Consider the following 54,733-nt stretch of genomic DNA (forward strand, 5'->3'; position numbering starts at 1 on the left):
ACTGATAAACAATCAAAATGCAATTCAGAAAGCGCCTACGGTTCAGGGGTTATTAGAAACTCCGAAATACAAGAAAAGGTTTGAAGAAATCCTTAAACACAGGGCAGCACAGTTTATGGCCAGCATTATAAATGTCTCTCGTGGCATGGACGCGGAGCCAAACAGCATCATAATGGCTGCTGCAGTTGCTGCAAGTCTTGACCTTCCGGTTGATAAAAACCTAGGATATGCATGGATAGTGCCGTTTAAGGAAAAAGGTGTCGCCGTTGCGCAGTTTCAAATGGGTTACAAGGGTTATGTACAGTTGGCATTAAGAACAGCTCAGTACAAAGGTATTGGCGCAGTACCGGTATATGCTGGTGAAGCCAAATATTATGACGAACTGCTTGGAATATTTGAATATGAGCCTAGGGATGATATTAAGCCAGATGAGAAACCTGTCGGTTATGTTGCTAAATTTGCCCTTCTGAACGGCTTTGAAAAAGCACTATATTGGACGAGGGAAAGAGTAGAAAAGCATGCCAAGAAGTATAGTCAAACTTATAAGCGCGGCTTTGGAAGATGGACTGAAGACTTTGATGCAATGGCTCTTAAAACAGTTATAAAAACTCTTCTTTCTAAGTGGGGCATTCTCTCAATTGAGATGCAGAAAGCGCAGGCAGCTGATGGCGGTGTCATAAAAAATGATGATGTGACGAACCCAGAATCTGTTGAATATCCAGATAACTCCGATGCGATAGAAGTTGAGTACACTGCTGAACCTTCGGATGCTCCTGAATTTCTTCAGCAAGATTAAGCAACTCCAAACAATTCATATAGATCAGATGGCGGGGCCGGGTCGAGGTCCCTGTCCATCAATATAAAGGCGGTATGTAAATGGCAAGACGCAGATATATTTCAACTGAAATTTCAATAGATAAAGCAGTTAACCGACTTGCTGTAGAATACGGAGATTTTGCGGCTCTGCTTTATACATGGATGATTCCCCACGCGGAGGATACTTGCCTGATAACTGCAGATCCATTTGAGATTAAAAACAAGGTTATGCCGGCCAGAACTGATAAAACAGAGGAAGATGTGCAGCATGCGATTGATGGAATGATAAAATTAGGTCTTGTTTCATTAATAGACGGCAAAATATTGAGTTTCCCTCCAGAATCCTTCTATAAGTACCAGACCTACATACCGGAAAAGAAACGCCGAACTTCACCGCAAAATACCGAAGAACACCGTTATCCTTCACATTCTCCTATACCTAACTTAACCTATATAGAAGAAGAGGAAGAACGTGCGCGTGAGGGTGAAGTGTTCAAATTTTTTAACCAAAACATTGGATTAATTACACCGTTTCAGGCTGAGCATATTACAAAATATTTGGATGAAGATGGTTTTGAACCCAAAATGGTACTTGAAATTCTCCGAGATAGCATAGGCATGGATAACAAATGGGGTTGGATTAAAGCTGTATTGCATAATTCAGTACTTCAAAATGTCAAAACCCTTGAACAATACCAGTCAAAGAAAGCTGAGAGAGGTAATAAAAAAGGCAGAGATGCACCCAAAAGAACAGCCAGCTTTTTAGAGATGGCAAAGGAGATGATGGAAGATGAACAAGAGTGAGACACTTGGTATAATGGCTGCTCTTGAAATAGCATACCCTAGATTTTATGCCAATAAGACAAAGGACGAAAAGGATGCTGCAATTAATCTATGGTCAAAACTGTTTAAGTCTGATGATGCCAAAATAGTCACTGAAGCCGTAAATGCCATGATATGCACTCTTGAGTTCCCGCCAACTATTGCAGATATTAAAAAGAAAATAGCCTTATTGACACAGCCTAAAACCTCCACTGAGTTAGAGGCTTGGAATAAAGTTTGGAAAGCTATCCAAGACGCTAATTACAGAGCACAGGAATATTTTGATAGCTTCCCACCACAAATTCAGCAGCTAGTTGGCAGCCCAGGACAGCTTAGAGAATGGGCATTAATGGACAGCAAGGTTATAAACAGTGTAATACAGTCAAATTTCATGCGAAGTTATAAATCAAAAATCGAGCAAGACAAAGAATATTCGATGCTTCCGGAATCTGCGAAAAAACTTATAGCTGACCTTAGTCAGAAAATGTTGATGGATGGTGGGCAGGATGCTAAGGCCTGAATACGAAAGCTTTTCCGAGTATTACGAGCATTACAAAGAAATCATTGACAAATGCATTCCCGAGGCAGTTTTAAATAGGCTGTTAGGTCGGACGCAAAGCGGAGAGCAAATGGGGGATGCGTGGGAACCAGAGTCTGGCAAATACTACGACGAAAACGGTGAAGAGCTTCCTTTCTGAGGTGAATCATGGACACGAATTTGATTATAGAGCTTGAAACACTGAAAGGCCGATTGCGGAAGGCTGAAGAATACGAACGTACCAAATATATGACTGATACTCCTGAGAATAGGGACAGGGCTGAAAAAGCCTTTCAGGAAGTTATAAAGAGAATGGACGAGATTTGGGAGCAATTGCGTCTGGTTGTTGAGCTTAATGCCAACAAGACCGTGGAACAATGGGAACAAGATATACGGGCCTATGCCGGAAGGTTTATGGCTCCAGGGAAGATTATTGTTTACAGAAAGAGTGAGAGGATATTTGTCCGTCTGGAACCGCCGGAGTTCTGGAAGGACCCTGTAACAAAAATTATTAATGAGTGAGGTCGCAAATGACACCAGATGAATTTAGGCAAAAACAGAGCTTGCCAACACCGGCTAAATTTGTGCATGCAGAGATAAAAGCCTATGAATACCGTGATTGGGCAGAAGCTCATGGTTATAACATTTGCGTGAGCATAGGCGGGCTGGATAGCTTAACGCTTTATTACTTCTTAAAATCCTTAAATATTGATGTAGTTCCGGTATCAGTATCAAGCCTTGAAGATAAAAGTATTCAAAAAATTCATGAGCAAATACCTGGAATCCAGATATTAAAACCATATAAAAGCAAAGTTGAAGTCATTGAAGAATTTGGATTTCCTGTTATTAGTAAAGCTAAAGCTCGCAAAATAGAAAACCTGCAAAAGCCGAATAACCCAAAACAAACTTTTATCCATGCAATAATGACCGGGGATATGGGTGAGCAAGGAAAGTTCCAGCATAGCAACAAAATAAAACTTCCTGATAAGTGGATTCAATTATTCGGAGGATTATATGCTGAACACAGACCGGAAATACCTTGGGAATATGCGCAATGCAAAGGTTGCGCACCGTTCAATGTTTCTCCTGAATGTTGCAAATGGATGAAAGAGAAGCCTTGCGAGGACTGGCAAAAGGCTAATAATATGATTCCTTACCTCGGGCTTGGCATCTGAGGGAGGGCAAAGAGAGCTTGGTTTAACCAAGAATGGATGCAATTATTACAGTGACACAACTATCCGAAGTTGCCCATTTGCTATATTTCAGAGACAAGACTTATTGCAGTTAGCAATCAATCTAAAAGTACCGGTTCCAAAGATTTACGGAGAAATCGCAATAGATCGCAATGGTCATTTAAGAACTACCCGGGCACAAAGAACTGGATGTCAGATGTGTGGTTTTGGTATTCACATGGAAAAGCGACCTCATAGGTTTGATAGGCTTCGACAGGACAATTTTAAAGAATGGGAATTCTGGATGTACAGGTGCGCTACTGACCAAGTAACTGGTGAAAAGTTCGGATGGGGTAGGGTTTTAGATTATATCGGAGTGAAATGGGAGGATGAATATATTGAATATGAGCAAACAAGCCTATTTGACTATTACCCAGATGAGCCGGACTTTGACCCGGATATAGATGAGGAGTGATTAAGTGAATTTAACAGATAAAGAAATGAAGTTGTACGTCGCGGCATTTTGCTGTGGAGCGGGCGGTCAGACACTTGGCCTTAAGCAATCCCAAAACGAATACAAGGGCATTGCAGGTGGATTTGAGATGTTGGCCGGGTATGACAATGACCCGACAGTTATTAAGAATTATGAACGTATAACCGGGAGCAAAGGAATATGCGCCGACCTTTTTACCCGAGAGCAATTCGTATTATTCCATGGTGAAGAACCTGGACCTGAGTGGGAAGAGCTGACTGCCGCCAAAGTCCGGGAGCAATGTGGAAAAACTCCGGATGTGGTGGTAATGTCCCCTCCATGCAAAGGATTTAGCCGTTTACTTCAGCTACCTGAAAGAGTATTTGACCTGGTTCTTGAGGCATGGTTCGATGACCTACCAGCTATCCTGCTAATGGAAAATGTTCCTGGAATCAGAGATAAAGGACGTGGGATTGAAACCTTGAAAAAGATAAAACGCAAGCTTGCGTTACGCGGATATGTTTTTCATGAGGATTTGTACGATTGCGGTGATTGGGGAGGACTCGGGCAACATAGGGTGCGATACCTGCTAATAGCGCGATTACCTGACAAGGTTCCTGACTTTGTATTCCAGCCTCCGAAACTGCCACTCAAATCCATAGGTGATATTCTTGGTCCGTTGCCTATGCCGGGGGATATGGAAAAGGGCGGTAAAATGCACCGAATCCCAAACCTTGCATGGAGAACATGGGAACGCCTAGCTCTCATACCGGCCGGAAAGGATTGGAGAGCTCTTGAGAATTTTGGTAGAGATCAATGGAAAGGTGCATGGAGAATAGTTCCCTGGGACGAGCCTTCAAATGCAGTCACATCATCAACAAAGGGAGTTGGACAATCAACAGGCGTTTCGGCTGTAGCAGACCCAAGGATTGAATTTGTTCAGGGATATGGCAATAAATACAGGGTAGTTTCGGCAGATGAACCAAGTCCAACAGTAACCGGAAGTAGATTAGGCAGTGGAGCCCCAATTTATGCTGACCCGAATATCCAGAGATTTGCTGAAAGCTTCGGTACGGATTTGTTAGGTGAAATTGAAGATAACGATATAGAACCCGAAAGCATTGGTCCAAAGGTGCCAAAGTTCGCCGCCAATTCAAGTAAAGTACAGTCATGGGACGAGCCTTCTGGAACCGTAATTGGTGGGGCAGGTGTATCAAATGGTGCTTTGAACGTGGCGGACCCACGAATCGAACATCCAACATGGCGCAGGACACAGATAAGAAAAGTGCAGGAATGGGATAAGCCGTCTGGTACGATTACAGGCTCGTCAAATCCAAGTGGAGCAGGTTCTGGAATCATTGCAGACCCAAGACTGAAATGCGATGCCAGACCAGGAGCATACGGTGTACAAAACTGGGATGATACATCAGTTACATTGACTTCAAGTATGGATGTTCACAATTTCCCTGCCGCTGTATCCGACCCGAGGTTGAATGAAAGGAATGGACGATATCCAGGTACATATAAAGTTATTCCCTGGGAGGAACCGTCAACGACAGTCATTGGCCAGACAGATATTCAAAGTGGCGCTCTCAATGTGGCAGATCCACGGAAATGGTCCGGGGCTGGAAACTACGGCGTAATGGATTGGGGTGAACCAGCAAAGACGGTTACAGCCAGCGGAGATATTCATGCCGGAGCAGCTGCTGTAGCTGACCCGAGGATTCCAGAACCAGATGATAGAGGTATCTACATAATCATTGCAGCAGATGGCACCTGGCACAGACCAATAACGACTTATGAAATGGCTATGTTGCAGGGATTCCCTAGGACCATGAGGGACGGCACTCCTTTTGAGCTCATTGATTGCAGCGACGGCAAGGCACGTGAGTATATCGGCAATGCAGTTCCTGTTCAGACAGCAACAGCTATAGGGAATGCGCTACTTCAGACGCTTATGCCAAACATGCTGGGTGATGTTCATTGGGGATTCTCCAATTTGAAAATATGGGTAAAAAATAAGTTTGATGAGGTCAGGAGGTACTTTGATGAAGATAGCAATTGATAAAGGCGAGCTCGTAAAAGCTTTAGATATAGTTTTGAAAGTGGCACCAGTAGGAAAGGTTAATACGCAGATTCTTGAGGGGGTTTTGCTCGAGTCGGCTGACAATGGGAAACTTCATTTGACATGCAATAACCTCGAAACGGCGATAAAATTAACGGTTGAATGTGAAATTATTGAGCCGGGCAATGTAGTTGTTAATTCAAAGCTATTTAGTGAAATCATAAAAAAGATGCCTGATGAAGAAATAGACATTCTTACAAACGATAGGGAAATGAATATTGAAGCAGGTAAGACCGTCATGAAACTTCCAATTCTTAAGGGTGAATATCCAGGAATGCAAACAATAACTGAAAAAGGCAGAATGGTAATAAGTAAATCAATTTTTTCAGAATTAATCAGTAAGGTTGCATTTACGGTATATGACGGTGAGGAAAAGCCAGTATATTCAGGAATAAAAATTGATATTTTGGGCGGGAGGATAAATGTCATCGCGACTGATACTTATACTTTTGCCTTACAGCGGAGAAGCATGAATGCACCGGATATAAGTACACTGTTGAACGGGAAATCTCTTGAAGGTATGTCCAAGGTGTTGTCTGGCGAAGAAAACATATCCTTGTCAATTGGTGAAAATATGGCTGTTCTGTATACAGACAACATCCAAGCAAATATCAGAACGGTTGAAGGTAGCTTTTTAGATTACAAAAGATGGATATCTATTGCACATGAAACACAAGTAAGCGTAGATAGAAAAAGCATAATGAAATCGTTAGAAAGAGCTGCGTTAGTGCTCGAAACTGGCGCAAAGGGGTCGGTGGTCAATGCATTGGAGGTCAGTTCAAATACGGGTGGCTTAACATTGAAAAGCTCTGGGCAAAAAGGCTCCTTTGATGAAAAAATCCCTGGAGATATAAAGGGTAGTGACTTTAAAAAAATTGGCATTGACCCTCGAAGAGTCATGGATTGCCTGAAATGCATTGACGACAAAGAAGTGATTTTAAATTTCTCTGGAGAGCAAACACCGTTATTTATAACTCCGGTGGAAGGGGATGATTACATCTACATCATTCCGCTTGTCCGGACTAGGTAGGTGTAACCAATGGGATACTTAGCATTTTTAAAGCGAAAGATGGACATTGCTCCTGAGACCGGGTTTGATATTGATATCTCCGAGGTGAATCCTGCTTTAAAGCCACATCAGAGAACAGCAGTTGTCTGGGGGATAAAGGGCGGCAGACGAGCGATATTCAAATCTTGGGGACTTGGAAAAACAATAGTTAACCTGGAGATATGCCGGATTATTCAAAAGCATAAAGGCGGCAAGGCACTGATAGTTTTGCCGCTCGGGGTAAAGCAGGAGTTCTTAAGGGACGCAGTTCGGATTCTCGGGATGGAGCCACCACAATACGTCCGCAATATGGCTGAAATATATGCAACAACTACGGATATTCTCCTTACAAACTATGAGCGTGTAAGGGATGGAGATATAGACCCGACATACTTTACAGTTTGTACACTCGACGAAGCAGCCGTATTGAGAAGTTACGGCAGCGATACATATCAGACGTTCATGATAAAGTTCAAGGGGGTGAAGTATAAGTTTGCGTTTACTGCCACACCCTCTCCGAACAGGCTAAAAGAGCTTATACATTACGCTGCTTTTTTGGAGATTATGGATTCAGGGCAGGCCTTAACAAGATTCTTCCAAAGAGACTCAACCAAAGCAAATAACCTCACTCTATATCCCCACCACGAGGACGAATTCTGGCTTTGGTGCAGCTCATGGGCTTTATGGATAACACAGCCTTCAGACTTGGGTCCCGAATATTCTGACGAAGGATACGACCTGCCACCATTGGAGGTCAGATATCATGAGATACAGGTAGACCGGGAATTGTATGTAACAGACCGAGATGGCAGGATGAAAATTCAGGATGATGAGGTTGTCTCCTTGCCTGATGCTATGAAGGAAAAGCGCAGGAGCATTGATGAGAGAGTCGTAAAGATGGCTGAAATAGTCAATGAGAACCCAGACGACCATTTCATTTTGTGGCACGACCTGGAGGATGAGCGGAAAGCTATCAAGAAAGCCCTTCCTGATATGGTTGATATTTATGGCAGCCAAGATTATGAGATCCGTGAGCAGAGAGTTATTGACTTCTCAGATGGCAAATTCAGGCTGTTTGGCACGAAAAAGGAACTAAGTGGGAGTGGTTGCAATTTTCAGCGGCATTGCCACCGGGAGGTATTCTTAGGTATTGATTATGAATTTGAAGATTTCATTCAAGCAATTCACAGGGTCCTTCGTTTCTTGCAAACAGAAAAAGTTATTATCGATATTATACACACCAGCCGAGAGCGCAGAATCCTTCAGGTACTGCTGAAAAAGTGGGAACTGCACAAATACCAGGTCAAGAGGATGACGGATATCATTAAGAAATACGGGTTATCCAGCACATCAATGATGGAGAAGATGTCTAGGACAATGGGGGTAAAAAGGGTGGAAGTAAAGGGAAAGAACTTTACAGCGGTAAACAACGATTGCATTCTGGAGTTCGAAAGATTGCCTGATAATTATTTTGATCTGCTGCACACTAGCATACCGTTCGGGAATCACTATGAATATTCAGCCAGTTACAATGATTTTGGATTCAATCCGGACACTGAGGCATTCTTAGAACAGATGGACTACCTTTCCCCAAACCTTCTCAGAACACTTAAGCCTGGCCGTGTATTTGCCTGCCACGTTAAGGACCGTGTGTTGTTTGGTAATACAACAGGTGATGGATTCCCCACAATGGAACCATTTCATGCTCTATGCATACAGCACTATATGAAACATGGTTTTAGGTATTTCGGGATGATAACAGTAGTTACTGATGTCGTCCGGGAAAATAACCAGACCTACCGCCTTGGATGGAGCGAATGCTGCAAGGACGGAACGAAGATGGGAGTCGGCTGCCCTGAGTACATATTGCTATTCAGGAAGCTGCCGAGCGATACCAGCAACGCATACGCAGATGTTCCAGTTGTAAAATCTAAGGAAGAATATACCCGGGCACAGTGGCAAATTGATGCTCATGCCCTTTGGAGATCATCTGGAAATAGGTTATTAACTAAGAAAGAATTATTAGATATCTCGGTGAACAAACTTCAAGCTGCATATACAAAGTATTCTCGTGAGACAGTTTACAGTTATGCTGAGCATGTTGAAATATCGAAAAAACTTGATGAAGATGGAAAGCTTCCTGGGAGTTTCATGGTCGTGGCGCCGGGTAGCTGGACAGACCAAGTTTGGGATGATATCTTACGCTTTAAGACTTTGAATGCGAAACAGACTCAAAAACGTTTACAGAACCATGTATGCCCGATTCAGATAGATATTCCCGAAAGAATCATCAACAGATATACCAATCCGGGCGAATTGGTAGGAGACCCTTTCGGGGGACTAATGACAATTCCAAACGTAGCATTGGATTTAGGGCGTAAAGGCTGGGGGTGTGAACTAGCTTCGAACTACTTCCGGGATGGAGTAGGCTACCTGCAGGCGGCAGATGCAGATGTAAGAGTTCCGTCGTTATTTGATTTCTTTGGAGAGGAAATGGAGGACCTGGGATGAATGAAGCGCTAAAGGCTATACAAACTCTAAAACAGTTAACTCTCTGTGGAAATTGCGCTACCGGGGCAGATAAGGAAGGCGGCTGCACTGCTTGTGACAGAATGATAGCTAAATACCAGGCTATTAAGGCCCTTGAAAAACAGATATCAAAGAAAGTTATTACCGAATTAATGACAGATTATAACGAATGTGTCAGGGGCCCGTCTTATGAAATATATAAATGCCCTGACTGTATGAAACACATATATGACATAGGTGCTGAATTTTGCGGCAGTTGTGGCAAAAGTCTGGATTGGGGTGATTCTGATGAATGAAATAGAAAAGACTATCGATTACTGCAAAGGTCACATCAAATCCCTTGAAGAAAAGCAGAAGCGGGAACAAGGATGCAAGTATTGTAAAGTACCCTACAAAGATATCATTGACATAATTTTGGGCGAATCAGTAAACGGGGAAGAAGTTCATTTATTTATAAATACAGATGGTCAAAATCTTAGGCTATATGATAATTTACCGGATAACCCTAAAACCGATACATTAAAATTGGCTACTGTCCAATGTGCGGAAGGAGGCTAAGTCATGAGTGAGCCGGAAGAAAAATGTTGTTACATCTGCGAGAATTACATTGCCTTTCACGGAACAGCAGGTACATGCAAAATAAAACCCAAGGCAATATTGGTAGACGCTTTGGATATATGTCAGGATTTTAAAGAGTATGGCCGGAAGCAAATCCCGGGTAAGGAGGAGGCAAACCATGAGAGTACTACTAATTGATGTAGATGGGAAGCTACCAAATCTTGCATTGATGAAGCTCTCAACCTGGCACAAATCCCTTGGCGATGAAGTATTCCTGAATGAATGCATCAATCCGGATAAAGTCTACATATCAGTCTTGTTTACATGGAATAGATCAAAAGTCGAAAAAATTATGCTGCTTTACCCGAATGCAGAGATTGAAGTCGGCGGCACCGGTTGGGATATTCACAAAACACTTCCGGCAGAAATCGAAGCTTACAAGCCCGACTATAATTTATACAAAGTATCCGATATCCTGCCAAGAATTAAAGGCGGTATTGCTACCAAGGAAAGCAAAATTAAAAAGGCTGAGACGATTGTTAATGCTGGCATGGGATTTACTTCCCGGGGATGTATCCGAAACTGCGGATTCTGCTTTGTACCGCCAAAGGAAGGTAAATTTCATAGAGTAGGAGAGATTCAAGACCTTATCAATCCAAAGTCAAATGTAATTATTCTACTGGACAATAACTTGACTGCCGACCCAGATTGTATAGAAAAGCTGCACGAAATACGGGACAGAGGGCTTGTTGTGGACATTACACAAGGAATTGACGTAAGGTTGGTAACACCAGGAATTGCACATGCATTGAGCGAGGTTAAGCATCTTCGAAGTATACATTATGCCTGGGACTTGATGCCATTTGAAAGACAGGTATTTGAAGGGATAAAGATACTTTCAGAGCATGTCAAACTGTATAAGCACATCTGCATGATGTTAACCGGATATGATACCACTTTTGAAGAGGATATGTATAGATTCAGAAAACTTATTGAGCAAGGAGTTAAGCCTTATGTAATGCCCTACAACAAAGCATACCCGACAGTAAAACATCAGTGTTTTGCAGGTTGGGTAAACAGCAGAAAGCATACAGTATGCAGTTTTGAAGAGTTTGAACCATGGGTAAAGTCACAAAACAAAAATCAATTGAACTTATTTGAAGGAGCGTGGGCGGATGGATAGACACCAGTATATCAGTTGGTATAAAGGCCACTACGGCCATATGCCACCACAGAAGTTATTGGACAAGTATTATCCTATTGTCCAGAAGGAAGATGTGATTCCAGAGCCAACGCTGGAAGAGCGGGAAGCGTTTTGGAGAGAGGAGTAAGAAGATTGAAATTTAAAGATTTTGCAGTGGCTATGGTTCTTGTGTTTATGCTTGTTTTACTGGGGAAGTACAACAGCTTGGCGCTTGAAAACCAGGACAGTATAGGTATTATGAATCAACAAATAGAAGACTTGCAGCAGCAAATGGAAGCGTTGCCGTCAATATCATCAGATATCAGTGATATTACTGAACAAATCAAAGTGCTATCAGCCAAAATTGAATCCAACCGAAAAGAGCTTGATAATAAAATATCCCGTGGCAGTGCAGATGTTCGAAAGATGAGAGTAACAGCATATGACCTGTCCGTGGAATCCTGTGGAAAACGGCCCAGCCATCCGTTGTATGGGATTACGGCCAGTGGTGAACCGGTGAAGGAATGGAGTACAATTGCGACCGGACCAGAGCTTCCATTCGGGACCAGAATATACATACCTTACTTCCGGGATAAGCCCAACAATGGAATTTTCGTTGTGGCAGACAGAGGTAGCGCAATTAAACGGAATTGTATCGATGTGTATATGGCTGACAGTGATGCTTGCCAGGAGTTTGGTGTAAAGATGTTTGATGTTTATGTATTGGGGGAGGATGATGAAAAGTGAGAGAAATGAGCCTTGAAATGGTTCGTAGCAACAGGGCCAGAAAGTGCCGGAAATGTGGCGCAATGATTCCTGCGAAGCAGTTTTCTCAAAAGATAACCAAGAAGCAAACCGGTGCAATAAGCCGAACAGAAACTTATTATACGTGTATTAATTGTCCGGAGAAGAATGAAATAAAAGCAGGTAGTTCAGTTCTGCATAAGCCTACAGGTGAAACTTGATTTGTCCTTGGAGTAAACAAGCCGGAGAATATGGTTTGTATTGCTGGATGGCCACCGTCAGTTGCAAATCTTTCAGATTGTGAGCTTAAAGATATCGGAAATGGAATAACACAGCAAGAAAGGAAATACCGCGATAATGAATTCGGGCTGAATTGGGAGGAATAAAGGTATGAATAAAGGTGCAATCATAGACGAAACAGGAAAATACAGATACTTGCTCTGGCGAATATGGGACGAAACAAAGCCATTAGCAGTGTTCATTATGCTGAATCCCTCCACGGCTGATGCAGAGGAGGATGACCCGACAATACGCCGCTGTATGAATTATGCCCGGAGTTGGGGTTACGGCGGGATAAAGGTTGTAAATCTCTTTGCATACCGGGCTACAAATCCGAAAGAATTGACCAAGGTTATTGACCCCGTTGGACCTGAAAACCATGGTCATGTTATTAAGGCAATTAATGGGGCTGAGATTGTTATAGCAGCTTGGGGAACTAAAGGAAACTACATGAGTATGCAGAGCAGTATTATCCAATTGCTAAAGACAACTCCAAAGTTACACTATTTGGGTATTACAAAGGATGGTTATCCAAAGCACCCTTTGTATCTTAAAGCAGATTTGAAGCCGGTTAAGTGGGCGATATAAAGGAGGTTTATGTTTTGATTAACAACAAAGACATCGGTTCTCTTAAAGATTATTTTTGTGGTCTTGACCACTCTGTGTTTGGACATCAAGTAAAAACAATGGCGCGGCATGGCAAGGAATTAATTGAGGTTATCGAAGCTCAGCAACAAGAAATTGATAAGTTGAAAAAATATGAGAGTGAATATCCAGGGCTTAAGGTGAAATACCGTGTATTTAAGGCAAGGAACAACGAGCCTGTGGAAGGATGTTTCGTCCTTAGACCAGATAAAGATTTGGCGGCCAGAACTGCATTAAGAGCATATATGCATGCGACTGATAATTATGTGCTGCAACAAGACTTGAAGAAGTGGATTGCGGAATTGGAAGGAGGAGATGGCCTTGCAACAAATAATAGATGTTCTCAAAACTCTTCGGATTAATCCAATCAATGAAGAATTTGACCTCCAGGCCGAAATTGAAAAGTTGCTGATAGCAGCAGGCATTACGCATGAAAGAGAGTGCTATCTTGGTAGAGGAAACAGGGTTGACTTTCTCACTTCAAATGATGGGATTGCTATTGAAGTTAAGAAAGGCAAGCCAAATAAAATGCAGGCAATAAGTCAACTTCGAAGATACTCTGAATTTGACCGAGTAAAGGGAATTATTCTTGTTATAGAAAAGAATATGGACATTCCAAAGATATTGAACGGCAAACCTTGTGTTTCCCTGGGATTAAATAAACTGTGGGGGATTGCACTATGATCAATACAATTAATCCAAAAGTCGCAAAATTATATAATAGAGATATTGAAGGCAATTTACAGGAGATTCCGAACTTAATTCAAGATATAACTCTTTCATTCAATGAATCTGAAACAGAGCATAGCGACTTGACTCCACCATTAGAATGCTCAATTGAAATGTCTATTACCTTTATATCCGCTAAAGAGATAAATGTCGTAGTTGGCTTTGATGCATTTAAGCATAAATCAAATAATTGGCGAAAGATGCATGGCCTCCCCATGAGCAGGAGGTAATCCATGATTCCAGCATATTTAAACAAAATAGAGACTGCTGACTATTTTTATGGCTCACTTGAGTATGAGCAGGATACCGATTCTTGGGTAATAGAAGGCGAACCTTGTATTATTGACATGGCAAAAAGGATATTCCCCGGATGCTCAGGCAAGGGTTCAGGATTGGCCAGATTCCAGAACACAAAACGAATCAACGGGGATTTAAACTGGCTGATGCAGAGATATCCTCTTCAAATTAAGCAACCAGAGCTATGGAATTCGTCATATGAGCAAGCTGTTGAGCATGTTATAAAGCGGCAGGAACTCAATGAGCGTCCGTATAGGGTAAGGCCTTCCATGGACTTTATTGGCGAACTGAAGGGGTTTCAAGAGGAAGGGCATACTTTCATGCTTCATAATAGTCGAACACTTTTGGCAGATGAAATGGGTTTAGGAAAGACTGTTCAGGCAATTGCTTTTCTTGCATCTACTCAAAGCTATCCTGCTCTGCTTATAGTCCCCCCGCATTTAATACGCAATTGGCAGAAAGAGATAAACAAATTTTTGAAGCTCCCTCGAAAAGTGGTTTCCTTATTTGAAGAAAACGAGAAAGAGTCTGTGCATGTTATTAAGGGATTAAGACCGTACAAGTTGCCAGAGGCAAGTATATATATCATCCATTACCTTTTGCTTAGGGGCTGGAAAAATGTTCTGCCTGAAATTGGATTCAAGGCTATCATATTGGATGAAATCCAAGAGCTGCGCCATACCGGCACCGAGAAATACAGTGCGGCATCCCTGGTAGCTTCCAGATGTGAAAATGTAATAGGCCTATCGGGTACTCCAATATACAACAGGGGCGGTGAAATTTGGAGTGTAATGAATATAATAGAGTACCACTGCTTAGGTGACTGGGACAGTTTTACACGGGAATGGTGCTTTGGTTATGGTTCAGATGTAGTCAAGAATCCAGACTTATTGGGTGACTATCTCAGGCGCGAAGGACTTATGCTCAGGCGGCGAAAGGCAGACGTGCTTAAAGAACTTCCTCCAAAACGCCGGGTTGTTCAGACGATTGATTTTGATACCGGCACCTACAGTAACCTTATTCAGTCTGCTGTAAGCAAGGCCAAAATGATTGATAGTATCAATGATCGTTTTGAAAAAGGGAGAATGTCCAGGGATATTGTAAATGAAACCAGACAGGCCATTGGTATTGCAAAGGCTCCATATGTGGCTGAGTTTGTCAAAATGCTACTGAATGCCGGGGAACGAATTCTGCTTTTTGCTTATCATCATGCGGTCTGGGAAACGTTCAAGGAAGAGCTGGAGGAGTTTCATCCAGTATTCATTACGGGAAAAGAAACTTTAAATCAAAAAGATGAATCCGTATGGGCTTTCAAAAACGGAGAGACGAACCTGTGCTGCGTTTCTCTCCGAGCTGCAGCAGGTATTGATGGATTGCAAGGTGCTTCTTGCGTTGTTTTCGGTGAACTGGACTGGTCGCCAGCAATACACAGCCAAGCAGAAGATAGGGTACAAAGAATTGGCGTAGACGAAAACAAAGATTCTATCCTGTGCTATTACCTTGTGGCTGAGGAAGGCACAGATGAAACCATTCAAGAATTCCTTGGCCTGAAGGTTTCTCAATTCGTTGGAATCATGGGGGACAAGACAGAAACTGAGGAAGATAAAATGCTGGCTCAACAGAAGGCAACGGAACATATGAACAAGATAGTTGAGAAGTTGAAAGGGGGAGTGACATATCAATAAAACAATACTCATGGGTCGCCTTACTAAGGAGCCTGAACTCAGATATACAACAGGTAACAACACAGCAGTCGCAAGTTTTACTCTGGCTGTAAATAGGAGATTTGCGCAAGAGGGTCAGCCAAAGGCAGATTTCATAAACGTTGTGGCATGGAGTAAAACGGCTGAGTTTGTGGGAAAGTACTTCACAAAGGGAATACAGGTAGCTATAGTTGGCAGAATCCAGACAAGGACCTGGGATGACAACGAGGGTAAGAAGCACTATGTTACGGAGGTTGTAGCGGAGGAGGCTTATTTTGCAGATAGTAAGAGAAGCGGAGAGACGGGGGGCGGAAGTCCGGCACCCAGAACCTATTCCGAGAATCCTCCATCATCGGGAGATGGTTTCTATCCAATTGACGAGGATGATGAGCTTCCATTTTGAAAGGATGGTGTAAAGGATGATAAAGAAAAAATCACGGTTTAAGCAATTGCTTTGTAAGCACAACTTTATACATGCAAGAAAAGAGAGCATGTATCATTCTATATCTGGTGAAACAATTTATATAGTCTGTGAGCATTGTGGGAAAGTTAAGTCCTCATATTACAGAGAATATGAGGGGATGGGATATAAATAAAGGATATTAGGCTATTACGTAAAGGAGTGAGGTAATTGGTTGATGCTGATAAACTCAAAAGTTTTGATTTTGATTCAGGAATTGGAAAAAGAATCAGATAATTCGTGAAATGAATAGGAGGTGTGATATAAATGAGTTTAAATTATTGCTGTGATTGCAGATTTATCAATTATTCAGAATTGAATCAAGAATGGCAATGCTGGAAGGATAACGGCTTCAACGAGGGATGCCCTTTAAATTATTCTCAAAGGGGTTGTAACGAATTTGAGCCCAAAGACATACAGTAGTACTATTTTTTACTGGTTAAGTCTTTAGCAGTGGACGCTAGGTCAAAAATATCTCCCGCAATCCTGGATTTTTTTCGGGCAGACCTTCTACTATCTCCTGCTACTAATGCAAATCTATATACTAACTTGCGGATTATTAATTTAATGATAGCCGGAACAAGCATTACAGCAAAAATCGGGAGAAATACCATTATGGGTTCCCGAAAAGCTTTTATAACCACAAATATATCAAACATTTTGTTCTCCTATTCATGTAAATTTTACAAATATTATACAGCAGCCGACAAGTAATGTAAAGCAGGGACAAGGAGATTCCAGTTCACATTCAAAGCATAGAAACATAGAAAGGGTGATTTATTTGAAAGCAATAACCATTTGGCAACCGTGGGCATCACTTATTGCTTGCGGAGCTAAAAAATATGAAACCAGGTCATGGCCGACCAAATACCGTGGGCCGATAGCAATACATGCAGCGGCACAGAAGCCAAGTAGTATAAGGGAAACCATAAGATATATCATCGATAAAGTAAGGGCGGAACTTGGCATAATAGAACTGGATGATTTACCCAGGGGATGTATTATCGCCACGGCTGAGCTTATCGGCTGTTATCGGGTGTATGATACTTTAGATAATGGACTTCATATCGTGAAATGCCCGAATACTGCCTATGATTTTGACAAGGTGGAATATATACCACGTCAAGAGCAAAGCTTTGGCGATTGGGGAGAAGGTCGCTTCGCTTGGGAATTGGCAAACGTCAAGATGCTGCCGGAACCTATCCCTGCAAAAGGCCAACAAGGCCTTTGGAACTGGGAAGGTGATTCAGAATGAATCCATTTAGTATAAGTGGGCATTGGAGGATAGACCCTGACAACCGGCAGGATAGAAAAGATGGAAGATGCCTTATAAGAAAAATGACGCCAGAAGAAGTGAAAGAATACGGGCCTGCTACTGTTCAAGTTGAAAAAAGGAAATCAGAGATTGCCGCCATCCCGGGGATGGTCAGAAAGGACATATTCATGAAGAAGATTAAGAAAGAAAGACTTATTGAAATATGCAGTGAGCACGGATTCACTGCTGAAGCTTATAAAATAGCAGCAAAAGAATTTGCTGTGTCTATAAGTAGCGTAAAGAATTATGTGTCTACAAACAATCTGAAAAGTGATGTGGTAGCCAAGAAGCTTCATGGTACAGAAGAATCATCACTGGCGCAGCACAAGCCAGACATCTTGGCCGAGACACCATGTAGTGCAAATGAAGAGCTTGAGATTATTACGAGGATAAAATCAATCCTTCAGGAAAATCATTCGCTAACTGGAGAGAATACAGCTCTGAAAGAAAATATGTCCAAGGTTAAGGCTGCCCTTGAAGACATACTAAAACTTATAGCCTAAAGGAAACGGGGTCATAAATATGTTAATACGGCCAGAAGAAATGAAGCATCTTTTGAAAAGCTTACCGGTTATAACAGTGGCCTGCGAGAGCATGAAACGAGGACTTGAAACACTTGTGGAGGATGCAGACGAAGATATATATTCAGCCTGTATGAACGGCCCTGTTGTCGGGGGCGGTCTTCCAGGGCTCGGAGCAATATCAAACAAAACTGCCAGAATAGCCATGGAGTTTAGGTATGCTTCTAGGGAGAATGTGAAGCAGCTACAGAGAGATGTTACAACATTATGTAATGTCATTGAAGGCTTGAATTCAGGCATAAAAACGCTTACGAGAATGCAGAGAACGATATTAGGCTTCCGATACCAGGAAGGAGCCGAAACGCCGTGGAAAGATGTGGCGGTTGAACTCAAAAAAGCCGAGGTATTTATTAGCGTCAGCCATGCGAAGAGGATTTTTAATTACAGCATAGCACGGCTGATATCGGCGGCACAGATTTCAGTTGAAACGTACCAGGAAGTCATGGGGATAATGAAGGGGAGGGGCGAATAGCCCCTTTTTAGTTGATTGTACTCTTGGTTTTTACCTCATGTATCATCCAGGTAAGAGAAACAACATTTATATCACTTGACAATAATAAAAAAATCTTCCCTCATATTGACATTAGTATGTATTATATGGTAGTATACTTGCATAACTAATCAGTGCTATTTGGAGGTGCGCATGAGTGATTTTAACGGTAAAGAGTTATTAGGGCAAGATTTCCCAAGGAAAATTCGAACAGAGTTTGTCAGAACAATTAAGCAATCATATAAAATTGTCAAAGTACTTGAAGGTGATTGGGATTATCTGGGTTCAATACTTGGGAGAAATATTATTACTTCTTTTAGCGATATAGTTGTTGAATGTGAATTCATGCGAAAAATTGACGAAGGAGAGTTGCCGTTTACATATAAAATACTTCCAAATAAAGCAGGGAGTCATTTTCACACAGAATTTTTGTCTGAGAATTTCATATTTACAATAAGCCAAATCAATAGAAATGGCAAGTTGCCTCGAAAAGCAGATTTTCGTATAAATAACAGTCTTAATAATCAGATGTCAATATTTGAGGCATTCGAAAATGATTTAAAGCAAAGATATTATGCAATACTAACTCACGGCAAATATATAAGGGGTTTGAGCTTCGTTAACTTAGGAATACCTGACAATCAAAATGGAAACTGGTTAAATGATTGTTTAATGAGGTTAATGCCTGAACCATTTATTATAACAGAACCAGAAGCTGACTTAGTACCAGAAGAAGAGATAACTGATGAACGAATAGTATCGGCAAAGAAATATCTTAAAAAAAGGATGACAGGAGATGTCAAATAAAAAAGTAATCCCTGAAAGGATAAGAGAAGCCAGAATATCCAGAGACTTAACTACTACTCAATTAGCTGAATTATTGGGGATAACAAGGCAGTGCGTTTCTCAGTATGAATTAGGACATTCAGAGCCAACTCATTTAATTTTAAGAAAAATGGTCGAGATTTTTGAATTTCCTGTAGGGTTTTTCTACAAACCGCTGCCTAGAACAAATGGGTTGGAGAGCATTACCTTTTATAGTCCTGCTTTTTTTAGAAGTTTAAAAGCGGCTAAAAAAAGCGGTAAAAACAAAGTAACAGTTAGAACAGATTGGCTAGAAGAGATATATCTATATTTAAAACAACATGTGGATTTCCCAGAAGTTAAAGCTCCTGAAATGAGCAATTTTTTAACTGGTCAGGAATTAAGCCAAGACGAAATAGAAGATATAGCGGAGCATGTTCGGAGAAGCTGGGGGCTTGGAATAGGACCTATAAGTAATGTTCTGTTGCTATTAGAAAAAAACGGCTTTGTTGTTGCAAGAAACTCAATTAAAGACAAAAAAATTGATGCATTCTCCCAATGGAAAGGGGAAACTCCATATGTTTATTTAAGTTCAGATAAAGATTGTGCTGTAAGAACAAGGTTTGACGCCGCTCACGAATTAGGGCATCTTTTGTTACACATTGATTCGGATCAACATAATTATGATGATGAAAATTATATAAAAACTATTGAAAAGGAAGCAAACAGATTTGCAGGTGCTTTTCTCCTTCCCAGAAACAGTTTTGGTCAAGAGGTAATGTCTACATCATTAGACCATTTTATTAATTTAAAACGTCGCTGGAAAGTATCTATTCAGGCAATGATTTGTAGATGTTCGGACCTTGGAATTCTTAATGAGAATCAAATTTTATATTTAAGAAAACAGATATCAATAAGGAAAATGAGGACAAATGAGCCTCTGGACGATGAACTTATTCCTGAAAGTCCGGTAATGCTAAAACAAGCAGTAGAAATAATGCTTGAAGATAACAGTCTTAATAATGAAAAAATTGTGGAGGATTTATGTTTGCCAATAGAAGAAATAGAAGCATTAACTAATCTACCAAGAGGCACACTATCACTATCAGGTCATATTATCCCATTAAGATTAAAAAAGTAAGAATTGTCAGATCTTGTTTAAATACAAGGTCTGTTTTTTCCTATTTCCAAGGAATTCAAATATATTTTACAGCTATTTACAATATTACTAATATTGATATAATATTCATAAAGGAGGGCGATTCCATGAAAAAGTACATATCCGGATTACTCACAGGGTTAATAATAACAGTTCTGTCACTTGGAGCTTTTGCTGCGGCGGTAAAACTTGAAGCAGTGCCAAGTCCATTCCCAATACTGATAAACGGCTCAAAAGCCGATATACAAGCTTATAGCATAAAGGGTTCAACATATATAAAGTTGGCCGACCTGAAGGCTGCAGGTGTTGATGCTAAGTTCAATAGCCAGAAAAAGCAGATTGAGATAAGCCCTATGGCCAAGTCAACCACCGAACCTGCTGTCAGTGTTGGTTTGCCTGATTATACGGTTCCGGAGATTGATGGGTCTAAGCTTTACTATAATGTGACTGTTCTTGGTGATGAGGATGTGGAAGTAACTACCTACGGCAGATATAGTGCAGTCAGATACAATGGCGATATTTACGTGGTTGAACGTGATCTGCATAAATTTAATAAAATAACAGTAAAAATTGAAAAATTAGGAGTAAGAAAGATATACATGGACGGGACACTGATTTTAGAAACTCGTAATGCCGACCCATTCAATTACGTAAATTATAACGGCACACCTTATTATAATATAAAGTTCTTAGGAGAATACCTAGAGGAATAACCCCTAGGTATTCTTTAATATATATTATGGGTTAATTCAAATCCTCCACTAGCAGACCATGTAACCATACCATTGACTGCGCCAGTTGCAGGGTCTACTGTTGCAATATGAACCCCAGGGCCAATGCCGTGATTATGTGGAGGTTGTAAGTGATTTTCTACAAGAATGCCATGTATTCTTCCACCAGAAGCTCTTTTGGGAGATAGGTAAATATCAGAATCTGACGATAGATCAATGCTTTTGCCATTCCGCGAATACAAAGACATGGCATCACTGGTATTATACTGCAGGCCGCCTTGCAGAGTATTATTGTGGTAGTATTGCAAATCTCCGAGGCCAATAGAACTGTCATTGGTGATTGATATTCCTGTCTTAACCAAACCTGTAGAATAGCTTGACAGACCATTGGTGGTTATTTCAAGTCTATTGCCGCTGCTGGATGTTCTGAGCAGCGCGCCAGTGATGGTCGTACCATTTATCGCTCCTCCATTGATTGTTGGTGATGTGATACTAATTGTCGCGTTGATAGTTCCGGCTGTAATTTTGTTTGCAGAGAGGTCATTAATTTTTGCGTTGGTGATGGTCAGATTCTCTATGCTATAACCGCTTATCTGTCCATTACCTTTGAAGGTATTATCAATAAATGAATTAGTCTCAAATGAAGCCTTAAGATTCTCTACAAGTCTTTCAACCGGGTCGCCAATTTCAAGTTCGCAAATCCAGGGTTTGAACACATTATATTTGTGCCGGTACAACCTCACCCGGGGTGTCTCTGGTGCAACCGATTCATCAGCCACATCAACCAAATCTCCGACAGCAAAGTCTTCATGGGAGTACTCGGGAAGAGTTCTGATGTCAACCATTTTGACAGAGTATTTGTATCGAGGACGGCAGTTCATTAAAAGCTCAGCAGTACCTTTTTCTTTAAGCTCCTGGGCATTATATATGTCCTGGTTTTTATAAACACCGACATACTCTCTTGGAGTATAGCTGTTATTGGTCAGAAACTTCACGCCGCCATTCACAGAGGATATATCAAGGTCGTCATGTCCAAAGCAGTAAAGCTTAGTAACGAGCCGGTTACTTTGCGTACGGGTGATATGCTTCAAATTCTTTTTATACCTCACCTGAAATCCAGTATAATTCTGCCATTGTGAGCTATCCCTGAGATGCACAATCTTATTAACTGAGTCCCAAACCAGATGGCCTCCCCACAGGTTTTGTATCTGGCGTATGATAGTGAGCCGGTTATCCTTTTCCATTTCAAGGTCGTGTGTTCCCGGGACATCACAGATGCCGAGAGACCACCCAGAGCCCTGGAGCACAGCACGAAGGGCATGGGCCGCCGAACCTGTAGGGTATATGCCTCCGGATAAGTTTGTGCCGCCACCGACTATTATTACGGTGAGATCAGCAGGGTGGGGGATAGTTGGGTCATTTGTTATGTATGGCTCTACAAAGCTGGTTTCGAGGTTCTTCCATCTTTCGACCGCCATATACTTTGCCCACAGTCTGTTTTTATCATCACGGGTAGTGTCAGATGACTCAGATATCAACAGCGAATAAACTCTGCCCCCGGCCCATATCTGACATTCCGGGGTAAGTTCAGAAATCTTCTCAGATGTTGCAGGTATCATGAATTCAAGTGTGCTTTCGGCATTCAGGCGGCAATCAATAAAACAGTCTTTTATGCTATCTTCATCATCATTTGGTGATAAAAAAGCGGCCCTTTGGCCGCTGCTTGTTTTCACCTCAATATATTTTGGTATCTCCATAAAAACATCTCCTCCTATTATTTTTTTATAACCATCTATCCTTCCAGCGGATAGTAACATTTTCTCCTGCTGTAACATTTGTTTCCCCGGGCGGCAGGGAAGGGAATGCTCCGTTATATCCAGACATAGCATTTGCTCCAGCTAACTTAGCAGTACCTGAACTTCCTTTTGAGATTATAACAAGGGTCTGGCCAGACGGGACCGTACCTGTATACGAAATGGTTTGGCCACCAATTGTTAACGAGGGGTTGATTACGGGACCGGCTATTTCAATTGTAATCGGGGTCTCAAATGTCCCCCTATTAACAAGTATACCGCTGCCAGTAAGGGCATTCTCAAACGAACCCATTATAAAAGGGTTCGACATTTTAAAAGGTATTGTAAACTCAAACCACGTTGGATACTGAGTAGGGTCAATTTTACCTGAGTACTTTACTACGTACGTTTTTTCGATATCATCAGAGAATATTAATGTCTTGGCACCTTTAGTAGGGTCAAGATACTTTGCAAAAAGTCTTTGGAGCTGGGCCTTTTCTAAAGGTGAATAGCCTTCATCTGTTGCAACGTGTAGGTCGAAAGCTCGGGAATTGAATTCACTCCCAAAATCAAACTCACCATGCATACCCGGGATTTCATCAGTACTGTCCCTGGTGGATGGGATAAGTTCAAATCGGCTATCTCTTAGAACCATGACTCCGAGAGGCTGAAAAATATCATTTGAATCTATAACAAAGAAGGCGCCTGCTACATTGGCATTATCAACGCCGTTTGCAGTCTCATTTACCTCAACCATAGCCTTTATAGGGGATATGGTGTCGTCCCCGTTTGCCTCGTCAGATACACTTACAGTGGATGTTATAGACACTAATTCGCCAACGGAAGTTGACTGCTCCTTAAATTCGATATTTGCAATAAGAACTATAGAGTCTGCTCCTAATGCATCATCTGTAACATTTACTGCCGAAATAATATTTTTAACTTCATCTATTCCATAGCCGGAATCCAATACTATTATTACAAATGGAGCAGAGTTATAACTTGCGCCTCCGTTTGCTATCCTTCGATTGTAAATTCTTCCTGAGTTATAATTCGCCATTTCTATCTCACCCCCGTTATTTCTTAGTAGACCTTAAATCAATATCAGAATATTATCCAATGGCGCTTAAGATCTCCATCTTTTCTGACTCTATAAGTGCAGCATAATCTTGAATGATTTCTTCCGCCGTTCTTTGCTCCTGTGACATCCTGGCTTTAATAGCGTTTACAAATATGTTTTTCTTCCAAGTAAGCATAATATTATGTAGCACCTCCTATAATTGCTGCTATAGCCACAGTAAGGTCGTTAACTTGTTGCTGTAAACTATTTATTTGCAATTGTTTTTCTAAAAGCTCTATTTGAATAATGCCAATTGCGGGATATATACTATAGCCATTTCCCGTGGGCTTATAACAATAATTAAGTATTCGGATATCGGAAAAGTCACCAAAAACCATATATCTATCAACCTCTACTTGCGTAAGAGTACTGTCCGATATGCTGTTAATCTGCATTATTTCAAAATTTGAATTTATACCTATCAGCATAGAACCTCCTTTTTATTCAATCCATACTTTTGTTACATTTACGTTGAATCCATTGATACAAGAAAGAGTCACGAATAAACTTTGATTATTTATATTGGTGATATCAAACAATATTGTTGTAATGCCTCCTGTGGTTTTTAGTTGTGCTGCTGCCAGGTGCGAAGGATTTGATGTTCCTGTTGGTCTCGAAGAGCTAAGAAAAATTTCAAAATAATCCGCAGCGCTCCCGCCTGTATTGGTTGATTGTGATAAGGTTACTCTTAGAGTTGTTACTGCTCCTAAGGGCACTGCAACTGCTGTTGAATAACAAGAAAAATTATACCCAAAGAGTCCACTGTTACCCGCAAATGCACTATTTATAAAAACATTATTGGCATTTTCTACTACTCCGCCACTTCCGCCGGTTACTCTATCCCATCCGCCCGTTAAGCCTACGCATTCATTACCAGCATCATAAAGGTATTTTTTATTATTGCTTGATACTCCACTTAATTTACCATTGCTAATAAGGCCCTGGCTCAATAAACCTCTGCTCATTAAGTGATCACCTCATTTACTCCCCAAATATAATAATCCATATCCGTTGCAACTTCGCCAGTTGCCTTTATTGTTTTGCCCGCTGTTACAGGTATATTTAAATTATCCTGTAATAACGTATCAAGTGTTGGCACCGGCCTTGCAGCAACAAATCTCTTGTCATCTATTTTTAGCGTTGCTTTTTTATCGGCGGCATTGCTATTGCTTATCCAAAATCCTCGCATGACAAAAGTAGTATTTGCTGATATTGTTGCAATTGTAACTTCACTTGCTGTTAGAGTACCGGAGTAAACTTGGTCTGTATATGTTTTAGCCATTATATCTTATCCCCCTTACTTTTAAATATTGTATATCTGCCATATGTTTCTCTATATCCAATAAATGCGAGTCAAGATCCTGTTTAATATCTATAACTTTAGTTTCGATGTCTGTTCCAGACATGATAATCATATTGGCAGGAAGAGTTTCTGGAAGGATGTATTTGTTTGCTTCTGATTCAATACCGGCCAGCTTGTTTTTATCAGCGGTGGAATAATCTTCGCTGGATAATTGCTTATTTAACACTTGAGAGGTATGCGAGACATCAGCAGTCATTATATCAGTCTCTAAAATTGGAGTGTTAAATATTATAGCTCCGCCACCATAATCGATTTCAAAGTCAGCAGTTATTGTTACGCCGTTTTGTTTTATCACTGGGGCAGGGGAGGATAGCCAATTCCTTTGGCCTTCAGGGGCTTGATATATTCTGGATCTATCATCATTGGAAATGAAAACTTCTGATAATGGAATGTCAAGTTCAGACACGGCTTGGATTCCAATTGATTGTTCTATTTTGCCGACGGCCTCTTGAAGTCCAGACATGTGTGTAGAACGTATTTCTCCAGATCCTGGGTCTTGCCAATTTGTTTTAGACATATTACACCACCCACCTTATGATATCGCGACCAAAAGTTGTACCACCCAGGTATCAGGTTCAACCTTCACCCTGGCAGCAGTTTCAACTTTTCTGTTTAAATTTTTGCCGCTGTCGCTATTAGAATTTGCAACGGTGAATTCCCGCCACTCATGATTTCCTGCTGTAGGTCCGAATGTGGACCGAAAAGTCATTGTATTGCCTGAGACTTGGGGAAAAGTTGCGTCCATAGGAGCATAGGTTTTATTAATGGTTGCCTGTAATCCCGTCTGAGTGGATACGGCGGCAGCTATCCTCACAGCCACTCCGCTACCGCCAGATTTAGAGTATGGTGCTGATAACGTAATTGAGGTATTGCTACTAACCGATTGAACCTGCGCAATTGCTCCATCTGCTGTTAAGCCAATAAAATCGCCAACAGTTATTTGAGATGAAAAAGAGGTTCCTGAACCAGTTACTGCTGTTGAACCGTTTGTAAAAGTTATAGTTCCAGATAAGTTTGTGGGTCCTCCGTCACCAATTCCTATATAGGCATTTGCATTGCTAAAGGTTGTTGCGGACCCACCGATAAGCAGTGTGAACAGTTCTGTTATGCCTTCATTCAATAGTAAGTTCCCGTCTATTTCTTCGACGTCATATAGTCTCATGTTTCCGTCGTATTTTTCTATAATCCATTTTGGTTGCCATTTTGCATGCTCGTTAATTCCCACGCCTGCACCAATAGCAACGGTATCTTTTCCAAATCCATTCTCGCGCATAATATCGTCTCCTTCTGTGCAATATTAAAGCCGCCCCACGCATGTGTTTGGAACGGCTTTCTATTGCATAAATTTGTTTAATCCCAAATATTTTTATCTTTTAATCCTTTGGCGGCATCTTTAAATGCCACAACAAGGCCAATGACCGGGTGTATTACATTGCTTCCGAAGGATGCAAGCAGACCAATCAGTATCTGCTGGGCAGCAGGAGGAACGCCAGATAGGGGAGATACCTCTTGAACGCCCAAGAACCCTGCGGTAAGAACCAATAGTGGCCCTATGAGTATTGTAATTGCAATTTTCTCTGAACCGGTAAGCTCAGTGAATTTTTTCTTTGTGAGGCTGCTCTTGACCATCAGAAACAATGGCTTAACCAATTCGACAAGCCTTTCAACAGTGACAGCCACAGCCAGGATAGTACCCAAAACAGGGTCAATCATTTTACCACCTGCTTTCCGGTTACAGCCTCATACAGCTTAACCATCAATACTGCTGCTTGTTCCCGGGTCAATGTGCCAGATGGATTAAAAGTGCCATCCGGATTACCGGAAATTAACCCTAACTCTTTTGCAGCAGCAATGTGTTTTGCCGACCATCTGCTATCTTCCACATCTTTAAATACTTTACCCATGCTTAATTCCTCCTTCACGTAGGTTACAAAAGGACATTCCAGCCAATGTGTCCATGCATTAGCACCGATTCCCTTTAGTGGAGTTTTGACCACACCGTTTTTTGTACCCTTGGATTCAATAACCCAGCCGTTCCCGACATATACACCAATGTGACCAGGTTTATGAACGCCAAGTCCCGGAACCTCGGGAAGGGAAGAGAGAGAACCCTTGATTTTTGCTGCATTATACATGCCGTCAGCGTTTAAGTCGGTTTTGGCATCATATATAGGCCCTGCAGGTGTCCACCAGAAATAAGACTTAAATAAGCCAATACAATCCACTGTACGCTGCCCGAGCCAGTGTTCTTTAATAAAATCAAGATACTGTTCTACCCCAGCTCCGAGTTGCTTGCGTTTTTGTTCTAAAATTGTAGGAGTAAGCACTTGGCCCCAGGTCCCCAGCACATATCCCCATTTTTGAGACAGAGCCATTTCGGCATGTTCGGCAAGCCCTAGATTGGTTTTAGATGCGCTCATTATTATTCACCTCCGGTTGCTGTTTTTGTTCTAAAACAGCAGATTCTTTCTTTTTTACCCAAAATAAAAGGGGCTTCAAATAATCTGCCCCTGCGTCTATAAGGTTCTCTATGTTGCTTGCAAATTCCCGGAAGAAGAGAAAGGCATATACTACTGTTGCCACAACATTACTAATGTAGGGTATAGAAATAAACCTCATAGATAGCCCTGCAAGAATCTGTATCACCAAATAAGCAACAATTTTTATAGCGGTCTTGTTGAACATGGTTTCAGAGTTCCAAGCCTTAGTCTTCAAAGCCCTCGTAATTCCACCGCTTTTAGAAAAGATAGCAAACCACCTCGTAAGTAAATCAAGTATGACTGCTACCCACAGAGCAATGCACCACGCCACAAAACTTTGTTCCGGGAATATCAAATACGTTATCCCCGCCCACAAAAGAGCTACGGCGGGCTTGACCGTATCAAAAACCTTGTTGAATAACTCATACATATTACACCTTCTTTCGTTATATTTTTACAACAACTCTTGCTAGTTCACCAGCCAAACTCTGTTCGTCGGCATTGTCTTCAAATACTGTTTTTTCAGAATTAAACAGAGGAGCGTTAAAAATTACTCGCCTGTCTGTATTGTTCGAAACGCCTGGAGATGTCATTGGTCCCGATGAATTTGCTCTCAGTGCGGTCATGACCTGCTCTAAAGTCGCTGATAGATTTGGAGGAAATACAATTTCGCCTTTATGTAGTGCCGCAAATCCGTCTGATAAAGCTTTGCCACCGCCATCAAAAGTAGGATATTCACCCTTAGCGGGGTCCTTTCCATATTTAGCCCGAAGAGCATCATTAGCAGTATGAAGCGACTTCATATCTGTACTATTAAATTCTTTATAGCCTTGTGATTGGAGAGCAGCCCATTGTTCTCCATTGGCTTTAAAGGCTTGGTAATCAGCATCTGACATCCCCCAATCATGAGAGGGGAGAGTGGAAATTGAATTGTCAAGAACTCCTGAACCAGATGCAAAGCTTGAGAGATTACCGGAATTCAAAGCAGTTTGAAGCGGAGTAAGATAGTTGTCTACCCACTGCCGGTATGCCTCCTTGGACATTACGCCAGCTCTGGCTACTATATCTGCGCTATGTTCATCAAATGCTTTTTCGATAAGCTTATAGGATGATTCCCATTTTTCTTTTTCCTCATTTGCAGCTTTTTCAATTGCATCTATGGCATCTTGAGCAGTTTGCTTTTTGTCCTCAAGGGTCTGTTTTTGAAGCTCTACCTCGTGGTCGTGCTCCTTTTCGGCTATCTGCTTATTGAGATCTGCAACATTTTTACGAGCTTCCTCTGAGGTTCTGACACTCCAGTATGCAAGCTGCTCCCTAAGGTCGGCCATCTCATTTGCATAGTCATGCTCGCCTTCTAGTCGGTCAAGTGCCTTTTCCTCAGCTTCAATTCCCCTGATTATTTCCTCCTGAGCCTCTTTTTTCTTCTTAGCCTCATCCTCAATTTGCTTTATTCTTTCGTCATAAGCATTCTTAATGGATTTTTGCTGTTCATCCAGGAGATTCTTATAAAGCCCGAACAGATTCTCAGTGCGCTTGTATTCTTCAGCCTGGTCTTTGGCTTTAACTTTGTAAAGCTCGCGGTATTTATCAATTTGCTGCTGAATACTATAGATGCCAAGCTTAGCCCAGTGCTCAATACTGTTCTCTTCCTTCTGGGCCGTTTCTTCAGCGAGCTGGGTTCTTAGCTTGTAAAGATTTAGGGTCGCCTGTTTTATAGCCTCCTGATTATTTGCCTGTGTTTTGAGGACTTTTTCCCAAGCGGCGATTTCCTGAGCCACAGACATCTTACCGAGTTCTTTTTGCTCAGATATCCAATCAACAGAGATCTGAAGTCGCTTGTCTTTAAGGCGTTTTTCAGTATCGTAAATACGCTCAGACATATCATTATGCTCATCGGCCGTTTTTGCATAAGCAGCATCAATTCTTTGGAGTTCCTTAAGTTCAGCCTGGATTGACGAAATAGTTTCTTCCGAAATCTTTTTGCGGTGTTCAAGGGCCTTGAGTGCATTATTTAAAGCTTTGTTCTCTTTTGAACCGCTTTTTGAAGTTACCCCATAGCTAGGATTTGATAACTTATCTTGAAGGGAATTTATTAAGTCCAGGGCTTCTCCGTAATCATATAGAGTTTGTTTTAGGTTATCAGAACTTTTAAAAGCCTCGTCAGGAATGATTCCGCGTAAATTTTCAGGAGGGCTAGTAATGTTTGCTGCCGCCACTCGCGCGTCGCTTAAAGTTTTGATGGCACTTATTTCAATGCCATATGCTTTTAACCTAGTGCCGAGTTCTCTTGATGTAGTTTCAGTTATCCCGAGTTCAGCCTTTAGTGTTTCAGTTTGCTGCTTTATCTTTGCTTGTCTTAGTGTCTCAATCGCATCAAATTCTACTGTATATCCTTCAGCGGTCTTATTAATTGCACCAATAAGCTCAGGATATTGTACAAGCAACTCAGTAATTTGTTCGGCAGTTATTGAATTGCCTTTATTTACGCTGTCTCTTATTTGGTTCAGGTTCTTTAGTTCATTGTTGAATTTATAAAGTTCACCTTTATTGTCAAAGAAAGATTGAGACAAAGCATCAATTCCTGCTTTGAAGGAAGGAAGCTCATTTTTAGCTTGACTTATTGTTGAACTATTACCAAACATTGATTCCATGGTTAAAACAAAGTTGTCCAGTTCAGGTTTACCGGCAGCAAATGTATGAACCAAATCCAAAATCGACTTTGAAGCGCTATCAATGCCAGCGGTATCGCCTTTGGCTTTAAAATCGTTGTACTTCTGAATTGCTTCATCAAAATTCGAATTGTTCAGCTGCTCTATGAACCCTTTTAACGCATCTCTTTGTGATTGTATATCCTTAGGCTGCAATGCTAACGATTTTGTGAATTCAGCGGCGAATGCCCGGGTTGAATCAGATACCTTCGTGCCACTTTGTTGAAGCTGTTTAAAGATGGATTCTGCATCGTTTTTAAGTAACTGCTGACGGTCTTTTGAGATATCAGATATTTTACTGTTAAATTCGATGTATGTTTGCTCTATTTCTGAAGCTACTTGACTATAAGATTGAATAGATGATTTCAACCACTTTGCTTGTTCAGGGTTAGAAGCGTCATATACAATTCCTGAACCAAGATTGATTTTCCCTTTAGTTTCAAGTGCTTTTTGCATATCAGCAATTTTTTGTTGAGTCTCCTGGAGGCTTTTATAGGCAGCATCTCGCTTTTTAATTGAACCCTCTAATTTCGAAACATCATCGTTATCTTTAGCACGGACAGCAGTCTCAAGCCTTTTTTGTTCTACGGCAAGTTCATCTTCAAGAGCCTTTGTTCTGAGTTTAATCATTTCTATAGAATCTGAATAAGCTTCGCCTTCAGCGTTGATGCCGGTAATTGAAACTCCATATTGGGAAACAAGCTCTTTTTGAACTTCTAGTAGCCTCAGTTTTTCGTCAGCGGTTGCTGTTAAATTCTGTTCTTTACTTTTCAGGGTCTCGTACTCAAAAGAAAGTCCCTTAAGCCCAGATTGTTGATCGGATAGACTTTCAATATTTTTCTTGGTAGTTTCAATAAATTGCTTTTGCTCTTCATTTGCCCTTTTTACTGCTGCCGTAATTGCCACAGTAGCCGCGACAACTCCGGTTATTGCAAGCAATGGCCAGTTTGCGACAAAGAAACCTTTAACGCTGGCAGTAAGCCCAATAACTCCAGCTTTCAAACCTGCAATGCCCGTTGTAAGAGAAGTAACCACCGGTAAAGTAATTCCAAAGAGCTTTAATGCAGATTGCGTAGTTTTTATGGCAATTGCAAGTTCTCCCCACAATACAACAAAGTTTCGTAAGTTGGGGTCCATAGAGTTAAGCAGTCCCAATGCTTCGGTGCCTGAATCAGCTAACCCTTTTAAGATACCCGTCATTCCTGCATCACCCATAGCTACGGCTAATTGAGTAGCCGCCGCTTGCAATGATTGATATTTCTTTTCCAGGGTATCCATGGTTCGTTCGTTTTCTGCCATGGAATACCCTGCGGCATCAGTCATGTTGTTAAGAACTTCCTGAGCTCCGGATAACCTTTCAATCATACCAATAAAATAATTTCTACGATAAACACCGGCAGCAGCCTGAGAGATGTCTCTTTGCTGCAAATCGTTCCATTCCTGCTGAGTTCCGATTGCAGACGCCAATTCTTCATTGTATAAACCAGCATCATCAGCAGCTTTGACAAAACCATCTTGAATGTCTGCGCTCAAAGTACCCCATCTTGATGCAATATCTTGGAATATATCCATAACATTTCTGAATTGAGTTTTGGCAGCATCAGTGAACACTTGAATACCTAACCCCTCAAGGGTTTTGATTGCAATTGGCCTTTGTATATATGACAGAATAGAATTGAGAGCGTTACCAACTTCACGGCCCGTCCTCCCAGATGCTTCACGCATAACTGTTAGTAGGGAAATGGTTTGTTCAATTGACAATCCCATTATTTTTGCGGCTCCGGATGAACGCAGCAGCCCGTCAACGAGGTCTTGAGATGTAACAGTAAAGTCATCAGCAGTTTTATTAATTTCGTCAAGTATCAGGGGAAGGTCTTTTGAAGTTAACTGCCACTGAGCCATAATACCGATTAAATCTTCAGTTGCTGCTTTAGCATCCAATTCAGCAGTATTTAAGGCGAGCAAAGAAATCTTTGTATTTTCCAAACTGTCCGAAACATTATATCCAGCTTGAGCCCAGCGCAAAGCTATGTCCTGGTCATTATCAAATGTCTGGCCATAGTCAACGCCAAATTGGAGGATGGCATCTCTATACTTGTTAAATTGAAAGCTAGAATCTTCCATAACACGGGCAATTTCGGTTATGCCCATTTCAACATCAGATATTGCTTTAACTGCATCTTTGGCGCCATTGGTAACTCCAAAGAAAAGGCTTCCAGTCATAAACCATTCAGTACGGCGCTGGAAGCCCTGGGCAAATATGTTCGGGTTATTTATTCCATCGGAGGAACTTGTTCTGGTTTGAGAACGGAGAATGCTTAACTGCTCTTTTAATTGAACAGTCTGTGCAACTTCCTCGGCAGATAATTTACCTTCTATGGATAACCTTCGCTGCAGCTCCGTTAGCTGATTGCGAATCAATGTTGCCTGTAACTTGTATTCTTCGCTCAGTCCTTTTGCAGAAACCTTCTGTTGAACCGCTGAGGCTTGTGCTTCCATGGATGCCAAAGTGCTTTGTTTAACTTCCTGCCCCATTTCGGCCTTAGTGGCTTTGATTGCGTTTTCAGATTTGAGTTTTTCATCAAGTACCTTCCGGTGCTCGGTTTCGGCTTTAGTGAGTTCCTGGACAAGTTTTATCTGCTCCTGCTTTTGAAGAGAATTCCAAGTGGAAGAATCGGTCCTGAACGGCGAAGCATTATCAACAAAGTTCTGCGCGTCAATCTGCTGTGTTTTGCGTAGATGAATAAGGTCAGCCAACTCCTTGTTGAGCTTTGCCTGTTTATTTTTTGCATCTTCGGCTTTCTTTCCGACTTCAATCAGGGTATTGCCGTATTGATCAAGTATGGTTTTTGATTGGGCTATATCCTTAACCGATATGCCAAGCCCCTGGGTTTTAAGCTTACTCAGTTCGGCAACAAACGAGGTGTTTATATCTTTCGCTGTTTGACCTGCGGTAGATTTCAGAGCAATAAGTTGAGCCTGAAGATCTGTTACGTTCTTTTCAAATTTTATGGTAGCCTGAATTGCAGGGTTATAGTCCAAACCCAATGCTTCCATTATTTTGACCATTGAATCGTCAGCCATTTATGTATATCACCACACTTTTAATGTATTCCGCCGAACATACCGGCAAGAGCAGCGAATTGACTTACTTTTGGAGGGCCGCTACCTGGAGGTGGGGCAGAGGAGGGCGTAGGACTATTTCCGAAGATGTTTGGGATATTAACTTTTATCTCGGACCATTCTCCGAGAATGGCTTTAATCTGAGGCAGTGTTCTCTTGGGGATTTCATCATATCTGAGACCTGCGTCAAGAAGCCGAGTATAAGTAACGCCCCAATCGGTGGGGGGCGGTTTTTCGGCCCCTCCCTTGCCATCAGAAGGGGCCACCGTCAGCCCGATATATCAACCAGCTTTTTTACAAATTGTTTTAAATGAACAACATTCCAATTGTCAGCGGTTATTTTCTCAATTGACATTGGCTCATTGTTCTCATCAGTACAGTACCTGGACAAGTATTCATCAAGCTTTGCTTTTGCCTTTTTGTTGCCAAGGTTAAACAACTGGACATCTATAAACAAGCCATCTTCGGCAAATTTTAAGGCATCACCAACAAGCATAGGCTTAACGGTATACGATTTTTCTCCAACGCCAAAAGACTCGCCATCCCCACTCATGACTGAAAAGGGAATGGGAGTTTTCCCATCAATTTTACTCATGGATTAGACCTCCCTTATTCAATAGGTGTTACCGTATAATCAACGGCCCTGTTGTTGCCGCGAGGCTTCAGAATAGTAAATGTGACAGTAACAGGCTGTGGAGTTCCACCTTGCTGAGGGGGATTGATTGAGCCCATTACCTTGCACTTATCAACTACGATTGCAGCCTCATACAAAGTTTCATCTTCTCCGGCAGCTTCACTTGATACGATGAGTTCATAAGTAGGCCTCACAGGAGTTTTGGGAAGACCAAAGCGTGTAGCCTTTGCAGCCTGATAATCGTAAGAAACAAACAGAGCCTTTCCAGCGTCTGCGGCGACAAATTCAAGCTCGTCCCCATCAAGGATATATTTACCGGATGCAGGAGTCTCGTCAGTCTCATCCCATGGCTTTGCATTTTTATCAACAAGGATGAATGTAGTATCTAAAGGTTCGTGCTTAAGCTTGACTATATACTTGCCTCCCGTAGGCTCCATGGGAACTGTGATTTCCTCGTCGACAATAGGAAATGGAGTATTGGTCAATTCCTCCGAGGTATCGCCCATAATGAAAGCATAAAGTTCAGGTGGCATGAAGCCGAGTTGCACGGCCAAAGTTCCTTCAATTGAAGTATCTGGATTAGCAGCATTCCATAAGCTGTTACCATCAGCGATGGGCGAACCATTGATTGTGATGTTTGGCGTTATTTGCTGGACAGCGCCATTGCGGAAATATGAAGTGGTAGCACTCCTGACAGGTATACCATTCACGTACTTGTTAAGCTGGAGTTTGCCAGCCTTTGAAAAATAAATAGGTTGCATTAAAACAACTCCTTTCATAAATTCCGATGGAATTTGTACCTACTCCCACAACAAAAAAAGCCCGACATGGTGGGGAGTTCACCAAGCGGAGGCTCTGCATAAAGGTATCTGTTGTTGACTTTCTTTTTGTGAAGCAATTTAAATATCTGCTCTTGTACCAACCATGCCTTGTAATCTTCGGTGGCAGGGACATGGCAATCAATTTCCATGACTTCCTCAAAAAAACTTTCATTGCGTACCTTACGGGCAGGGAGGAAGTAAACACAAAGCCTTTTGTCACTTCCAACAAGGTCGCTCCATTGACTTCGCTTGATGATTCGCTTTGCGATATTCACCGGTGTCGCACCTGTGAGGTCGAGCAGAGAAAGTATGGATGTGTCAGATTTTAAAATCGTCTGTACCGCCGTTAAGTCTTGCGAAGGATTGTACAAAAGCACCACCACCTTTCAGGGCATAAAAATAACCCCAGGAAGGGGGTTTACTTCTTTGAAACAATAATAAACTTACCAAAAGGGAAAGCTTTAACTGTTTGTTGAATCAATTCTCTCATCCTACCATGCCGCATCCACCGCATAGCTGTTTCAATGGCATGTGAGGGAGGCTGTGGTTCAAACTTTCCACCCAGCTTTTCCAGGTCAACTCCGGCTACGTTGGAACGAGATTGCACTTGTTCACCAAAGATATTGGTATAAGTCCCGCGCTTTCGGCTACGAATCGTAAGGTCGGTTCCCCTGGTAGGATTCCATAAAGAGCTGCCGACATAATCTTTAAGTGCAGGGTTGAAGCGGTCCATCAGTGAACCAGTTCCAAATTCGTCCATTGCTGCCCAAGCACCACCTGAAATTCCGGCAATAATAACTCCAGCAATATCCTGAATATCTTCATCATGTAGACTATCTGCGCCTTCAGGTGTGAGCATGCCTTGTTTAGCCTCGGCAAGCAGCTCTTGCTGGAGTTGCTTCATGGATGTCATGAGTTCAAGCTTTAGTGCAGCAATACAGCCGGTTGAATCAAACCTTATCCCATACGCCCCAGTCCCTCCATAAGTAGATTTGCTTTCTGCATATAGCCAGCCTGTTTTTTGTCCCAGGGCTTTTTATATTTTTGAATATTAAATGGTGGGGCAGAGGTACGACTTTTCATAGCCATGCAGAGAATTCCGGCAAGATAATACAAAGCGGCTGATTGAAGCTGGTTCCATTTCTTTTCATCGTCGATTTTGTTGCCCATCATCCCCATTCTCTCTAAAGCAGGAGCGATGAGCCGTTTCATACCACCGATGTTCAGGTCGGCGTCAATAATCCGATTGGGGAGAAGAGCTTCATCAGCAGTAAGCATGTGTCGCAGTTTGGCATGATAACCTTCTCCGAGATACTCAGCATATAATTCTTTTTCTTCCATAAAATTCGCCTCCAAATTTTATTTATGGCCGGGTATCCGATTCTAATTGAATTCTTGATACACCAGACATTCCTATTTCATCAATACTCGAAACTTTGTACTTGTTATCTTTGCCTTCGCCATATACAAATCTGTCAAGCAAGACAACTCCCAGTGATTTCGGCACCTGAAAAGTATATTTTGTACTATCCAATAATCCAGGGTCCTCTTGTCGGAGCCGGTAGGTTATGATTTCACCATAACAAGACACATCAGCGTGAAGTGTCTGCCACTCCTGAATTACATTGTTGTTTTCGTCAGTATCCTCAACAAACCGCATATGCTGAATAACAGCATTGCATTTGGCTGAGAAAAAGGCTGTTTCCCCAGAAGCCGGGTCGGCATTGGCTGACTGTACCAGATATTTATTTCCCAGAATATCGAGGACTTCGCCGCTTTGCAAAGCAGCATCAGCAAGAATCAAGCCTTCCCAATAGGCCTCCCTTGAACCAAGGTCTCTTGATGAACGAGTAGAACGCTTTATTGATACCTTTGAGTTGACAGGAATATCCCGGAGGATAGTACAAGTCTGGCCACGGGATTTAAGGAAGTTTCCTGCGTATGACATGCTACCACCTCCGGGGCCTTGTTACAGTAAAATGTAGCAGGGAGGGAGTGACAATATCGGGGGAAGCCAATTCAATAACCTTTCCGATATACTCATCTCGCTCCACTTCAAGGTTTGCCTGTTTCTTATTCCAATCAACATTCAATTCATAGCCTTCATGAGGGCCGTTTTCTTTTGTCGGTAGCCGGGCAGGAAGAGACGAACATAATAAACGAGAGCACTCACAAACCACAGCAGCCTCGAGATAGACTTTTGCATCATCTTCAAGGCTGCCATAATCGGGCAATTGTGATATTATGTTCGCCTCAGCCACGGTTATGTTTTCAGGTTGTTCAATAACGGAATCTGGGAGATAGGCAGCATCTATACCGAGCTTATCCCGGATACGTTGTTGCCAACCGGCTTCAGTTAAAATTCTGTTCGCCATAGGGGAAACACCCCCTTCTTATTCCAGCGTCAAAATGCGAGCACTGTTCTTTGTCATCTTCATGAAACCGCTATTCTCCGTTACGGTAAAAATTTCTGTTTGGTTTTTAATGAACCTATCAGCTTCATTGATGAGTGAACCTACTTCTACCAGTTCCGTAATACATCTGTCCCTATTAAGGGCAATAATAGCTTCTTTGTTGTTGATTTTCTCAACGTCAGGACTGTATAACAGGGTTACGGTATTTATCAGGTTTTGTGGCATCTGGACGCTCACGGTTAAACCGTTTGCAAGCAATTCGTCCATGACTCCGGCAGTCGAAACGGTTGGGTATAAAACAGCGAGTATTTGCAGCAGACCATCAATATTGGCAACAATAGTATTTGCACCGCCATTTCTGTAGAACTGAAGTAAAAATCTTACCCATACTTCTCTGTCCAAAGATGTTTTTCCAGAAACGAGTTCGCTTGATTTTACAGTAGGTGCAGCATTGTCGTTTCCATCACCATCTTTGATAGTTGCCAATATCTCAGTCGATTTATTTTCAGCAGCGGCGTCAGCAACCTCTTCCAGCCAGACTCTGACTAAGTCCAGCGCTGACCTTCTCAGTACTTCATAAGATACCTGGAGGCCTCTGCCGTACTTATAAAACTCTACAGATGACTTACCGGGAGTTATTTTAGCCAGCGGAATATCCGAAGCCTCAGTAATTCTCCTATGCTCCACAGCCTTCTTGTTCTTCGGTTCCGTCATATCGATATAAGCACCTTTGTATGTGTTACCGTCAATCGGAGTTCTGCTCGCAACAAGGTATCTGTACAGTGGGAATTCTCTCATCCTGTTCACAACTACACGACTTGTGTACTCAGGAAACAGGGCTTTGTTTTCAGTAGTTCTCAAGAATGCTTCTCCGGTTGAAGGATAAATATTCCTTTCCGGTATTGCTTGGGTGATTATACCTCCTTCTTTAAGGAGCCTTCCGAATGCATCAATTTTACTACCCTCTGGAGAAGGATCATTCATTTCCAAATAAGAAGAGAGGGTTAATCCATTGGAAAAAGCCTCTCTGTAAGTGTCGATATTTAAATTCTGTAAAGCAATTTTTGGCATATTTTCATCTCCTCTCTGATTAACCCAAAAATACGGTTGCGGTTTTTGCCGTACTGTCAACCTCGATAAATATCGGGCTTCTTAATTTTGCGGTAGTTGCGCTATCTTTGACTTTGCCAGCACCATCCAAAGCAGCAATTTTACCGACAGTTGGTGCTGTTGCGGTTGTTATTATATCAGTCCTGTATCCTGCATATTGAACACTGCAATATCCATCATTCTCATAAACGTCGATAAAACCAAATACGGTATCGCCATCTGCTCCAAAGTCAACTGTCTGTGCTGAGCTTACAACAACAGGCAATCCGACAACAGCATCTCTATCTGCCGCTGCTACAAGAGCTTTAATGCCTGCACCTGCTTTGAAAGCAGCAGCAGCAAATCCTATGCCTTCGTATGAAAGTCCACCTCTCATGTAAACACTTCCTTCCCGCCCTTTAGGGCATAAAAATACCGCTCTTTAGCGGTTCAAATAGATTTTCGAATTATACTCTAAAAGCCTCATCAGGGATTGACTGCGCCTGCTTCTGCTGTCCAGCCTCAGGATTTGTAAATCTGCCAGCCGGTATTTCAGCTTTTGCCTGAGCCTCAAAGGTTTTCATGATGTCTTTAATAGCTCCTGTTCCCATAGTTGAGAATGTAGTTTTCCAGGTTTCAGCAGGAAAGCCATTTCCTTGGGCACGTACGCCCATTGCTATTGCTTCATCAACAACCTGTTTGTGATAGTCCAGGCCTTCCTTGGCAAGCTTTAGGACTTCATCAGCAGAGAGTTCTTTGCCGAGTTTTTCCTTGGCATGTTCCTCAGTCATGTAGGAATCAACTTCACCTTCCTTTGCTTCAACTTGGGGAATTGCAGCCCATTTTTCTGCAAGCTGATTGCACAATTCTTCAAAGGTTGTTTTACCTTCCTCATAAGCTACGCCAAGGGTTCCAAGCATATTTTTTAACTTTTCATTCATTGGGTTTTCACCACCTTTCAATGCAAACACTTTTTTGTGATCCGATTTTTTAACCATGGTAGTTAATTTGCCGTTATAATATTGGCCCAATACAACTGTACCGGCGTTAAGGCTTTTATAATCATCAATAACCACAAACTTTCCATTTGGATTTTCAATGACATCTCCGTCATTCGAAAGGCTGGCACCTGGATAAGCGCCATCCCAAACAATGGATTCTTCATATAAATTTGTGTTGGAATTCTGAAGGATAACACTACTTGGCATTGCCAGAACAGTACATTTCTTTTTAGTTCCGTCAGCCATTTCATATGTAGCACCCTTCCAATGACTACATTTACCGCCGTAGTAGTTCATTCCACAAATAGAGCAGACCATTGTATCAGTTCCCCAGCCTATAGAGGTATCTGAAAGTACGCCTGTTTCGATACGTTTTATAAGTGCATTTGCTGAAACACCGTCTACAGCTTCATCATCACGAATAATATATTTATCCAGCGACATTGATATTGTTTCGCCGTTTTCTGTGTCCGGCTGCGTCCGACCGTCAAATACTTTACCATAAGGAACACCTTTAGAACCAAATTGGCTCCAACTATGGTTAAACATGAAGCTTACCCCAAATTGTGCATCTTTCACGCATTGCTGAAGAAACTCAGGACTCAACCTGATGGACCTTCCGGGGATTAACATATCACCAGCTGATTTATTCGAAAATGCGAATACTTCATCTTTTGATAAGTTCCTTCTGGCGAATTTCTGTATTCTTGACAATCGCTGGTCGGTAATTTCTAAGATTTCACTCAAATTTATCACCTTCTTTCGAATTGGATTTTGCAGACTTCTCAGTTCGTAACATGCTGTTCCCGCCACCTGAACTGAAACTTGCACGGATGTTTTCGCTTGGTTTCCCGGTAGCTTTTTGTACCTTCATAACTTCCTGGGCAGCCACATCGTTATCAATCCAGCCCATCAAAACAGCAATCGCGTAAAACTCCTGCTTCATCTTTTCGACGGTCATTCGCTGTTCTTCGGAATTCCAATCAACAGTGTTATGTTTAAAATGGGGAATGGCTTGAATACCTTTTATTCTCAACCACAGGCGCATAGTTTCTTCAACAAGACGCTTGCTGCCACGTTGACAAGAAGCGATACCAGAGCAGAAAATACGGAACTGAACAGTACCCCAAGATTCAGTAACACCCTGATTTCTGTTCATAAAAATAGCCATCTGTTTCAAACCAGATAGCGTCTGAGTATCAACCAATTCAGTTACAGCTCTTACGTCAAGGCTTCGAGCAGCATTTGCACCTTGATTCATATTTATTATTGTGTCGCTGAAATGAACATAGTCTGCATCAGGATTCATTGTTTCCAGGGCATGAATCATGTTATCAAGTTGCTTTTGAAACCATTGTTCAAGCTTTACGGCATCATTTTTTATGTGGGCAGGACAGAGAGCATACATTTGCGTTATGTCCATAGAAACATCAATTTTGGGATAACCTTGGTGATGGAGAACAGCTTGCAGGTCTTGAAGTATTTGCATTTGAAAATCAATAGCTTGAAGTACCGGCGTCATGTTTAGTGTTCCTGTAGGGTCTCCAATTTCCGGGTCAGCAGGTACCCAAAAGAAGTTTGCCTGACCAGGACCAAGGTAAACTTTCTCAGTCATATTCCATTGAAACGGAACATACTTCTTTCGGCCCTTTACTTCCATTAGCTCCCATTCAATGGTCTGTGGGATTACAGGGTGAACATCATAAATATCATTGCGCCGTTCATTGACCTCAACTTCCCAGCCCATGGCACCTCTGAAAAAGTGACTTCCGTGAACCTGGTCAAGTAAACCATCCAGGCCAGAATTACTTATTTCATTTATCCGAGCTGCAAACTCACGCCACTGGCTTTCGACATCAGTAAGTCTGGTTTTACCATCCAATGCATAAAATTGAGCTTCATGCCCTTGATTCGCCAACCGAATAAAGTTCCACCCGGCCATTGATACATCAGGATTTACCCTTTTAAGAAAGTTGATAGCTTCAGCTTCCTCAGGAATATGTCGCAATGTTTTAAGCGTATCATATGTCCTTGATTTATGAGGAGATAAGGTTGAGTTGAATCCATTTCCGATTTGTGTACGTCTGCCCGGGGGAATATTTGTAGGTGCATCTCTTGATTTTTTTGCAAACATTTCGTTCCAAAAGGCCATTTAATCACCTTCAATCCTTCAACATTTCTATTTTTTCAAGCAGTTGCGCCTTAGCCAAATCAATAAAACTCTGGTTCTTTTTTATAAGGTCAGAAATAAAGGCTGCATCATCCTTGGTTATCTCAATTTCACCGGTTTTAATCAAGTCATAAGCCCATGCCATTGTTTGAGCTGGTCGGTTTGTGCTTGATGTTGCCAAAATATCAGCTAATATTTCGCACAGGCGGTCATTCTGTGGAACTCCTATTAAATCGAGGAGATTATCATCAAGATTTAGTTTCATTTGGTTGGCCTCCGTATTTATTTTTCTGATTCGGCAATTCGCCATTCAGGGCCTTATCAACAAGTTTACTTCCCATGGCATAAAACTTCTGGAATTCAGGATTCTCGGGGTCATGATTCCATCCAAGATATTCTTTCGGAGGTTTATTCAGTGCCTTACCGTACATTGAGCAAATCCCGCCATCAAGGTTTAATTTCCTGATGAATTCGGGTGGCATTTTGCCTTCAACATATAACTTCGTTAATTCGTGGTTTACCAGATTAAGTACCCCAGTCATAACCAGAACTGAATACCGAAGTTCCTCGTAGTCCGGTCTGGCATTTGATTTGCAGTCCTCAATAATTTCTGATAGATTTCTCATAAAATCATCCTCCATTCTATTTGAATTTTTCAATTATCCAGCCTTGTTTCTCAAGCCTTAGGATAGCTCTTTTAAGGCCAAATTTTGTGAGCTTTTCTGCGAGCATTGTCCGGCGCTCAACAGACCATACTATATATCCACTGGGCATTTTAAATATAACCGCCCGTCTGTACCAATTCTGAACCGGTTCACCTTTTCTTGGCGGTAATACTGGCGGGTAACACATCAAACTCGGAATATTGGTTAAGTCAATCATTGCAGATACCTCCACATAAAATATGTAAAAGCATGCCGCACGTAGGAAGGATGGCCTGGAGGTTTAGGCCGGACCCATAACTAAGTCCCCGTTATTCACGGCATGCAAAATTTATTAACTTGATGCTTTTAAAGCTTCTTCCGAATAGGGTAAATATTTAGCTCTTGCTTCAATCACAGCCTTTTCAGCTACTTTGATATCTGTAAAACGTCCAAGGTAAATTGTTTTACCTCCAACCCGACAATCTGCAACATAAACACCAGGTGTATTTTTGACGGGATATACTCCTCGGATTCCAGTTTGACTTTTTCTTGTGGCTTGCTTTCTGTTCTGAATGTTTTTCCCAACAGGAACAGCACGTAAATTACACCTTCTATTGTCAAGCGTGTTATGATTTATATGGTCAATATCATAACCCGGCTTAGCGTTCATAATCAGCCTATGCATTTGAAGGAATTTTCTTTTTTCTCCAATAACATAAGTACGCCCTGTAGCATATAAATTTCGGCGCCTTTTATTTTGACTACCATTTACAGTCCATTTCATAGGGACACTACCGACAAGTTCAAAATCAGCAGTATCTATTAAAACCTCGAGACGACTACCATCTATTTTGTCAATAAATATTGTCGTGACATCTCCGCGAATTTCATATTTATTTCTCATATTTGTCGCTCCTCTCAATAGCGCTCCCAAATTTTAAGCATAAGAAAAGGACGGGGGAGCGAATTCCCGTCCTGTCAGTGTTGCAACACTGTCTTATGTAATATTTGTAATATCAACTTGCCCTTACAACTCCAGTCATTCGGAACATACCTGGTAGCACAAGAGCTGGAGCTTGAAAATCGGCAAAGCAGAAATATAAAGCACTAACAATATCGTCGTAGTCTGAATCTGTTCCGTTATGGTATTGTGTTGATTGTCCTGGCCGGTTAACCGAGATATATCCTTTTAACTGATTTTCTGTTTCCTGGCTCCATGGAATCTCACACCACTGTTGCTCAACCACAATTGAGAAATCATCAACAAGCTTTTCTTTATTACGGCCTTGCTCGTTAATAGGGAAGACGGTTAATCCTCTTTTGACAAGCTGGGAACCTATTGTTTCACCGATACCGGTTTGACCGAAGTTAACTGAAGCTCCGTTATATAGCCGGGAATAGAAAGCTATTCTATCCCACTGCGAATCCCAGCCAAGTCCAATCATTTGGTCAATTTTAACAACACGACCTTTACTGTTTCTTATTACAACAGGTTTACCATCACCTTTGGAAGCTGGATCATGTCCGAGAGTGTATGTCTCAAACGGCTCAGGTTCTTCCCACAGTCTCCAGAACTCATTAACTTGCTCATCAGTCAGACCGGCAGGAGCTTTCCTTAAAACTCTTTCGTAATTCGGGAAAACGGAATTAATATCTGCAATAAACTCAGCAAGATAATCCTGACGATACCGGTTCTTTGACATTCTGCGCTCGAGGTTTTCTCTATAAATACGGCCGTTCTTTGTAACTTCGTTTCCTCGGACCGCCATATATGGATTATCCCAGGTAGTAAACTTCCATGACTCCCAATCAGGGTCCCAATCAGAAGTACCTTTTTGCCCCCAGCGCCACATTTTATAAAAATAATTCATGCCGAGTGGGGAAGAGTTAATCAGTGCAACGCCGCCTTTACCTTCAAGACCGCGGCCAGGAGAATTAAGACGTGCCTCAAGGTTTGACCATACATCTTCCATATCTGAAATTCTGGCAGCTTCCGTGATAGTTACAAGGTCAAGACCGACACCGACCAAAGCTTCAGGGTCATAGGCAGAATGAACTTCAATAACACCGCCATTTACTGTTTCAATTGTTCTTGTCGTTTTTGAAACATCGACAACTATTTCTTTCGGTAGGTTATGCGTAAGCTCACGCCAGTTCTGGTTAGCTACCTTCTCTGTAGGAGCAATTATCCACCAAAGCGCATAAGGAACCATGTCAGAACCACGATCTTCATTAAGGCATTTAATAAAGTAATCAATGCCTTCCATGATTGAGCAACGGTCCTTACCCCATCTGGCGCCACATGCCAATACTTTGAATCTTGCTTCACTATTGTGAACCAGTTCCTGCCCCCAATGAGGAGTATAGTCGGCAGAGATATTGATACCGCCTCTGGCATTTGCCATTCGACATTCAGGGCAGGTCTTAAAGGAAGTATAAGACTCGTACTCAGGGCGCCAGATTTGAGAGAATGGCCTGCCGCATTGCTCACACATTGAAACTCTATCGCTGGTCGAGTGTTGTATTAACTTTTCATTTTTTTGTTGGATTATTGAGACTGAACCGCCTTTTCGGGGCATAAAAATCACCTGCCATAAGCAGGCTCAAAGGCTCATTCAAATATTAATTTCAACTTCTTTTTTGCAGTGTTTGCACCATAGGTAAATTTTATGAGCTTTACTACCTGTTATTAACCGGCATAGCTTCTGTCCACATTCTGGGCATGTACTCCAGATTATATCTATATCCTCTGGCATCTTAGATGATTCATCTAAGTAAATATAATTGCTCAAAATATCAACCCCCTTACCGGAAGCCCCGAAGCTTTGAGCTGTTGCCAAATTTGAAGGAAAAAGCTTCTGAACCATAGTGAATATTTAATGATATGGGGTGAATCGCAAAAATTAATAGGCTCTTCCATGTTTAGTGGCTCACCTTCGGATAATGCAAGTTTAACAGAATAAGCTAGAGTTTTTCCAGACTGTCTACCTCCAAACCAGTAAGGACCGTCATGAAATAAATATTCAGTTTGTCCTGGGTAAAGTTTTATGTCCAAAGCCTTTTCAATTAAGGGAATGGTTTCTTCGGTTATTTTCAATTTGACCGCCTCCGATACCTATTCTTCGCGTTTGCAGCTCTCACATCGTAATATGGTTCTTTTGTCAGTCACCAGATAACCCTGCTCCATAAGCGCTTGTTCAATAATAAGACATTCTGAATCACATTTTTTACATATTATCTTGATTTTTTTTGGTTTTCGAGCAACCAGGTCCTTAAACATGGCAATAGTTCCTCCAATGTTCCCTCACAAAGCCCCTCATACCAGCACCGGGATTATATTCCGGATACACTTTCAAAAACTCGGCTTCGCAATCTTCCAGCGTTTCGCCTTTGATAATGCCATTCTTGATGAGATATAGCAGACAAATGGATGCTGACCTGCTCTCACCCTGATTGCAATGCACCAAAACTTTGCAGCCTTCAGATAATTTCTTTTCAATGAAGTCCAGAGCCTTGTCAATCATTCTTTTATCAAAAAAATCAGGCTTTGGGGCATCGACGATATTTAATGCCAGCCTATTTCCACGTTCAGACCATAGATATTCGGGAGAATCTTTTGGACAACCACGGCCAGTATAACCTACAAATTGCCTGTGGTGTGATTCTTTGCAGGCATGCAAAACTGCCCATCCGTTTGTTGGCTGATCAACTTCTCTACCAGGAATGTGTTCTTTTTCAAGATTTAGATAATCATGATCGTTGCCACAGAATAAATTTTTAAATATTTCTCTCATAATGACCTCCAATTATATATTAATAAAATAAAAATAAACGCATTGCAAAAACCTCGAAACACTGATGTATCAATGTGTTGACGGAAAACAAGTTTTATAGTATAATCTTTTTTAGAGTTAAAAATATTGAGTTACATGGCCATGTACTCCCGGAAAGGAGTACAAATTATGAAAATAAAATATAAATTAATAATTGCATTAATAATCATTTTGATTTTGATAATTTTGTCAGTAGAGCCTGTATACTAGAAATAGTAGGGCAGAGGTTATTAACCTCTGTACCTCACAAATAATATTAATATAATTAATATTATAATTACTCAGTATTTTCATCATCCTTAACATCAAAAATACAACCTTTACCCGAATTTTTAATATAAAAGTCAAAGAAATCTTTATAAGTCTTAAGCTCAACAACCTCAAGATTTTGCCATTCATGCCATTTGCAGAAACATAACTTTATCATATATTCTTGTCCCTTACAATTTTTTCTCAATAACGCTAGATATTCCAGCCCAGGGTATAAAGAGTAGAATCAATAATGGATTATCATAGTGTGAACTAAGAAGTATAAATATACCTAGTGCAAACATATCAATTCGCCCGAATATTCCTTTAAAAAGCCATTTAATCATTACATTCAACCTCCAATCATTTATGTAATAAAAAATTCCTGAGGTAGTAATAAAACGACAGATAAATAAACTGTCCAGAGCATTTTTTATCTTTCATAAAATAAAAGGGAATATCATATCGCTCGCTGAAACTATGCAAAGTAGCCAAAAATGACTCGGGCTTGTATTCAGTTCTGTAATTATGCTTAAGAATATCAGTGTATTCAGCATCTTCAATTAAAAGCAGCATTTTACCCTTCTTCCGAATGAATTCCGATTCAATCCGGAGCCGGTCATTCGTGAAGTTTCCCGAGAGCTCAACTAAATCACCTTTGCGCTCGATGCTGATTTTATCCGTAAAATACAAATCCCTGACTATTCCTAATTCAGGAGCAGCAGGGAGGAAGAAGCTGTAATCACCAGATTCGATTTTCTGAGTGACATATGGAATTTTCTTTTCAGTCAGCCATTTAGTAATATGGCCAAAAACAGTTTCTCTACTATCAATAATAATTGTCATGCTTTTAAGTAATAATTGTAATTCTTTATCACTATATCTATAAAAGCTAACCATAGTTGCCACCTGCCTTATCAGTGAGTTGGTCAGTGTAAATCAGAATTTTTCCTTCTCGGTTTTTATCATAAAAATCTTGAAGTGGGTACCAAACAAAAAAATCTTCATCATCTTTTGAGGCATTACATCTTCTGCAAGCGCATACAATATTGGACTTTGTGTAGTTGCCACCTTTTACTAATGGTATGAAATGGTCGTTTTCAAGCTTGACTTTTTCACCGCAATAAGCGCATAAATTATTGAAATATTTAAGACATTCTTTCCAATCGGTGCTAGTAAAATTATTTAATAGATTCTTTAGCCTTTCTCGCCTTTTTCTAACAGATTCAAGTCGCATCTGATGACCTTTTTCAGTCTTTTCCCATGCCTTAGAGGTTTCTTTATCTCTTTCTTTATTTTTTATTCTATAATCGCGGACATAGTTTTTGTTTTCTTTTGTCCATTTCCGTTTTCTTAGAATAAGTTTGTCGTGATGTTTCGCCATATACTGTTTATAATCATCACTGCAACATTGTTTACATCTGTACTGTAAACCATCTTTGTAGTTTTTGTTTTTCGAGAAATACTCAGAAGTTGCAGGCTTTAACTGATTACATTTGTTGCATCTTTTTAGTTCTTCCATGATTTTCGCACCCTTTCAGTATTCGCACCATATGTATAAAAAGACATAAGAAAAGCGAGGTAGGTGCGTATACCTCGCTATCAGCCCGTCGGCTGTCTTCTGCCATATTTAACTATTCATCATCTGAATTATCAATCTGTATTGCTCCCTGGACTGTCCCGGAGCTCTTGAACATGAAATTAATCTTCTGCTTTTTCTTGGTACCGAATTCGTCCGTAGAATTTCGGTTCATAAGATTTTTTAGAGTGCCAGTTAATCGTTCAGCAGCTTCAGCCATGAATTTCATGTCCATAGGAGTGTTTATGTTTTTTGATACACGGTCCAGGGTTTCTTTTGAAAGAACAGAATCAATTATCTTCTCAACAGCTCCGACTGTTTTTCTGGCAGTATCGAGCTTCTTATTATCAACCTCTAGCTCAATCTGCTGCCGTTTGACTGCCAACTGCTGCTTATTTATCTGCGCCAGAGACTCTATATCGGTTATCATTTGGACTCTTTGTTCAGTTTCATCATTTACGGTTATAATAGGCGATTGCAGGAGGGGATTAACCGGTAGAAGTTCGTTTTCCAGAGGGCTAGGTTCGAAGATGTCTACTTCTACAGGGTCTGATTTCTGTTTTGCAGGTGTTTTTTTAGTTTTATGAGATTGTTTAGCCGACACGATATCACCTGCTTTCGGGGGAAAGAAAAAGCACCCTTGATTTTAAGGTGCTCAAATCACATGCTATATCTTTTGATTAGGTTTCTTTCAGGTATGTATCTCTCAGGTTAGCGAGTAAAACATTACCTCTGGCTATTTCGCCGTTATAATTATAAACAATAAAATCATATCCAGGGTATTGTTTTTTTAGTTTTTCCTTTAAAAATGACACATTAGCAGAGTTCATTGTTGCATATTTTGCGTTATAGTTATATGGCAAATCAACTTCACTTCTTACGTTCTTCCCATTTTTAACAAAGTCTACTCGGACACCTTCAATTTCAAAAATAGTTTTCTCAACATAGGCAACTGTTGGCATATTAGCACCTCCTTTTTATGTTAAATTATACATAAAGAAGTGTAATGCTTCAAGTTATTACAATTTATTTTAAATTTGGGCGTCTATCTATAAATTCCTGATAAGCGATAAAACGAGCCTGCCTATATGAAATCTTCATGTGTGGAGCTGCCTTGTTCGCATTATCTACCACACGCTTAAATTCTGTTGCTAATTCTTTTGGTATCCAATCATTCCAGTTTTCACAATTCTCAGGCTTTGTCTTTGGCCTGCCAGAGCTCACCTTTGGAACTCTCCCGGTCCGCTGCCATTTATCAAAGTGACTTTTCTTTATAGCCCATGTCTTGCGGCCTTCTTCTTCAAAACAGACAAAGAGGTGGGCAATAGGGGCAAGTTCACTTACACCAGAGGGATTGCTTTTATCAAATTTGGCAACGGTTGCTTTTGGGATACCTAACATGCGAGCGACACCAAATAAACTGTAAAAGGATTCTGGCGCTTTAAGCATGGCCATCACCACCAGTGGCAGCTTTTTGAGCTTTCCTGAATTGATATATTTTACGTCTGATTGCACGTCGGCGCTCTTTAAAAGCTTCGCATTGCTTTCTCTGTCTGTATTTATCGCAACCAATACAATTTTTTTGACACTCCATAAAACCACCTCCAGGGAACTAAATATGCGGGCAGGGATTTACACCCTGCATGTGATGCTTCCGTTAAGTCTATGCACCACTTAATTTGATGTGTTACCACCAAAAGCCATGCGTCTACCTATTCCGCCACCGCATATTCAACCATTTCTTTCAGGCTGCCATCTTGAGCAAAACTGCCCCAGGACAACCACCGCGCCTTTCAAGCCGGGAGCTACTTAGGCATCACTCAAGCTAAAGGCTGCTTATGCCTGATGTACTCACAACAGGCTTCTGACATCTTATATCCATTCATCATTATTTATGCTAAGGCTCTGTGGCCGATTAGCTTTATTTTATAACTTGAAATTTTGGTCGAAGTTCGATTGCCTCTTCCAGAAATTTGTCAATTACCCATTTTGGCAGGACCTTTTTAAATTCTTCCTGGAAGAACAGGAAAACATTTAATGTCAGTCGCTTTTCCTTGAAGCCATACAATGGATTGAATACAAAGTAAACAAGGCCGTCAAAGGAGATTTCTGTTATAACGCTGGCCCGTTTCATTTTTTTTATTAAGGCCTTGCATTGTCGATCACTCATATCAAGAACTTTACTCATTTCAATAGTGGTAATTGGTTTAATAGTATTGCCACTCCTATAAACGAGAAATTGATTGTCTTTTAAAATATAATGCTTTAACTCATGAATCCGACCTTTTTCTGCCCAAGTAAATTCCTCAGGGAGTGGAACCTCTAAAAAGGTCTTTACATTTGCCTTGCGGCTCCAGAATAAATAACCCTCATCATCAAATTGTAAGTCCACCCATTGAACTTTTTCGCTGAATTCGCCAGTTGATTGGTTAGTATACCGTGTAATTTTCTTTGCTTTTTGTTCCATATTCATCACCTACAATTTTTTTGTCAAAAACAGGTCATTTTTAACACTTTTTTTGTAAAACGAAAAAGTCCGATAACCATTGATAAACAATAGATACAAGACTTTTATGGGGGCAATTTTGATACGAGATATTATATAGCATTATATATACATGTCGCATCAAAACGAAAATAGTAAAGGCACCAGCTCTTAACCAGTGCCTATCAATTCCTACTTGCTCCGCTAGTATAAATTATAGCACAGTACTTGTACTTTGTGTGACTCATATTTGTAGCAATATTGACTCATGGGAGTATCACGGTTGTATCATATTTGTATCATTTTTATTTTCCGATAAGTTTTTGAATAAAACTTGGTGAAAATACAAGTCTTTTTCTGACCTTTTTACTGCGTTTCAGGGTGAAAATGCCATCGACTTATTAATAAATACCAAACTGGAGGGGAAGGCGCACGGAATGCTGGGTTGACCGGCTTATAGGAAGGGGATATTTTTACGAGAGGTAACTCTCCCGCCCAAGCCCCGACAGCCCCCCAGGGGTCCCCAAATCCTGCAAAAACAGGCCGAAAGCATGTGCAAAACTGGCAAAAGTTATCCACATACCACTATATGTTGTGGTTGGCTATCAATCAGGGCTGTGAGGGTACATAAAATACAAATACAGTACCGAAAATATACAAAAACGGTACTGTGTATGCAAATGAGAATGATTATCATTTAAGGGAGAAATGGGAGGGTATGGGCTGGTGTGAATATAAATGAGAATCATTATCATTTAGAAAGGGTTTATTCCGGGGCTCGGATACTGCCTGTCAAGTACTTTTACTTTACACAATAACAATACACTTGCACCCTGAACCCCAGCAGTACAAGGCACTACACAGGCTTGTCAAGTAAAACACCTTTACACACATCCCGTTATGGCCTAAAGCATACTGTTAGCACGACACATAAGGCACAGGTAAACACCTTGAAACCATTGGAAACAGCGGTGTTTGAATGTATTGTAAACCAAAACATAATATTAAGTTGACAATGAAAAAATCAGTAAAAATGATTTTAATTGAAAAGGCTGCTGCCGGCAGCATGATTAAGTAAGAAACATTAATCCAGATCCGATAACCTAACCGCAATCATGTGCCAGCCGGACAAGGAACGAAAAGCGTGGAGGAGGGGGAGGAAAACCCCCTGAGAATCCTTTGTAATGAATTGCCTGATATATATAACAGTGATATTGATAATATGTTGTAAAGGGTATACAATAGGTATACAAAAGAACAAGGGGTGATTGTATTGACTAAAGCAAATAGAGAGAACCAGACACCTTTTAGGTTTGCACCAATAGTTAAGGAAAGACTGAAGAAGATAGCACATTACCAAGGTGTTGACATGGTTGTGGTTGTCTCCATGTTGATAAACAAAGAGTATACGGATAACCGGGAGCAAATAGAAGAATACTTGAAGGATTATCCAATTGATACGGAAAACGCAGATAAATAGAGAAATATTAAGTATCTAATAGATATATAATAGATGTACAGTATAATACCGAATTTCTGAGGAATTTACAGATTTTCGGTATTATTTTTGATTTGAATTGTATACCCATTGGATATATAATAGATATATAAACAAACGAACCGGAGGGCATGAACATGAAAGGACATTATGCAATCGAAATAATAGGCTGCCGGAAACAAAGGTTTGTTATCAAAAAAGTAGCTGTAACCGGTTTAATCCTTCCGGTAAACGGGAAAGCATACCGAACATTAGAAAAGGCTCAGACCGCAGCTGCTGATCTGGGATTGATAATAGAAAAAGTTGGAGATTGCTACGAGATTCTATGAGGAGGGCGCGGAAATGAAAAATAATTACACATTGCTGGGAATAGGCGCTAAAAGCGAAAAGCCAAATATATTATCACACGGATGTATGCATAAAAGCGTAGGGGTAAAGATCGAGGAAACTCGCCAGGAAGGTACACCCCTGATATACAACATTTGCATGACCGTCTGGATAGATGAAAACGGAGAGTATATTGATTTTACGAATACCAGATTTAAGGAATCATATGGGAAGGTGTATTTAAATTAAACAGCTTTAGGCTGGATATTGCTGTGGCAAAGGCAAATACCCCGTGAACATATTTGAATTTATCTTAATCAGAATCAGAAGGAGGATTGAAAGATGAAAAATAGACTTTTGAAATTAGCTGCAGTTTTAATATTAATGGTGGCTACAGCGGTAATCACCTGGCACATAACAATTCTTACGCTGAAAATAGAGGTCAACGAGGACACCGCATATATTACCAGCTTCGGTCAGACAGATGAATTTGATTATATGCCGTTGTGGCACACCGGGGACTAAAACCTCCGGCCGTCTGCGGGTACCGCACTGATGATGGTCTCTGAAATGAGGCCGAAACGGAAAGTGTAAAGGAGGTTCATATGATGAAAAAATCTTATTTTAATTGTGACAGAGGATTTGCCGAAATGCTGCAATATAACCACAAGACCTTGGCGGACGAAGTCGTTGATATTTTAAAATCTGAATTCTTGAGGCTGGGCGTCCTGCCAGAAGACCGCAATGAATACACAGAGAACTGCATCAAGAGCATAAAAGAAGCAATCCAGTACTGGAACATAGGAACCGAAGCCATTGAACACATGAACGAGGCCATAGAAAGCCTTGAAGCATACCTGGAAGAAACAGAGGCCGCTAAATCATGTGAAGAGTTAAAAAATGCATTGCTCCACTTAAAAGATGCTTTTATTGGTGTCTTGCAGGCCAGTGATTACGAAACAGAGTTTGACGGCCTTAAATACCCGTTTGACTGCAATTTTAAAGAGATGGTAAACAAAGTCATCGACTGGGTTGACTTTGAGATAATATAGCAGCCTGGCACCGACCAAAGTACACAGGCTGCTACGAATACACAACCAACAACGGGCCGTGTGACTATATTTTAGCACGGCTCCCCACGAAAGGGGAAGAAATATTATGATTAACACAAATTTAAAGGCAACAGCCATATTTGATAATGGCGGAGGATTAACTCTCCAATTAGGTGATAATTACGGTCACTACTATCCACACAACATGCAACAGGCCGCAGAGGACTACGCTCAATACCTGGCAGATCAGGACACCAGTTGGTGGGAGGGCAACGAGGATGACGCAAGAGAGCTGGAGCCTGAGCTGGAGCAAATCCGTAACGGTGGATATAAGGTTTATAATGCGTCAGATATCGCCGGGTTACTCCCAATGATTGATACCCAGCAGTTTAAAGAGGATGGATATATTACGGGTTGGTATAATGTTGACGAGTTTGTAACGGCCCTGTCGGCATTGACTAATGTAAGTATTTAGGTTTATCAACAACAATTTTGATTCCCGGTTTTCGGGAGAATGGAGGATATATGACTAAGCTCAATAAATGGTTTGATATGACAAATGATGGTGAATTGTATACAACGTATACGCGCGATTCTTGGGAAGTTCCCGAGGAGGGAACAGAAATATGGTGTACTGGATGGCCTCGCGGGCAGACGATTAAACCCTATGGTGATGGGTGTCATGTTGTGGTAGGGCTGAGCATCTACCACTGTGATCAGCTGATGGAAATTCTTATGCGTTTAGAATCTGAGGGTCACAAATGGGGTATTGACGGCGTAACAGCCAAACGTGAGCAGCAGATAGGCGGTTATTGGGTACCTGTTCATATCTCATAATTTTGCAGATGGGCGGCCTTATGGCCGTTAATGCGCTCCCGGATACCGGGAACCCGTCCAAAGCCGGGAAGCATGACAGGAGGGTTTATCAGATGGGAAGTTTATCACAGCTCAAAAAAGAATTGCAAAAGGGCAAAAGGTTTATAGTGCTTGACCATCAAAAGCCAGACTTAATTGGAACAGTCAGAGAGGTAAGCACCGTTCAAGGCAATGCCATTTATACCAAAATAGCAGACAATCCCGAACATAAGCATTCCATATGCAATGGCGGCAGAGGTTTGAGAATGGATTACGCAAAAGCAAGCTGCTATGA

76 protein-coding genes (2 of these 76 only partly in view) are annotated in these 54,733 nt (G+C 41.2%); 37 read left to right on the plus strand and 39 right to left on the minus strand.

The window, feature by feature from the left end; genetic code table 11:
- From CLHUN_RS00840 to CLHUN_RS00940, 23 genes are all read left to right on the plus strand, one after another.
- Nucleotides 1-796 carry the 3' portion of a recombinase RecT gene (locus CLHUN_RS00840; protein ID WP_080062672.1) on the plus strand. Its footprint begins 41 nt before the window's first position, so the window shows 796 of its 837 coding nt (coding positions 42-837); its start codon lies off the left edge, out of view; it ends in the stop codon at nt 794-796.
- Nucleotides 797-876: 80 nt separating this feature from the next.
- Nucleotides 877-1,620 (plus strand): DnaD domain protein, encoded by a 744-nt coding sequence (locus CLHUN_RS00845; RefSeq protein ID WP_080062673.1) that lies wholly within the window; start codon nt 877-879, stop codon nt 1,618-1,620.
- Nucleotides 1,607-2,158, plus strand: a complete 552-nt coding sequence (locus tag CLHUN_RS00850) for a replicative helicase loader/inhibitor (protein WP_080062674.1) — start codon at nt 1,607-1,609, stop codon at nt 2,156-2,158. The genes CLHUN_RS00845 and CLHUN_RS00850 overlap by 14 nt, the downstream gene beginning before the upstream one ends.
- Entirely contained in the window at nt 2,145-2,336 is a 192-nt protein-coding gene (locus tag CLHUN_RS00855; protein ID WP_080062675.1) for a hypothetical protein, read from the plus strand. Before CLHUN_RS00850 ends, CLHUN_RS00855 begins: the two co-directional genes overlap by 14 nt.
- A gap of 8 nt (nt 2,337-2,344) precedes the next feature.
- Nucleotides 2,345-2,698, plus strand: a complete 354-nt coding sequence (locus tag CLHUN_RS00860) for a hypothetical protein (RefSeq protein ID WP_080062676.1) — start codon at nt 2,345-2,347, stop codon at nt 2,696-2,698.
- Nucleotides 2,699-2,706: 8 nt separating this feature from the next.
- Nucleotides 2,707-3,351: a hypothetical protein gene (locus tag CLHUN_RS22445; protein WP_242656401.1), complete on the plus strand. Its 645-nt coding sequence runs from the start codon at nt 2,707-2,709 to the stop codon at nt 3,349-3,351.
- Nucleotides 3,352-3,454: 103 nt separating this feature from the next.
- The gene (locus CLHUN_RS22450) at nt 3,455-3,823 is read left to right on the plus strand and encodes a hypothetical protein (protein WP_242656402.1); all 369 of its coding nucleotides are present in this window, start codon (nt 3,455-3,457) and stop codon (nt 3,821-3,823) included.
- A 25-nt stretch (nt 3,824-3,848) separates the two neighbouring features.
- The gene (locus CLHUN_RS00870; protein WP_133051072.1) at nt 3,849-5,885 is read left to right on the plus strand and encodes a DNA cytosine methyltransferase; all 2,037 of its coding nucleotides are present in this window, start codon (nt 3,849-3,851) and stop codon (nt 5,883-5,885) included.
- Complete coding sequence (gene dnaN / locus CLHUN_RS00875) at nt 5,869-6,975, plus strand: DNA polymerase III subunit beta (protein ID WP_165755613.1); 1,107 nt, start codon at nt 5,869-5,871, stop codon at nt 6,973-6,975. The genes CLHUN_RS00870 and dnaN overlap by 17 nt, the downstream gene beginning before the upstream one ends.
- A 9-nt stretch (nt 6,976-6,984) precedes the next feature.
- A complete protein-coding gene (locus CLHUN_RS00880) occupies nt 6,985-9,504 on the plus strand; it encodes a DNA methyltransferase (protein ID WP_080062679.1) in 2,520 nt (839 codons plus the stop codon).
- On the plus strand, nt 9,501-9,818 hold the full coding sequence (locus CLHUN_RS00885) for a hypothetical protein (RefSeq protein ID WP_080062680.1): 318 nt from the start codon (nt 9,501-9,503) through the stop codon (nt 9,816-9,818). Before CLHUN_RS00880 ends, CLHUN_RS00885 begins: the two co-directional genes overlap by 4 nt.
- Nucleotides 9,811-10,080, plus strand: coding sequence for a hypothetical protein (locus CLHUN_RS00890; protein ID WP_080062681.1), 270 nt, complete (start codon nt 9,811-9,813; stop codon nt 10,078-10,080). The genes CLHUN_RS00885 and CLHUN_RS00890 overlap by 8 nt, the downstream gene beginning before the upstream one ends.
- A gap of 3 nt (nt 10,081-10,083) precedes the next feature.
- Nucleotides 10,084-10,278 (plus strand): hypothetical protein, encoded by a 195-nt coding sequence (locus CLHUN_RS00895; RefSeq protein ID WP_080062682.1) that lies wholly within the window; start codon nt 10,084-10,086, stop codon nt 10,276-10,278.
- On the plus strand, nt 10,259-11,263 hold the full coding sequence (locus CLHUN_RS00900; RefSeq protein ID WP_080062683.1) for a radical SAM protein: 1,005 nt from the start codon (nt 10,259-10,261) through the stop codon (nt 11,261-11,263). Before CLHUN_RS00895 ends, CLHUN_RS00900 begins: the two co-directional genes overlap by 20 nt.
- Nucleotides 11,256-11,411, plus strand: a complete 156-nt coding sequence (locus tag CLHUN_RS21970) for a hypothetical protein (protein WP_165755614.1) — start codon at nt 11,256-11,258, stop codon at nt 11,409-11,411. The genes CLHUN_RS00900 and CLHUN_RS21970 overlap by 8 nt, the downstream gene beginning before the upstream one ends.
- Nucleotides 11,412-11,416: 5 nt before the next feature.
- Complete coding sequence (locus CLHUN_RS00905; protein ID WP_080062684.1) at nt 11,417-12,010, plus strand: 3D domain-containing protein; 594 nt, start codon at nt 11,417-11,419, stop codon at nt 12,008-12,010.
- On the plus strand, nt 12,007-12,228 hold the full coding sequence (locus CLHUN_RS00910; protein ID WP_080062685.1) for a hypothetical protein: 222 nt from the start codon (nt 12,007-12,009) through the stop codon (nt 12,226-12,228). The genes CLHUN_RS00905 and CLHUN_RS00910 overlap by 4 nt, the downstream gene beginning before the upstream one ends.
- Before the next feature lie 169 nt (nt 12,229-12,397).
- Complete coding sequence (locus tag CLHUN_RS00915) at nt 12,398-12,874, plus strand: DUF1643 domain-containing protein (RefSeq protein ID WP_080062686.1); 477 nt, start codon at nt 12,398-12,400, stop codon at nt 12,872-12,874.
- Between the two features lie 14 nt (nt 12,875-12,888).
- A complete protein-coding gene (locus tag CLHUN_RS22330; protein ID WP_207559119.1) occupies nt 12,889-13,293 on the plus strand; it encodes a hypothetical protein in 405 nt (134 codons plus the stop codon).
- Complete coding sequence (locus tag CLHUN_RS00925) at nt 13,253-13,615, plus strand: hypothetical protein (RefSeq protein WP_080062687.1); 363 nt, start codon at nt 13,253-13,255, stop codon at nt 13,613-13,615. Before CLHUN_RS22330 ends, CLHUN_RS00925 begins: the two co-directional genes overlap by 41 nt.
- The gene (locus CLHUN_RS00930; RefSeq protein ID WP_080062688.1) at nt 13,612-13,890 is read left to right on the plus strand and encodes a hypothetical protein; all 279 of its coding nucleotides are present in this window, start codon (nt 13,612-13,614) and stop codon (nt 13,888-13,890) included. The genes CLHUN_RS00925 and CLHUN_RS00930 overlap by 4 nt, the downstream gene beginning before the upstream one ends.
- Before the next feature lie 3 nt (nt 13,891-13,893).
- Entirely contained in the window at nt 13,894-15,642 is a 1,749-nt protein-coding gene (locus tag CLHUN_RS00935) for a DEAD/DEAH box helicase (RefSeq protein WP_080062689.1), read from the plus strand.
- The gene (locus CLHUN_RS00940) at nt 15,635-16,063 is read left to right on the plus strand and encodes a single-stranded DNA-binding protein (protein WP_080062690.1); all 429 of its coding nucleotides are present in this window, start codon (nt 15,635-15,637) and stop codon (nt 16,061-16,063) included. Before CLHUN_RS00935 ends, CLHUN_RS00940 begins: the two co-directional genes overlap by 8 nt.
- 482 nt (nt 16,064-16,545) lie before the next feature.
- Here CLHUN_RS00940 and CLHUN_RS00945 read toward each other — a convergent pair whose 3' ends face one another.
- A complete protein-coding gene (locus CLHUN_RS00945; protein ID WP_080062691.1) occupies nt 16,546-16,779 on the minus strand; it encodes a hypothetical protein in 234 nt (77 codons plus the stop codon).
- Between the two features lie 122 nt (nt 16,780-16,901).
- Here CLHUN_RS00945 and CLHUN_RS00950 point away from each other — a divergent pair, with 122 nt between their 5' ends.
- The 6 genes from CLHUN_RS00950 to CLHUN_RS00975 all read left to right on the plus strand — a co-directional run bounded on the left by CLHUN_RS00950 (nt 16,902) and on the right by CLHUN_RS00975 (nt 21,182).
- Entirely contained in the window at nt 16,902-17,375 is a 474-nt protein-coding gene (locus CLHUN_RS00950; protein WP_080062692.1) for an ASCH domain-containing protein, read from the plus strand.
- Entirely contained in the window at nt 17,372-17,938 is a 567-nt protein-coding gene (locus tag CLHUN_RS00955) for a hypothetical protein (RefSeq protein ID WP_080062693.1), read from the plus strand. The genes CLHUN_RS00950 and CLHUN_RS00955 overlap by 4 nt, the downstream gene beginning before the upstream one ends.
- A 19-nt stretch (nt 17,939-17,957) precedes the next feature.
- Complete coding sequence (locus CLHUN_RS00960; protein WP_080062694.1) at nt 17,958-18,488, plus strand: hypothetical protein; 531 nt, start codon at nt 17,958-17,960, stop codon at nt 18,486-18,488.
- Between the two features lie 171 nt (nt 18,489-18,659).
- Nucleotides 18,660-19,313: a hypothetical protein gene (locus CLHUN_RS00965; RefSeq protein ID WP_080062695.1), complete on the plus strand. Its 654-nt coding sequence runs from the start codon at nt 18,660-18,662 to the stop codon at nt 19,311-19,313.
- Complete coding sequence (locus CLHUN_RS00970) at nt 19,303-20,451, plus strand: XRE family transcriptional regulator (protein ID WP_080062696.1); 1,149 nt, start codon at nt 19,303-19,305, stop codon at nt 20,449-20,451. The genes CLHUN_RS00965 and CLHUN_RS00970 overlap by 11 nt, the downstream gene beginning before the upstream one ends.
- Before the next feature lie 125 nt (nt 20,452-20,576).
- Nucleotides 20,577-21,182, plus strand: coding sequence for a hypothetical protein (locus CLHUN_RS00975; RefSeq protein ID WP_080062697.1), 606 nt, complete (start codon nt 20,577-20,579; stop codon nt 21,180-21,182).
- Nucleotides 21,183-21,196: 14 nt separating this feature from the next.
- Here the strand turns inward: CLHUN_RS00975 and CLHUN_RS00980 are convergent, their stop codons facing one another.
- The 38 genes from CLHUN_RS00980 to CLHUN_RS01155 all read right to left on the minus strand — a co-directional run bounded on the left by CLHUN_RS00980 (nt 21,197) and on the right by CLHUN_RS01155 (nt 50,688).
- On the minus strand, nt 21,197-22,957 hold the full coding sequence (locus tag CLHUN_RS00980) for a phage tail protein (protein WP_165755615.1): 1,761 nt from the start codon (nt 22,955-22,957) through the stop codon (nt 21,197-21,199).
- A gap of 25 nt (nt 22,958-22,982) precedes the next feature.
- Nucleotides 22,983-24,053, minus strand: coding sequence for a distal tail protein Dit (locus CLHUN_RS00985; RefSeq protein ID WP_080062699.1), 1,071 nt, complete (start codon nt 24,051-24,053; stop codon nt 22,983-22,985).
- Nucleotides 24,054-24,105: 52 nt separating this feature from the next.
- Entirely contained in the window at nt 24,106-24,249 is a 144-nt protein-coding gene (locus tag CLHUN_RS21975) for a hypothetical protein (protein WP_165755616.1), read from the minus strand.
- Nucleotides 24,250-24,253: 4 nt separating this feature from the next.
- Complete coding sequence (locus tag CLHUN_RS00990) at nt 24,254-24,541, minus strand: hypothetical protein (protein WP_080062700.1); 288 nt, start codon at nt 24,539-24,541, stop codon at nt 24,254-24,256.
- A gap of 12 nt (nt 24,542-24,553) precedes the next feature.
- Entirely contained in the window at nt 24,554-25,078 is a 525-nt protein-coding gene (locus CLHUN_RS00995; RefSeq protein ID WP_080062701.1) for a hypothetical protein, read from the minus strand.
- A complete protein-coding gene (locus CLHUN_RS01000) occupies nt 25,078-25,395 on the minus strand; it encodes a hypothetical protein (protein ID WP_080062702.1) in 318 nt (105 codons plus the stop codon). Before CLHUN_RS01000 ends, CLHUN_RS00995 begins: the two co-directional genes overlap by 1 nt.
- On the minus strand, nt 25,388-25,993 hold the full coding sequence (locus CLHUN_RS01005) for a hypothetical protein (RefSeq protein ID WP_080062703.1): 606 nt from the start codon (nt 25,991-25,993) through the stop codon (nt 25,388-25,390). The genes CLHUN_RS01000 and CLHUN_RS01005 overlap by 8 nt, the downstream gene beginning before the upstream one ends.
- A 15-nt stretch (nt 25,994-26,008) precedes the next feature.
- Complete coding sequence (locus CLHUN_RS01010; RefSeq protein WP_080062704.1) at nt 26,009-26,749, minus strand: hypothetical protein; 741 nt, start codon at nt 26,747-26,749, stop codon at nt 26,009-26,011.
- Between the two features lie 77 nt (nt 26,750-26,826).
- The gene (locus CLHUN_RS01015; RefSeq protein WP_080062705.1) at nt 26,827-27,189 is read right to left on the minus strand and encodes a hypothetical protein; all 363 of its coding nucleotides are present in this window, start codon (nt 27,187-27,189) and stop codon (nt 26,827-26,829) included.
- Nucleotides 27,186-27,896, minus strand: a complete 711-nt coding sequence (locus CLHUN_RS01020; protein ID WP_080062706.1) for an S-layer homology domain-containing protein — start codon at nt 27,894-27,896, stop codon at nt 27,186-27,188. Before CLHUN_RS01020 ends, CLHUN_RS01015 begins: the two co-directional genes overlap by 4 nt.
- A complete protein-coding gene (locus CLHUN_RS01025; protein WP_080062707.1) occupies nt 27,883-28,386 on the minus strand; it encodes a phage holin family protein in 504 nt (167 codons plus the stop codon). Before CLHUN_RS01025 ends, CLHUN_RS01020 begins: the two co-directional genes overlap by 14 nt.
- A gap of 16 nt (nt 28,387-28,402) precedes the next feature.
- Nucleotides 28,403-33,748, minus strand: a complete 5,346-nt coding sequence (locus CLHUN_RS01030) for a phage tail tape measure protein (protein WP_080062708.1) — start codon at nt 33,746-33,748, stop codon at nt 28,403-28,405.
- Nucleotides 33,749-34,055: 307 nt separating this feature from the next.
- On the minus strand, nt 34,056-34,382 hold the full coding sequence (locus tag CLHUN_RS01040; RefSeq protein ID WP_080062710.1) for a hypothetical protein: 327 nt from the start codon (nt 34,380-34,382) through the stop codon (nt 34,056-34,058).
- Nucleotides 34,383-34,396: 14 nt separating this feature from the next.
- The gene (locus CLHUN_RS01045) at nt 34,397-34,975 is read right to left on the minus strand and encodes a hypothetical protein (protein ID WP_133051073.1); all 579 of its coding nucleotides are present in this window, start codon (nt 34,973-34,975) and stop codon (nt 34,397-34,399) included.
- Nucleotides 34,976-35,196: 221 nt separating this feature from the next.
- Nucleotides 35,197-35,613 (minus strand): hypothetical protein, encoded by a 417-nt coding sequence (locus tag CLHUN_RS01050; protein WP_080062712.1) that lies wholly within the window; start codon nt 35,611-35,613, stop codon nt 35,197-35,199.
- Between the two features lie 47 nt (nt 35,614-35,660).
- Nucleotides 35,661-36,155: a hypothetical protein gene (locus tag CLHUN_RS01055; protein ID WP_080062713.1), complete on the minus strand. Its 495-nt coding sequence runs from the start codon at nt 36,153-36,155 to the stop codon at nt 35,661-35,663.
- A gap of 44 nt (nt 36,156-36,199) precedes the next feature.
- Nucleotides 36,200-36,583 (minus strand): hypothetical protein, encoded by a 384-nt coding sequence (locus CLHUN_RS01060; RefSeq protein ID WP_080062714.1) that lies wholly within the window; start codon nt 36,581-36,583, stop codon nt 36,200-36,202.
- A gap of 22 nt (nt 36,584-36,605) precedes the next feature.
- The gene (locus tag CLHUN_RS01065) at nt 36,606-37,190 is read right to left on the minus strand and encodes a hypothetical protein (protein ID WP_080062715.1); all 585 of its coding nucleotides are present in this window, start codon (nt 37,188-37,190) and stop codon (nt 36,606-36,608) included.
- Between the two features lies 1 nt (nt 37,191).
- Nucleotides 37,192-37,617 carry a hypothetical protein gene (locus CLHUN_RS01070; RefSeq protein WP_080062716.1) on the minus strand — a complete coding sequence of 142 codons (426 nt, stop codon included), beginning with the start codon at nt 37,615-37,617 and terminating at the stop codon, nt 37,192-37,194.
- A gap of 18 nt (nt 37,618-37,635) precedes the next feature.
- A complete protein-coding gene (locus tag CLHUN_RS01075; RefSeq protein WP_080062717.1) occupies nt 37,636-38,727 on the minus strand; it encodes a phage major capsid protein in 1,092 nt (363 codons plus the stop codon).
- A gap of 19 nt (nt 38,728-38,746) precedes the next feature.
- Nucleotides 38,747-39,142 carry a hypothetical protein gene (locus tag CLHUN_RS01080; protein ID WP_080062718.1) on the minus strand — a complete coding sequence of 132 codons (396 nt, stop codon included), beginning with the start codon at nt 39,140-39,142 and terminating at the stop codon, nt 38,747-38,749.
- A 70-nt stretch (nt 39,143-39,212) separates the two neighbouring features.
- The gene (locus CLHUN_RS01085) at nt 39,213-40,493 is read right to left on the minus strand and encodes a hypothetical protein (protein WP_080062719.1); all 1,281 of its coding nucleotides are present in this window, start codon (nt 40,491-40,493) and stop codon (nt 39,213-39,215) included.
- A complete protein-coding gene (locus CLHUN_RS01090; protein ID WP_080062720.1) occupies nt 40,486-41,898 on the minus strand; it encodes a hypothetical protein in 1,413 nt (470 codons plus the stop codon). The genes CLHUN_RS01085 and CLHUN_RS01090 overlap by 8 nt, the downstream gene beginning before the upstream one ends.
- A gap of 10 nt (nt 41,899-41,908) precedes the next feature.
- Nucleotides 41,909-42,181: a hypothetical protein gene (locus tag CLHUN_RS01095; RefSeq protein ID WP_080062721.1), complete on the minus strand. Its 273-nt coding sequence runs from the start codon at nt 42,179-42,181 to the stop codon at nt 41,909-41,911.
- Nucleotides 42,165-42,542 (minus strand): hypothetical protein, encoded by a 378-nt coding sequence (locus tag CLHUN_RS01100; RefSeq protein WP_080062722.1) that lies wholly within the window; start codon nt 42,540-42,542, stop codon nt 42,165-42,167. Before CLHUN_RS01100 ends, CLHUN_RS01095 begins: the two co-directional genes overlap by 17 nt.
- A 16-nt stretch (nt 42,543-42,558) precedes the next feature.
- Nucleotides 42,559-42,798: a hypothetical protein gene (locus tag CLHUN_RS01105; protein WP_080062723.1), complete on the minus strand. Its 240-nt coding sequence runs from the start codon at nt 42,796-42,798 to the stop codon at nt 42,559-42,561.
- A gap of 114 nt (nt 42,799-42,912) precedes the next feature.
- The gene (locus tag CLHUN_RS22335) at nt 42,913-43,464 is read right to left on the minus strand and encodes an HNH endonuclease (RefSeq protein ID WP_080062724.1); all 552 of its coding nucleotides are present in this window, start codon (nt 43,462-43,464) and stop codon (nt 42,913-42,915) included.
- Nucleotides 43,465-43,576: 112 nt separating this feature from the next.
- Nucleotides 43,577-44,965 carry a hypothetical protein gene (locus tag CLHUN_RS01115; protein WP_165755617.1) on the minus strand — a complete coding sequence of 463 codons (1,389 nt, stop codon included), beginning with the start codon at nt 44,963-44,965 and terminating at the stop codon, nt 43,577-43,579.
- 210 nt (nt 44,966-45,175) lie between these two features.
- Nucleotides 45,176-45,352: a hypothetical protein gene (locus CLHUN_RS22340; protein WP_207559123.1), complete on the minus strand. Its 177-nt coding sequence runs from the start codon at nt 45,350-45,352 to the stop codon at nt 45,176-45,178.
- Nucleotides 45,349-45,657, minus strand: coding sequence for a hypothetical protein (locus CLHUN_RS01120; RefSeq protein WP_080062726.1), 309 nt, complete (start codon nt 45,655-45,657; stop codon nt 45,349-45,351). The genes CLHUN_RS22340 and CLHUN_RS01120 overlap by 4 nt, the downstream gene beginning before the upstream one ends.
- A 175-nt stretch (nt 45,658-45,832) precedes the next feature.
- The gene (locus CLHUN_RS01125; RefSeq protein WP_080062727.1) at nt 45,833-46,354 is read right to left on the minus strand and encodes a dual specificity protein phosphatase family protein; all 522 of its coding nucleotides are present in this window, start codon (nt 46,352-46,354) and stop codon (nt 45,833-45,835) included.
- 479 nt (nt 46,355-46,833) lie between these two features.
- Nucleotides 46,834-46,989, minus strand: a complete 156-nt coding sequence (locus CLHUN_RS21980; protein WP_165755618.1) for a hypothetical protein — start codon at nt 46,987-46,989, stop codon at nt 46,834-46,836.
- A gap of 16 nt (nt 46,990-47,005) precedes the next feature.
- Nucleotides 47,006-47,542, minus strand: coding sequence for an ERCC4 domain-containing protein (locus tag CLHUN_RS01130; protein WP_080062728.1), 537 nt, complete (start codon nt 47,540-47,542; stop codon nt 47,006-47,008).
- Nucleotides 47,535-48,164, minus strand: a complete 630-nt coding sequence (locus CLHUN_RS01135) for an HNH endonuclease (protein ID WP_080062729.1) — start codon at nt 48,162-48,164, stop codon at nt 47,535-47,537. The genes CLHUN_RS01130 and CLHUN_RS01135 overlap by 8 nt, the downstream gene beginning before the upstream one ends.
- Before the next feature lie 112 nt (nt 48,165-48,276).
- Nucleotides 48,277-48,825: a hypothetical protein gene (locus CLHUN_RS01140; protein WP_080062730.1), complete on the minus strand. Its 549-nt coding sequence runs from the start codon at nt 48,823-48,825 to the stop codon at nt 48,277-48,279.
- A gap of 76 nt (nt 48,826-48,901) precedes the next feature.
- Nucleotides 48,902-49,183, minus strand: coding sequence for a hypothetical protein (locus tag CLHUN_RS01145; protein ID WP_080062731.1), 282 nt, complete (start codon nt 49,181-49,183; stop codon nt 48,902-48,904).
- A gap of 64 nt (nt 49,184-49,247) precedes the next feature.
- Nucleotides 49,248-49,736, minus strand: coding sequence for a hypothetical protein (locus tag CLHUN_RS01150; RefSeq protein WP_133051074.1), 489 nt, complete (start codon nt 49,734-49,736; stop codon nt 49,248-49,250).
- A gap of 406 nt (nt 49,737-50,142) precedes the next feature.
- Nucleotides 50,143-50,688: a hypothetical protein gene (locus CLHUN_RS01155; protein WP_080062733.1), complete on the minus strand. Its 546-nt coding sequence runs from the start codon at nt 50,686-50,688 to the stop codon at nt 50,143-50,145.
- Nucleotides 50,689-51,979: 1,291 nt separating this feature from the next.
- On the opposite strand from CLHUN_RS01155, the gene CLHUN_RS01160 reads away from it, so the two are divergent.
- The 8 genes from CLHUN_RS01160 to CLHUN_RS01195 form a co-directional block, all read left to right on the plus strand.
- Entirely contained in the window at nt 51,980-52,186 is a 207-nt protein-coding gene (locus CLHUN_RS01160) for a hypothetical protein (protein WP_080062734.1), read from the plus strand.
- 155 nt (nt 52,187-52,341) lie between these two features.
- The gene (locus CLHUN_RS01165) at nt 52,342-52,533 is read left to right on the plus strand and encodes a hypothetical protein (RefSeq protein WP_080062735.1); all 192 of its coding nucleotides are present in this window, start codon (nt 52,342-52,344) and stop codon (nt 52,531-52,533) included.
- Nucleotides 52,534-52,546: 13 nt separating this feature from the next.
- Entirely contained in the window at nt 52,547-52,780 is a 234-nt protein-coding gene (locus CLHUN_RS01170) for a hypothetical protein (RefSeq protein ID WP_080062736.1), read from the plus strand.
- A 93-nt stretch (nt 52,781-52,873) separates the two neighbouring features.
- Entirely contained in the window at nt 52,874-53,056 is a 183-nt protein-coding gene (locus tag CLHUN_RS01175; protein WP_080062737.1) for a hypothetical protein, read from the plus strand.
- A gap of 80 nt (nt 53,057-53,136) precedes the next feature.
- Complete coding sequence (locus tag CLHUN_RS01180; protein ID WP_133051075.1) at nt 53,137-53,583, plus strand: hypothetical protein; 447 nt, start codon at nt 53,137-53,139, stop codon at nt 53,581-53,583.
- Nucleotides 53,584-53,689: 106 nt separating this feature from the next.
- Nucleotides 53,690-54,058 carry a hypothetical protein gene (locus tag CLHUN_RS01185; RefSeq protein WP_080062739.1) on the plus strand — a complete coding sequence of 123 codons (369 nt, stop codon included), beginning with the start codon at nt 53,690-53,692 and terminating at the stop codon, nt 54,056-54,058.
- A gap of 50 nt (nt 54,059-54,108) precedes the next feature.
- Nucleotides 54,109-54,420 carry a hypothetical protein gene (locus CLHUN_RS01190; RefSeq protein ID WP_080062740.1) on the plus strand — a complete coding sequence of 104 codons (312 nt, stop codon included), beginning with the start codon at nt 54,109-54,111 and terminating at the stop codon, nt 54,418-54,420.
- 92 nt (nt 54,421-54,512) lie between these two features.
- Nucleotides 54,513-54,733, plus strand: the 5' portion of a protein-coding gene (locus tag CLHUN_RS01195; RefSeq protein ID WP_133051076.1) for a hypothetical protein. 82 nt of this gene lie beyond the right edge of the window; the window shows 221 of its 303 coding nt (coding positions 1-221); its start codon is at nt 54,513-54,515; the stop codon falls past the right edge of the window.

It is taken from the genome of Ruminiclostridium hungatei, assembly GCF_002051585.1.
GTDB lineage: Bacteria > Bacillota > Clostridia > Acetivibrionales > DSM-1351 > Ruminiclostridium > Ruminiclostridium hungatei.

Excerpts from the sequence above, each read along its gene's own strand:
- CLHUN_RS00845 (WP_080062673.1), top strand. The coding sequence starts at position 877 with ATGGCAAGACGCAGATATATTTCAACTGAAATTTCAATAGATAAAGCA.
- CLHUN_RS00850 (WP_080062674.1), top strand. The coding sequence starts at position 1,607 with ATGAACAAGAGTGAGACACTTGGTATAATGGCTGCTCTTGAAATAGCA.
- CLHUN_RS00855 (WP_080062675.1), top strand. The coding sequence starts at position 2,145 with ATGCTAAGGCCTGAATACGAAAGCTTTTCCGAGTATTACGAGCATTAC.
- CLHUN_RS00860 (WP_080062676.1), top strand. The coding sequence starts at position 2,345 with ATGGACACGAATTTGATTATAGAGCTTGAAACACTGAAAGGCCGATTG.
- CLHUN_RS22445 (WP_242656401.1), top strand. The coding sequence starts at position 2,707 with ATGACACCAGATGAATTTAGGCAAAAACAGAGCTTGCCAACACCGGCT.
- CLHUN_RS00870 (WP_133051072.1), top strand. The coding sequence starts at position 3,849 with ATGAAGTTGTACGTCGCGGCATTTTGCTGTGGAGCGGGCGGTCAGACA.
- dnaN (WP_165755613.1), top strand. The coding sequence starts at position 5,869 with ATGAAGATAGCAATTGATAAAGGCGAGCTCGTAAAAGCTTTAGATATA.
- CLHUN_RS00880 (WP_080062679.1), top strand. The coding sequence starts at position 6,985 with ATGGGATACTTAGCATTTTTAAAGCGAAAGATGGACATTGCTCCTGAG.
- CLHUN_RS00885 (WP_080062680.1), top strand. The coding sequence starts at position 9,501 with ATGAATGAAGCGCTAAAGGCTATACAAACTCTAAAACAGTTAACTCTC.
- CLHUN_RS00890 (WP_080062681.1), top strand. The coding sequence starts at position 9,811 with ATGAATGAAATAGAAAAGACTATCGATTACTGCAAAGGTCACATCAAA.
- CLHUN_RS00895 (WP_080062682.1), top strand. The coding sequence starts at position 10,084 with ATGAGTGAGCCGGAAGAAAAATGTTGTTACATCTGCGAGAATTACATT.
- CLHUN_RS00900 (WP_080062683.1), top strand. The coding sequence starts at position 10,259 with ATGAGAGTACTACTAATTGATGTAGATGGGAAGCTACCAAATCTTGCA.
- CLHUN_RS21970 (WP_165755614.1), top strand. The coding sequence starts at position 11,256 with ATGGATAGACACCAGTATATCAGTTGGTATAAAGGCCACTACGGCCAT.
- CLHUN_RS00915 (WP_080062686.1), top strand. The coding sequence starts at position 12,398 with ATGAATAAAGGTGCAATCATAGACGAAACAGGAAAATACAGATACTTG.
- CLHUN_RS00930 (WP_080062688.1), top strand. The coding sequence starts at position 13,612 with ATGATCAATACAATTAATCCAAAAGTCGCAAAATTATATAATAGAGAT.
- CLHUN_RS00935 (WP_080062689.1), top strand. The coding sequence starts at position 13,894 with ATGATTCCAGCATATTTAAACAAAATAGAGACTGCTGACTATTTTTAT.
- CLHUN_RS00945 (WP_080062691.1), bottom strand. The coding sequence starts at position 16,779 with ATGTTTGATATATTTGTGGTTATAAAAGCTTTTCGGGAACCCATAATG.
- CLHUN_RS00955 (WP_080062693.1), top strand. The coding sequence starts at position 17,372 with ATGAATCCATTTAGTATAAGTGGGCATTGGAGGATAGACCCTGACAAC.
- CLHUN_RS00960 (WP_080062694.1), top strand. The coding sequence starts at position 17,958 with ATGTTAATACGGCCAGAAGAAATGAAGCATCTTTTGAAAAGCTTACCG.
- CLHUN_RS00965 (WP_080062695.1), top strand. The coding sequence starts at position 18,660 with ATGAGTGATTTTAACGGTAAAGAGTTATTAGGGCAAGATTTCCCAAGG.
- CLHUN_RS00970 (WP_080062696.1), top strand. The coding sequence starts at position 19,303 with ATGTCAAATAAAAAAGTAATCCCTGAAAGGATAAGAGAAGCCAGAATA.
- CLHUN_RS00975 (WP_080062697.1), top strand. The coding sequence starts at position 20,577 with ATGAAAAAGTACATATCCGGATTACTCACAGGGTTAATAATAACAGTT.
- CLHUN_RS00980 (WP_165755615.1), bottom strand. The coding sequence starts at position 22,957 with ATGGAGATACCAAAATATATTGAGGTGAAAACAAGCAGCGGCCAAAGG.
- CLHUN_RS00985 (WP_080062699.1), bottom strand. The coding sequence starts at position 24,053 with ATGGCGAATTATAACTCAGGAAGAATTTACAATCGAAGGATAGCAAAC.
- CLHUN_RS21975 (WP_165755616.1), bottom strand. The coding sequence starts at position 24,249 with ATGCTTACTTGGAAGAAAAACATATTTGTAAACGCTATTAAAGCCAGG.
- CLHUN_RS00990 (WP_080062700.1), bottom strand. The coding sequence starts at position 24,541 with ATGCTGATAGGTATAAATTCAAATTTTGAAATAATGCAGATTAACAGC.
- CLHUN_RS00995 (WP_080062701.1), bottom strand. The coding sequence starts at position 25,078 with ATGAGCAGAGGTTTATTGAGCCAGGGCCTTATTAGCAATGGTAAATTA.
- CLHUN_RS01000 (WP_080062702.1), bottom strand. The coding sequence starts at position 25,395 with ATGGCTAAAACATATACAGACCAAGTTTACTCCGGTACTCTAACAGCA.
- CLHUN_RS01005 (WP_080062703.1), bottom strand. The coding sequence starts at position 25,993 with ATGTCTAAAACAAATTGGCAAGACCCAGGATCTGGAGAAATACGTTCT.
- CLHUN_RS01010 (WP_080062704.1), bottom strand. The coding sequence starts at position 26,749 with ATGCGCGAGAATGGATTTGGAAAAGATACCGTTGCTATTGGTGCAGGC.
- CLHUN_RS01015 (WP_080062705.1), bottom strand. The coding sequence starts at position 27,189 with ATGATTGACCCTGTTTTGGGTACTATCCTGGCTGTGGCTGTCACTGTT.
- CLHUN_RS01020 (WP_080062706.1), bottom strand. The coding sequence starts at position 27,896 with ATGAGCGCATCTAAAACCAATCTAGGGCTTGCCGAACATGCCGAAATG.
- CLHUN_RS01025 (WP_080062707.1), bottom strand. The coding sequence starts at position 28,386 with ATGTATGAGTTATTCAACAAGGTTTTTGATACGGTCAAGCCCGCCGTA.
- CLHUN_RS01030 (WP_080062708.1), bottom strand. The coding sequence starts at position 33,748 with ATGGCTGACGATTCAATGGTCAAAATAATGGAAGCATTGGGTTTGGAC.
- CLHUN_RS01040 (WP_080062710.1), bottom strand. The coding sequence starts at position 34,382 with ATGAGTAAAATTGATGGGAAAACTCCCATTCCCTTTTCAGTCATGAGT.
- CLHUN_RS01055 (WP_080062713.1), bottom strand. The coding sequence starts at position 36,155 with ATGACATCCATGAAGCAACTCCAGCAAGAGCTGCTTGCCGAGGCTAAA.
- CLHUN_RS01060 (WP_080062714.1), bottom strand. The coding sequence starts at position 36,583 with ATGGAAGAAAAAGAATTATATGCTGAGTATCTCGGAGAAGGTTATCAT.
- CLHUN_RS01065 (WP_080062715.1), bottom strand. The coding sequence starts at position 37,190 with ATGTCATACGCAGGAAACTTCCTTAAATCCCGTGGCCAGACTTGTACT.
- CLHUN_RS01070 (WP_080062716.1), bottom strand. The coding sequence starts at position 37,617 with ATGGCGAACAGAATTTTAACTGAAGCCGGTTGGCAACAACGTATCCGG.
- CLHUN_RS01075 (WP_080062717.1), bottom strand. The coding sequence starts at position 38,727 with ATGCCAAAAATTGCTTTACAGAATTTAAATATCGACACTTACAGAGAG.
- CLHUN_RS01080 (WP_080062718.1), bottom strand. The coding sequence starts at position 39,142 with ATGAGAGGTGGACTTTCATACGAAGGCATAGGATTTGCTGCTGCTGCT.
- CLHUN_RS01090 (WP_080062720.1), bottom strand. The coding sequence starts at position 41,898 with ATGGCCTTTTGGAACGAAATGTTTGCAAAAAAATCAAGAGATGCACCT.
- CLHUN_RS01095 (WP_080062721.1), bottom strand. The coding sequence starts at position 42,181 with ATGAAACTAAATCTTGATGATAATCTCCTCGATTTAATAGGAGTTCCA.
- CLHUN_RS01100 (WP_080062722.1), bottom strand. The coding sequence starts at position 42,542 with ATGAGAAATCTATCAGAAATTATTGAGGACTGCAAATCAAATGCCAGA.
- CLHUN_RS01105 (WP_080062723.1), bottom strand. The coding sequence starts at position 42,798 with ATGATTGACTTAACCAATATTCCGAGTTTGATGTGTTACCCGCCAGTA.
- CLHUN_RS22335 (WP_080062724.1), bottom strand. The coding sequence starts at position 43,464 with ATGAGAAATAAATATGAAATTCGCGGAGATGTCACGACAATATTTATT.
- CLHUN_RS01115 (WP_165755617.1), bottom strand. The coding sequence starts at position 44,965 with ATGGCAAATGCCAGAGGCGGTATCAATATCTCTGCCGACTATACTCCT.
- CLHUN_RS01125 (WP_080062727.1), bottom strand. The coding sequence starts at position 46,354 with ATGAGAGAAATATTTAAAAATTTATTCTGTGGCAACGATCATGATTAT.
- CLHUN_RS21980 (WP_165755618.1), bottom strand. The coding sequence starts at position 46,989 with ATGATTAAATGGCTTTTTAAAGGAATATTCGGGCGAATTGATATGTTT.
- CLHUN_RS01130 (WP_080062728.1), bottom strand. The coding sequence starts at position 47,542 with ATGGTTAGCTTTTATAGATATAGTGATAAAGAATTACAATTATTACTT.
- CLHUN_RS01135 (WP_080062729.1), bottom strand. The coding sequence starts at position 48,164 with ATGGAAGAACTAAAAAGATGCAACAAATGTAATCAGTTAAAGCCTGCA.
- CLHUN_RS01145 (WP_080062731.1), bottom strand. The coding sequence starts at position 49,183 with ATGCCAACAGTTGCCTATGTTGAGAAAACTATTTTTGAAATTGAAGGT.
- CLHUN_RS01155 (WP_080062733.1), bottom strand. The coding sequence starts at position 50,688 with ATGGAACAAAAAGCAAAGAAAATTACACGGTATACTAACCAATCAACT.
- CLHUN_RS01165 (WP_080062735.1), top strand. The coding sequence starts at position 52,342 with ATGAAAGGACATTATGCAATCGAAATAATAGGCTGCCGGAAACAAAGG.
- CLHUN_RS01170 (WP_080062736.1), top strand. The coding sequence starts at position 52,547 with ATGAAAAATAATTACACATTGCTGGGAATAGGCGCTAAAAGCGAAAAG.
- CLHUN_RS01175 (WP_080062737.1), top strand. The coding sequence starts at position 52,874 with ATGAAAAATAGACTTTTGAAATTAGCTGCAGTTTTAATATTAATGGTG.
- CLHUN_RS01180 (WP_133051075.1), top strand. The coding sequence starts at position 53,137 with ATGATGAAAAAATCTTATTTTAATTGTGACAGAGGATTTGCCGAAATG.
- CLHUN_RS01185 (WP_080062739.1), top strand. The coding sequence starts at position 53,690 with ATGATTAACACAAATTTAAAGGCAACAGCCATATTTGATAATGGCGGA.
- CLHUN_RS01190 (WP_080062740.1), top strand. The coding sequence starts at position 54,109 with ATGACTAAGCTCAATAAATGGTTTGATATGACAAATGATGGTGAATTG.